Source organism: Paractinoplanes pyxinae (assembly GCF_026626335.1).
Classification (GTDB): domain Bacteria; phylum Actinomycetota; class Actinomycetes; order Mycobacteriales; family Micromonosporaceae; genus Actinoplanes; species Actinoplanes pyxinae.
Map to the genome: position 1 here is coordinate 223,622 of NZ_JAPNTZ010000008.1, position 55,702 is coordinate 279,323.

Here is a 55,702-nt window from a genome sequence, read left to right on the forward strand (position 1 = left end):
CGGGAATGTCTGCGCTGCTCAGCGAGTTGACGGTAGAGAAACCCGGGGTCGAGGTCCTTCCACCATCCACCCCGGTAGCCGTGGGAGATCACCCGGAAGCCGGCCCGCTCGTAGGTCGCCCGGACCCGCTTGTCTCGGAACTCCTGCCAGTACAGGCACACCGTCACCGGGCCCTCCTCGGTGGCCTTGATCTCGTCGATCAGACCCTCGTGGTTGCCGATGATGTGCTGCCCCTCCCAGCCGTGGAACGGATAGAACAGCGTGCCCTCGCGCGGCGGCGCGTCGGCCGGTTCGGGTTCCATCGCTATCAGGTACGCCCATGGGGAGCCCACCACGTACACCTCACGCCGCCCGAGCGACCAGGCCCGGCGCCGCACCCGCTCCGACCAGACGAACTTCGGCACGCCCGGGACGTACTCGTGGTCGGGGGCCATGCCGTCGCCGATGTTCCAGCCGTGCTGCAGGTAGCCGTGCAGGCGGGGCGGATCGGTGTCGTCGAGGCCGCAGTAGCGGGCCAGGACATGGCTGTGGCCGTAGTAGTGGTTCGCGTGGTGCACGCCGCATTCCATACCGTCCAGGCATCCGGCCGGCAAACACGGCGTGTCCGCCGGATGTCGAGTCTTGCGCCGCCGCGACGGGATGCTACCTTTACCGCAGCCACCGGGCGCGGCTCCAGTCTTGGAAGCCCCCGGGGCGCCTTTCCCGGCCGCGTTGTTTCCGGCCGTTTTCATCACAGCGCCCAACACGGGCGTTTTCTCTCACCCTGCGATGTCGCAGGCTCTTGAGGAGTACCCCCATGACAAGCACCACCATCAACACGAACACCCCGGCGGAGGTCGTCCTCGAGGACGCTCTGCTCGACATCGTCGACGACCGCGCGTGGTTGCGCGTCGACGGCTACCTGCCCGGCCGCAACGACATTCCGGTGAACACGCACGAGGTTCGCCGGCTCGGTCTGCGCCGCGGCGACAAAGTCAACGGCATTGCCCGTACGAACGGACGCAAGCCCGCCACCCTGCAGCTTGACCGGCCGATGGGCCGCAGGCCCGATTTCTACGAGCTCACCGCGCTCTACCCCCAGGAGCGGCTGCGTCTCGAGACCGACCCGAAGCTGCTCACCACCCGCGTCATCGACCTGGCCATGCCCATCGGCAAGGGCCAGCGAGCGCTGATCGTGGCCCCGCCCAAGGCCGGCAAGACCACGATCCTCAAGCAGATCGCCCAGGCCATCGCGCACAACAACCCCGAGGTGCACCTGATGGTCGTGCTGGTCGACGAGCGGCCCGAGGAGGTCACCGACTTCAGCCGCACCGTCGACGGCGAGATCGTCGCGGCCACCTTCGACCGGCCTCCCCACGAGCACGCGGCGCTGGCCGAACTGGCCATCGAGCGGGCCAAGCGCCTGGTCGAGCAGGGCCAGGACGTCGTCGTGCTGCTCGACTCGATCACCCGGCTGGGTCGCGCGTACAACCTGATGGCGCCGGGCCGCGGCCGTACGCTGACCGGCGGCCTGGACGCGTCGGCCCTGCACCCGCCGAAGCGCTTCCTCGGCGCGGCGCGCAACATCGACGGCGGCGGCTCGCTCACCATCATCGCCACGGCGCTGGTCGAGAACGGCTCCGCGATGGACACCGTCATCTTCGAGGAGTTCAAGAGCACCGGCAACGCCGAGCTCAAACTGGACCGTACGCTGGCCGAGGGTCGCATCTTCCCGGCCATCGACCTCTCCTCGACCGGCACCCGGCACGACGAGACGCTGCTCTCCCCGGCCGAACTCGCCATCGTGACCCAGGTGCGGCGGGTGCTGGGCACCCCGGACGCCATGCGGCAACTGCTCGACCAGCTGCGTGGCACGACGTCCAACAACGAGTTCCTGCGCCGGGTGGCCCACTCCCTGGCCGCGTAGAACGTCACTTCGCCGGTTGCGCGTTCCTGAAAATCCGGCCGTCATTGAGCTGTACGTCGTAGGTGCGCGGCACATCTTCGCCGTCCACGATGGCTGGTTCCGGCCACCACGCGACCCATCGGCCATCGCTGACGGTCGCTTGCACGGTCAATCCCCCGGTGTGTATGACCAATCCGGCCACGTCCGGGCCGGCCGCCCCCTCAGTGACGGAAACGCCCTCGGGATAGACGGCCAGAGCGCCCTCGATGAAGCGGCCCGCAGGTGCCGGCCGGAAGTTGCCGGAGCTGCTGGCGTTGCCGGTCTTCACGTCGTCGACGTCGTCGGTGCCGGGCAGGTTGTGGGCCAGGCAGAAGCCGGTCGAGGCCGGATCGTCGTGGCGGTAGAGCATGGTCACGATCTCGCCGCGACGCTCGGCCAGGGCGAGCTCGGCCCGGCTGAGGTCGAGGTGATCGTAGATGCGCATCTCCTTGCGGCAGGCCTTCCCGACCAGTGTGGTCTCGGCGGGGCTCAGTGCCACGGGGATCGGCGTCCAGGTGGCGTACGCGCGATCGCTCTTACCCCACGGCACCACGAGAACCAGGACCGCGACCGTGGCCGCCAGTGCCGGGACCAGCATCCAGCCTTTGATCAACTGGCGGCGGGGCGGGTCGGGCGGCGTGGCGACGATCCGGTCGAGGGTGGCGGCGGCCCGCTCGTACTGCTCGAAGGTGGGTGGGACGGCGACGTCCAGCGCTCGCAGCGACTTCACGACTGGGCCTCCATCAGCTCGGTGGGAAAGGCGCCCGGCGCCAGATGCCCGCGCAAGGCCCGGCGGGCGCGCATCAGACGGATCCGGTAGCTCGCGGCGCTGATCCCGAGCACCCGGGCGGCCTGCGTGGAACTCAGATCCTCGAAGACAGTCAGGGCCAGCGTTTCCTGCTCGGCCGGCGTCAGCCGCTTCCACGCGACGGCCAGGTCGATCAGGTCGGCCGACGGCTCGTTGCCGTCGACAAGCGGCATCGACGCCACGCGTACGGCTAATGCCTCTTGTCTGCCCTGACCGCGCTGGGCGTTGAGCAGGCAGTGGCGGGCTATCCCGAAGACCCACGCGCGGGCGTCGTCCCGTTTCCGGGGCGCGTCGTCGAACCGGCGCCACACCACCAGGAACGCCTCGGCCACCACGTCCTCGGCCTGGCTCAGATGGCCCCGGCGCTGGGCGAAGGCCAGGACATCGGCGTACGCGTCGGCGTAGAGCGCTCGGAAGCGGCCCTCACGGTCGGCTCGCAGTGTCGTCACACCCCTACCTGTCCGCCCAGCCGTCGATTGTTACGCCGGCTGCGTTCCCGACCCGTCAGGAACGTAGCGGGCGGGCCTGAGCTCCCGAAATTCCGTTGATCGCGGTCTCTACCGTGGAGTCATGACGTGGATCGCCGTCTCGGCCGCCGTGATTGCCGCGCTGTGCGCCGGCCTGTGGGTGTGGGGCCGCCGGCGTCGTAAGCCCGTGGACAAGCTGGCCGCGGCTCGCAAGGCCGCCGGGCAGATCCGGCGCGAGCGGAAGCGGCCCGGCGATGACATCTTCCGCCGCGGCCGGGGCGTGCCGGACAGGCACACGGGTGCGGTCGGCGAGAACGACCACTTCCGCGCGGCAGCCGGCTTCGACGGCGGCAGCGGTGGCGGCGGCGGGAGCGACTGAGCCGGTGGACGTGCGGATCGCGAAATGCCGGGCGGAGGACGTTGCGGCGCTGGAGAAGGTGCTGCCCTCGCCGGGGTTGAGCGGGTATCACGAGGCTCGCTATCGGCGGCAGGTCGCCGGGGGCGGCACCTATCTAGTGGCCTGCGTCGACGATGGACTGCCGGGCGGGTCGGGCGAGATCATCTGGGGCGGTTGCGGGGCGGCCGAGGTTCAGGCGGCGTTTCCCGGGGTGCCGGAGCTCAGTGGGCTGAGCGTGGTGCCGCGGCGGCAGGGGCAGGGCATCGGGACGGCGCTGATCAGTGCGGCCGAGTCGGTGGTGGTCGCGCGGGGCGTGGGGCGGCTCGGGATGGGTGTGGACGACTCGAACGGGCGGGCGGCGGCGCTCTACCTCCGGCTGGGCTATGCCGAGACGGGGTGCCACTATCTCGACCGTTACCACTACGTCGACGACAGCGGCGAACGTCATGAGGTGGCGGATCCCTGCCGGTTCCTGGTCAAAGAGCTGCGGCCGCCTGCCACTATCGGCGGGTGATCAAGACTTACGTGCTCGCGCTCGCCGCTGCTCTCACCATCGGAGGCTGCGGCGACGAACCGGAGCCGGAGCCTGCTGCACCTGCCTCCACTCCAGAGTCGGCGGCGCCGAGTTCTTCGCCGGCGGCCTCGGTGGCACCGGTGAAGGCGCCCGCTGTCGCCGACGGTGAGCTGGTGCGGCGGGTGATGACGATCCGCGACCGGGTGCCGAACGAGCAGACCACCATTCACCGCCTGTCCGACGGCACCGGCGAGTACATGGTTCAGGCGGCGTGCGCCGACCAGAAACCGGACAAGACCTTGACGTACGTCGTGAAGGTCGGCAAGGCACAGCGGGAGCTCGTGCGGGGCGAGTTCCCCTGCGACGGATCAGTGCGGCAGGACGGGATCAGCACGTTGGAACGCGGGCAGGTGCTGATCTATCTGGACGGCGGGCCGGTCGAGTCGGCGTACGCGCTGATCAGGCCGCTCGGGACGCAATGAGGTCGATGTCGGCGCCCCACTCGTCGAGGACGTCGCCGTGGCCCTCGGCGCGGACCAGGTCGACCACCGCCGGGAACAGCTCGACGGGGTGGGTAGCCACGTAGGCCGGCGCCAGCAGGTCGTTCCACGGGTCCGGCAGCGGATGGGTGGCCAGTTCCCACTCCAGGTACTTGTTGTACGGGCGCAGCCGGCCGTGCAGGGCGAACACCGTCGTCAGCAACCAGCCGACGCTCTCCTGCTCGTCGAGGGCGGCGGCCGCCGGGTGGCCGTCGCGGCGGCTCTTCACGGCCCGGTAGAGCTGGTTGACGTAGCCGTCCAACGCCTCGCGCGCCCACTCGCGAGCCTCCTCGGCGGTCGGGGTGGCCTGGCGCTCGACCAGGGCCGCGACGCCACCGCGATCGAGCAGGACCTGCGCGCCGCGGAAGCCGTAGCGCGGCCACAGGACCGACGTGTCGGCCATCTGCCCGGCGGTGACGGCGGCGATGTCGAGCGTCCGTGTTCGCTCCCGAGGCCAGGCGCCGCTGTGGGCGGCGATGACGACCGTGATGTCGACGTCGGAGTGCTCGGTGGCCAGGCCGCGAGCGCGCGAGCCGGTGAGGACTACGCCGAGCACGTTCGGATCGGCGGTGGCCCGGGTCAGCAGGTCGTCGAGGTCTGACACGACAATGATCGTATGGACCTGCAGCCGGTTGTCGATCGAGTTGTCGCGGGCACGCCGGGGGTGCGCTGGTCGATCAGCGTGCCGGGGCGGGCCGAGCACGAGCCGGGGCGGCGGCTGCGGACGGCCAGCATCGGCAAGCTGCTGCTGTTGATCGAGGTCGCGCGGGGCATCGAGGACGGCTCGCTCGATCCGGGCGAATTGCTGAGCAAGGACCCGGCGCTGGCGGTGGCCGACTCCGGGTTGTGGCAGCACCTGGCGGTCGAGGCACTGCCCCTGACCGACGTGGCGGTGCTGATCGCGTCAGTGAGCGACAACTTCGCGACGAATGTGATGCTGGCACGAGTCGGGTTGCCGGCTGTGCGGCTGGTGGCGGCTCGGCTGCACCTGCACGAGACGGAGCTGCTTGATTTCGTACGCAACAAGAGAGCAAGCCACCACCCGCCGACGCTATCGACGGGCGCCGCCGGCGAACTGGCGGGACTGATGCAGCACATCGCGCGCCGGACGCTGCTCACTCGCGCAGTTTCTGAGCGAATGGACACCTGGATGGCCACAAGTGTCGACTTGTCGATGGTCGCGTCCGGCTTCGGCGACGACCCGCTCGCCCACACCGCCACCGTTCGCAACAAAACGGGCACCGACGACGGCATTCGCGCCGATGTCGGCTTTGTCGGTGATCAGGCGTACGCCGTGCTGGCCAACTACCCGGCCGGCGACACCTGGCTGGTCATGCGCGCCATGCGCGAAATCGGCGCCGCATTGTCGTAAAGCCGCAGCATCCTGAGCTGTTCGGACAATGCCGAAACGGTCTCACAGGAGCAGAATGACGGACGGGACGGGTGCCTACCCCGCCAGGAGGCATCCGTCCCCTTGGTTTCGGTGACGAAGGGCCGGGAGGGTTCCCGGCCCTTCGTCGTGTCCTACGGCGCGGGGTAGTCCGTGACGAAGACCGGCGCGCCGACCTTGGTCATGTCGGCCGCCTCGCCGACCCCGTTGACGACGTGGTTGATCACGCCGGCGCTGAGGTTGACGGTCATGATGTGGTGCAGCTTCACACCGGGCCGCTTCGGCACCTCGAAACCGTTCTCGGTGACGATCGACGGGTTGTTCTGGTTAAAGACGTAGACCCCGGCCCCGTACAGGCTGTGGTTCTTGACCTTGTCCCCGACCTTGTACCCGGCGTAGCCCTTGACCTTGCCGTTCATCCAGTCCGCCTGGGTCGGCGGGTCGTACGGCAGTTCGTTCTGGTAGAGCACGGTGGTGCCCCTCTCGCCGTTCCAGACGGTGTTGTACTTCTGGAAGTGCTCGACGAAAAGACCCGTCGCGGTCACGTTGTCGCCGTTGATGACGGCGCCGTAGCGACCGGTGTTGGTGCGCCACCGCTGGGTGTCGCCGTTCACGCCCTCGGTGAAGCCCTCGACGCCGTGGTCACCGCGCCACACCCAGGTGTGGTCGATCAGCACGTTGTCGCTGTTCACCTCGAGCGCGGTGTCGACCTTGCCGATGTGCGGGCCGCCCACCCGGAAGTAGACGTCCGACAGCGTGGTCGGGTTCGCGGCCGAGCTGATGCCCAGCCCGTTCTTGTTGCCGACCTGCAGCAGGTTCTTCGACTCCTTGGTGCCGGCGTCGATCGTGACGCCCGCGACGATGACGCCGGGGACGTCGGCCACCTTGAGCGGCGTGGCCCCGTTGACCGCGGTCAGCGTGGCGTGGCCGATCCCGAGCACGACCTGGTTCGGCCGCAGCACGTGGATGGTCTGATCGATGTTGTAGATGCCCGGCGTGAACAGCAGGTTCTTGCCGAGGAGCAGGTTCGCGTTGATCAGCCACTCGGGGTCGGACGGCTTCGCGACGAAGAAGTCGCTCAGCGGGATCGTCCGGCCGCTCGTGAGGTCCTCGTCCCAGCTGACACCGCTGGTGTTGCGGTGCGCGCTCGGCACGCGGACGGCGTACTTGCCCTTGGCGTCGACGAACAGGAAGGGCTTCTCCCGGCTCAGCGGGGTCTTCTCCAGGGTCGTGTACGGCGTGGCCGGGAAGTCCGCCTCGGAAGGGGCGCCCTCGACGCCGGCGAAGACCTGGTTCCAGACCGCGTTGGACCAGTTGCCGACCTTGCTGTTACGGGTGAGCCACTGCTGCTGCGAACCGTTGGTGACCGCGCCGAACTGCGAGTCGGCGATGAAGCCACCACTCGCGTACTGCGGGCCGGCCGTGCAGTAGTCCATCAGCGTGAAGCCGCCGTCGACGTTGAGCCGGCGCAGCGACACGGCCTGCGAGACGGCCCAGAAGTTGGCGCCGGCCCGGCACCCGTCCTGACCCGCTCCGTTGACCTTGATGGACAGGTTCGACAGCGTGCGCCAGAAGTTGACCAGCGCGAGGCAGTTGCTCGTGCCGCCACCCTCGAGGCAGCGGTTGTAGACCTCGACCTTGCCGTTGATGACAACGTCGCTGGGCGAGGCGCCGAGGCCGGAGACCTCGGTGTAGTAACCGACCTTGATCTGCAGCGGCTGGGCGTCGGTGCCGTAGGTGCCCGGCTTGAACAGGAAGGCGTACCGGTTGGTGCCCATCTCGGCGTTGACCTGTTGCGCGTACGCCGCGTCGAGCTTCGCCTGAATCTCGGCGACGGGCGTGCTCGGGTCGAAAACAGTGACGTTGGCGCCGAAATTGGGCGTGGCCGCGGTGGCGGCCGGAATTGCGGTGGGGGCTGCGGCGGCGGGGACGCTGGTGAGCGCACCCACGGTGACCGTGGCGAGCGCTACGGCGAAGATCCGTCGCAGGTGCCGGCGACCGGACGGCCGCCCGGCGTTTGTCGTCATGCGGGAAGGTCCCTTCCGTTAACGGGGGAGCAACAAACTGGATCACAGCAAGCAATAGACGCATCGACATGTCAAGAACTGGCGCGCACGTCAGGTGCGGCATTCGCACAGGCTTCGGACATCTCGCCGCGGTTCCGGAACGCACCTTGCCCGAATGGCCCTGCCGTACGGATGTTCGGCCGCCGGAACCGGTACCGGCGATCTGCCGGTACCGGTACCGGAAGCGCTTTCCCGCCGCCGGCGGAGGTGGTCACGCTCCGTGTCGGTCGGCGCCAGTTTCCCGGCGCGTTCGAACTCGGCCGCTGCTTCGGCTCGCCGGTCGAGGCGCAGCAGCATCTCGGCCCTCGCGGCCGGCAGCTGGTGGTTGCCGGGCAGGTCGAAGTCGAGCAGGGCGAGGGCGGCGGCCGGACCGTCGGTTTGTGCAATCGCGACTGCGCGATTGAGTCGCACTATGAGCGAGCCGCTCAGTTTCTCCAGCCGTTCGTACAAGACGACGATCGCCGGCCAGTCGGTGTTGTCCGTTTGCTGCGCGACTGAGTGCTGGGCGGCGATCAGTGCTTGAAGGCGATAGGGGCCGGCGGGTGCCGGCGGTTCGAGCAAGGTGAGCGCTTCGGCGATCTCGACGGCGTCCCATTGCGTACGGTCCTGGTCCGCGAGCAGCACAAGCCGGCCATCGCGGCGCCGCGCATGCCGCCGCGAGTGCTGCAGCAACATGAGCGCCAACAGCCCAGCCACTTCGGCGTCGTCGGGCATCAGGTCACGCAGAAGCCGCCCGATGCGAATCGCCTCGAAGGCCACCTCGTCCCGGTACGACCGGTACCCCTCAGTGAAGAGCAGGTAGATCACCGCAGCGGCGCCGGCCGCCCGCTCCGGCAGCTCAGCCGCCCGCGGCACAGCGAGCGGGATGCCGGCGGTCTGAATCTTGCGCTTGGCCCGGGTGATGCGGGCGGCCATGGTCGGCTCGCTGACGAGAAACAGCCGGGCGATCTCAGGGACGGTCAAGCCGGCCACGAATCGCAGGGTGAGGGCCACTTGCGCTTCAAGGCCGAGCGCCGGGTGGCAGCACGCGAACAGCAACTGCAGGGAGTCGTCAGGGGCGGACGCTTTCTTGCGCTTACCGTCGGACGCTCCATTGCGCTTCCCGTCGGACGCCGCTTCGCACCTCTCGACAGGCACACTCTCGTGCGCTACGGCCGCTCTTTTGCGCTCCTCGGCGGCCACTCCCTCGCGCGCATCGGCCGCCCTTTCCCGCTTCCCGGCGGCCACTCGCTTACGCGAATCGGCCTCCCCATCGAGCGCTCCGGCCACCTCTTTGCGCTTCCCGTCGGACGCCGCTTCGCGCCTCTCGACAGGCACACTCTCGTGCGCTACGGCCGCTCTTTTGCGCTCCTCGCCGGCCAACCCCTCGCGCGCATCGGGCGCCCCTTCGCTCGGCCAAGGGTGTGGGGAGCCGGCTGGGAGCAGCGGGGGTGCTTCCTCGGGGGTGATCAGCAGCGGGAGGTAGCGGCGCAGGGTTTCGTCGCGGCGTCGGCGGTCGATGGCTCGGCGGCGGGCGACCGAGAGCAGCCAGGCGGCGGGGCGGCGCGGGACGCCCTCGCCGGGCCACTGGCGGGTGGCGGCGGCGAAGGCGTCCTGCAGCGCGTCCTCGGCCAGGTCGAAGCTGCGCAGCTCGGCCACGAGGGTGGCCAGCAGCGGCCCCCGGTGCTCGCGGAACGCAGCCTCGACGGCGGTCACTCGAAGGCCACCACCGGGCGGACCTCGACGATGTCGCCCAGTTCGGCGAGGGCTCGGCCGAACTCGAGCGCCTCGTCCAGGTCGCGCGCCTCGACCAGGTAGAAGCCGCCCAACTGCTCGGCCGTCTCGGCGTACGGGCCGTCGGTCAGCAAGCCACCCGAACGGATGGTTGTGGCCGTGTCGGTGAGCGCGAGTTCCTCCCCGCCGCGGTCGGCGTTGCGCTCTTTCAGCAGCGCGGCGAACCGGCCGTGGGCCTCGTAGGCCTGGCGCCGCTGCTCCTCGTCGGCCTCGGCCCAGTTCTTCTCGACCTGGTAGATCAGCAGTGCGTACTTCATGCGTACCTCCCGCACTCATCATGGATGTCATCCGGTCGTCGCACGACGTCCGGCGAAATCGACAATGTGAGGCGATCAGTCCGACCCTTAGCCTGACCGCATGCGTTTCCGGTTGCTGGGTCCCCTCGAAGTGCGGACCGTCGACGGAACGCCGGCCGATCCAGGAGGGCCGAAGCCGCGCGCCCTGCTCACCCTGCTGCTCAGCGAGGCCGGCCGGGTCGTGAGTGTCGACCGGGTGATGGCCGCGCTGTGGGGCGACAACCCGCCGCCCGGAGCAACCGGCACGGTCCAGTCGTACGTCTCCCAGCTGCGCCGCCTGCTCGGCAAGAACCTGATCGTCACCCGCTCCCCCGGCTACCTGGCCGACGTCGACCCGGCCGATATCGACCTGCTCCGCCTGCCCGCGCTGCTCGACGAGGCAGCCGAGCTCGACCCGGCCCATCGTCCGACACCGCCCCGACCCGATGACCTGCACGCGGCGGCCAAGCTGCTAACCGAGGCCGTCGACCTGTGGCGCGGCGAGCCGTTGGCCGACCTGCCCGACGATCCGCAGGTGGTGGCCGCCCGCAGCCGTCTGGCCGAGTTGCACCTGCTGGCCCGCCACCGCCGCGCCGCCTGCTGGATCGAGCTGGGCCGCACCGCCGAGGCCATCACCGAACTGGAAGGCCTGGTCGCCGAGCACCCCCTCCGCGAGGAGTTGTGGGCGGAGCTGATCAAAGCTCTCTACCGCGCCGGACGCCAGGCCGACGCCCTGAACGCCTACCGCCGATGCGCCCAGATCCTGGCCGACGAACTGGGCATCGACCCCAGCCCCAACCTCCGCGCCCTGGAAACTGCGGTCCTACGCCAAGACAGGGCCATGAGCGAGCGCGCAACGAACGAACACTTTCTGAGCGAACGTGCAACTCATGACAAGGTGCCGAGCGAGCGTGCAAGAAGCGCAGCCGGTGAACACTCGTTGAGCGAACGCACAGCCGACGACCTCGACATGAGCAGCAATGCGACTACTGCGCGCATGGCAGTCGAGCGATCGTTGAGCGAACGTGCGACAAGCGACAACGCCGCGCACAACAGTGCGGCAAATGAGCGTTCGACGAGCGAACGTGCAACGAGCGACAATATCGCGCACGACAGTGCGGCAAGTGAGCGCTCGGTGAGCGAACGTGCAACGAGCGACAACGCCGCGTACCACGGTGCGGCAAGTGAGCGCTCGATGGGCGAACATGCAGCAAGCGACAACGCCGCGCACAACAATGCGGCGAGTGAGCGCTCGGTGGGCGAACGTGCAACGAGCGACAACATCGCGCACAACCGTGCGGCCAGCGAGCGTTCGGTGGGCGAACGTGCAACGAGCGACAACATCGCGCACAACCGTGCGGCCAGCGAGCGTTCGGTGGGCGAACGTACAACGAGCGACAACATCGCGCACAACCCTGCGGCCAGCGAGCGTTCGGCGAGCGAACGTGCAACAAGCGGCCGTTTGATCGGTGAGCGGGCGCTCGTGGGGCGGCGGGCTGAGCAAAGCCGGCTGCGGGCTGCTCTCGGGGAGGTGACGAGGGGCAGCGGGGCGGTCATCGTGCTCGAGGGTGAGGCGGGGATCGGCAAGACGCGGCTTGCGGAGGCTGCGGCGGCCATGGCGGGGGCTCAGGGCTGGCGGTCGGTGTGGAGCCGGTGCGCGGACGACGCGGGGGTGCCGGCGCTTTGGCCGTGGCTGCAGGTGCTCGAAAGGCTGGACGGTGGCGGGCTGCACGGGGCGGCCGACGGGGATCCGACGTTTGCTCTGTTCGACGAGCTGCGTCGGCGGCTGGCTGGGGCAGCTTCGGCCACTCCCCTTCTGATCGTGCTCGACGATGTGCAGGCGGCCGATGCGACGTCGCTGGCCCTGCTTGCGCTGCTGGCCCGTCACCTTGAGGGTGTCCGGCTGCTGGTGGTGCTGACCGTGCGGACCGTCGGTGAGGAGCTGCCGGGTGAGGTGGTGGACTGCCTGGCGGCGCTCGCGCGGGAGCCGCGCGCTCAGCGGATTCAGTTGACCGGTCTCACGCCGGGCGATGTGCGCGAACTGATCGGTGGGTCGGACGAACTTGCGCGCATCGTGCATGAGCGAACAGACGGCAACCCGTTCTTCGCCGGGGAGCTGACGGCGCTGGTCGAGGCTGAGGGCCGGGTTGACGGGCTGCCTCCGTCCGTACGCGATGTGCTGGACCGCCGCCTGGCCCGGTTGCCCGCCGAAACTGTCGCTTTGTTGCGGTTGGCGGCGGTGATCGGACGCGACGCCGACCTGCCGCTGCTCGAAACGGCGTCGGGGCTCGACGCCGAGCAGGTGATCACCGAGCTGGAGCCGGCGGTGGCGAGCCGGGTTCTGCGCTTCGACGAGACGGCCTGGCGCTGGCGGTTCAGTCATGCGCTCGTCCAGGAGACGCTGCTGGCGGGGCTTAGCCGGATCGCCGCGGCCCGGCTGCACGCGCGCGTCGCACAGGCCCTTAGCGGCGCCGCCGCGGTCGATCGGCTGGCCCACCACTATTTCCAGGCGGTGCCCGTTACCGGCGCCGAGCCCGCCCGGCGGTACGCGATCGAGGCCGCGGCGGCCGCCCGTGACCAGCACGCGCACGCCGAGGCGGCCACCCAGACCCGGCGGGCTCTGGCGCTGCTCGGGCCGGACGACACCGAGCGGCATCGGCTGCTCGTGGCGCTCGGAGACGACCTGCTGCGCGCGGGGCGGCTCAACGAGGCCCAAGAGGTCGTCGCCGAGGCGATTGCGGTGGCCCGGCGGCTTGGTGATCGGGACAAGCTCGCCGCCGCCGCCAGCGTGTGGGGCGGCGTCACGTTGTGGAACTGGCGTGCGTACGGCGTCGTCGACGAAAGCCTGGTGGCGCTGCTCGAAGAACTGGCCGAGTCGGCCGGCGAGCAGGACCCGGCTCTGCGGGCCCGGCTGCTCGGCACGCTCGGGGTCGAACTCGCCTACAGCGCCACGCGACGGGCGGACAGCGTCGCTTCGGCCGAACGAGCGGTCGAAGTTGCACGTTCGCTCAACGATCCTGCACTCCTCGGCCGGACGCTCAACAACTACATGATTGCCACCTGGGGGTCGGCCGACCGGAACGCGCGCTGGCTCGAGGCGGTGGAGGAGTCGCTTGCGCTCAACGGGCTTCCGCTGCGCACCGAGTTCTTCGCGCGGCTGCACCGCGGGCCGTTGTTGCTGCATCTGGGGGACGCGGCCGGCTTCGAGGCCGACCTGGCGGCGGCGACCCGGCTCGCGGCCCGGCTCACCGGACCCGACGTACGGCCGCACCTGCTCTATCAAGAGACCGGTCGGGCCATGCTGCGCGGGCGGTGGGCTGAAGGCGAGGAGAGCGCCGACCAGGCGTACGCGCAATTCCGGCAGACGAGTCTGTGGGGTGCACGTTTCTGTCGCATCCTGCACGTTTTCACGTTCCGGGGTCGCGACGGCCGGCTCGGCGACGCGTTGGCCGAACTGGTGGACGGCGCCGAGGAGATGAACGTTCCGCTGCTGCACGGGACGGCGGTTGTCGCCGCGGCCAAGTCGGGCAACCTGACCGAGGCGCGGCGGCTGCGGCGGCGGTGGCCGGACGTGGTGCCGCGCGACTGGACGACGGACGCGGTATTGGTCGTGCAGGCGTGGATCTCGCTCGCTCTCGGCGGTGATCTGTCCGCGGCGTACGAGTCACTTCTGCCCTACCGCGGCCGGCAGATCGTGGTCGGGACGGCCGGCGCCTGCTGGGGCTCGTACGACCTGGAACTGGCCCGCCTGGCCACGGCCCTGGGACGCGATGCCGAGGCCGCCGCCCACCGAGATGCCGCGGCCGCCCTGGGCGAGGCGGTCGGGTCACCCTGGCAGGTGAAGGAAGCCCGCGGGCAGGAGACCAAGCGCGAGCGGGCGAGTAAAGGAGCGCAGGGGCAGGCGAGTAAGGAAGCGCGCGGGCAGGAAACGTAAGCGCGCGGGCGAGTGAACCAACACGCGGGCAAGAAGACCCAAGCGCGGGCAGGCGAGTGAAGAAGCGCGCGGAAAGTGAAGGAAGCGCTCATTGGCGAGCGAAAGAAGGCAACGCGGCGGGAGCGGATCGGCCCGGCAAGAGAAGCAACCCCGCAAGAGTGAGTGAGTCGAGGCCGCCGCGGCACGCCGGCTGGGAAAAGACGCCCGCAAGGATTTCGCAAGGTGAACCTTAAGCCGATCGCAAGCGAGGTTCGGCAGAGTCCTCGGTGAAGCTACACCGTTGACCGGAAGGGACCACCATGACCACCGCCGTCGAAACCTTCGAGGCGCTTCGCCGCCGACTCACCGGCGCGCTCGCCGTGCCGGGCGAGCCGCTGTACGCCGCGCTGACGGCTGGATTCAACGTCGCCATCGCCGCTACGCCGGCCGCCGTCGTCGAAGCGCGCGACGCGCAGGACGTTGTCGAGGCCGTACGGTTCGCGGCCACGACCGGGCGGGCGGTCGCCGTGCAGGCCACCGGGCACGGGCTGGCGTCCACCTTGGACGGCGCGATCCTCGTGCACACCGGCCGCCTCGACGAGTGCGTGGTGCACCCGGACGGCTGGGCCCGGGTCGGCGCCGGGGTGCGCTGGCAGCAGGTGCTCGACGCGGCCGCGCCGCACGGGCTGGCCCCGCTGTGCGGTTCGGCGCCGGCCGTCGGAGTCGTCGGCTACACGACCGGCGGCGGGCTGGGACCGGTCGCGCGGACTTACGGCTGGGCTTCCGATCGCGTACGGGCCATCGAGATCGTCACCGGCGACGGGGTGCCGCGCCGGGTGACCGCAACCGAGGAGCCCGACCTGTTCTGGGGCGTGCGCGGCGGCAAGGGGGCGCTCGGCATCGTCACGGCGCTCGAGTTCGACCTGGTTCCGCTGCCTGAGGTGTACGCCGGTGCGCTGTACTTCGCGGGCGCCGACGCGCACGCCGTTGTGCACCGCTGGCGTGAGTGGTCGTCCGCGTTGCCGGCCGAGGCGACCACTTCGCTGGCCCTGCTGCAGTTGCCGCCGATGCCGGGCGTGCCCGAGCCGCTGGCCGGCAAGTTCTCGGTCGCGGTCCGGTTCGCGTGGACGGGTTCTCAGGCCTCGGGTGAGGCCGTGCTCGCGCCGATGCGGGCTGCGGCTGAACCCCTGATCGATGCCGTGCAGACCATCCCGTACGCGGGAATTGGAATGGTTCACGCCGACCCGGTCGACCCGATGCCGGTGGTCGAGGACACCGACCTGCTGACCGCGCTGCCCGCCGAGGCCGTGGACGCGCTGCTGGCCGTGGCCGGGCCGGACGCCCGCTCGCCGCAGGTGATCGTCGAGCTGCGCCAGCTCGGTGGCGCCCTGGCCGCCGAACCCGCCCAGCCGAGCGCCCTGTGCCACCGCGACGCCGCGTTCGTGCTCACGATCATCGGCGTTCCCGTGCCGCCGATCGCCGACGCCCTCGTCCCGCACGCCGCCGCCGTCCGCGCGGCGCTGGGCCCGTGGGCCACCGGCGGCGCCCTGCCGAACCACGGCGCGGCGGCCGGCCCGGAGCGGATCGCCCGCTCCTACGACGCCGAGACGCTGACCCGGCTGATCGAGCTGACCGAGCGCTACGACCCGGCCCACGTGCTGCGCGCCGGCCAGGTCCCGGTCCGCCCGGCCGCCTGACAGCCGGACGCCCGCGGCGCGTGAACTAGGCGGGGTCACGCGCCGCGGCACCGGCAACTCTGCGGCGCGCGACCTGGCGGGGTCGCGCGTTGCCGTACCGGGAACTCTGCGGCGCGCGACCTGGCGCGGTCGCGCAGCACGATTCGTTTCTCCCCCACCGCGCATGATTCGGCGGGCGCGGACGGCGTTCTACCGTCGGGCGATGACGGACGGGAACGCACCCAGCCGGCCGGGCTACGCGCCGGTGATCGGGCTGATCATCTTCACGTACGTGCTGGCCACGTCGGTCACCGAGCGGGTCGGCGTGGCCCTTGTGCTGGTCGTTCAGGTCGGCACGGTCTGGTACGTGCTGCGGCTGGCCTCGATCCGCCCGCATCTGCGCAACGCAGCCACCGCCGTCTTCGTCCTGGCGGTGGTCTCCGCCGTCTGGGCGCTCGTCTTTCCAACCAACTGGTTGGTCGGGCTGACGTTTCTGGCCGGCTGTGTCCTGTACGCGATTGCTCCCCTGGCCATCGTGGCGGACGTCGCCCGCCGTGCCGTCGACCGGGAACTGCTGCTCGGCGCACTCGCCGCTTACCTCATGCTGGGCATGGCGTTCGGCTTCGCGTACCGCTGCATCGCCCTGCTGCAGCCCGGCCCGTTCTTCGGCGACGCCGGCGACGCCGCCCTGCCCGACGCCCTGTTCTTCAGCTTCGTCACGTTGACCACCACCGGGTACGGCGATCTGGTGCCGACCGGCAACCCGGGCCGCAGCCTGGCCGTGCTCGAGGCCCTGACCGGCCAACTCTTCCTCGTGACAGCGGTCGCCAAGGTGGTCGAGGCCTGGCGCCCCCGCCGCCGTCGCGACTGAATCCCATCAGCCACGAACCAAGGCCTGGCGCCACTGACTCACATCAGCCAGGGGTCCATGCCGGAGCTGCCCTGGGGTGGGTCGGCGATGATCGGCGGGGGTGGACGGCGGCGCCGAAGCACTCGGGCCAGGCGTGCGACGATCACGCCGCCCGGCCCTGGCAGGCCGAAGCCCAGCCGCGTCAGGTCGCGCGCACCCGGACCGGTTGGGATGTCCCGCGGCAGTGTCGCGACGGCTACCAGCCAGGTTGGCAGCGCAAGCAGCCGCAGCATGCGGGCCAGTCGCTCCGACTCGATCACGCTTTCCGGGTCCAGGTGCTCGTCCAGCAGCTCGGCCAGCTCCCCGCCGCGCTCGGGATGGCCGGCCGCCTCCGCGAACTCGTCGGCCGACGAGACACCCAGCGGGTCGTCGAGAACGTCCTCCTCGGCCCCGGGCTCGCGCGACGGGTCGCTCACGTAGCGCCCGACCTCTTCGTCACCGGTCCAGGCCACCACGGCCAGCTGACGGTCGGCCAGCACCCGCAGCACCAGCACAGTCGCCTTCAGGTCCTGGGCCAGCGCCTCGCCGACGCCGGCTATCCCCCGCCGCTTCGTGGCCACGGCGCCGCTCCCGGGCACGGCGATCACCGGCAGCCAGCCGCCCTCGGCGGGTCCGACCCATCCGGTGAACCGGATCCGCCGGAGCACCTCAAGTACGGCGGCGGCCTCGCCGTCGCGGACCAGGGCCACGGCGTACGAGTCACCGACCGGCCCGCCGACCTCGGCGCCGGCACCTAACGGGTACATGCTCCGATGGTCCCACCTGCGTCGTCAGGCCGCCGAGGGCACTCCCAGCAGGTCGAGCAGCCGCCGGCGCAGCACCCCGAAACCCGGTGCGTCCGGGGCCCGCGGATGCTCCAGCTCGACCGGCAGATCGGCGGCGATCACGCCTCGATCCAGAACCAGGGCGCGGTCGGCCAGCAGCAAGGCCTCCTCGACGTCGTGGGTGACCAGCAGGGCGGCGAAGCCGTGACGGGCCCGCAGCCGGCCGAACAGCTGCTGCATGCGCAGGCGGGTCAACGCGTCCAGGGCGCCGAACGGCTCGTCCAGCAGCAGCACCGATGGTTCGCGGGCCAGGGCCCGGGCGAACGCCACCCGCTGGGCCTGCCCGCCGGACAGCTCGATCGGCCACGCCCGCGCCCGGTCGGCCAGGCCCACCTCGGCCAGGGCGTCGGTGCAACGCGTACGGTCGTCGACCCCCAGGCCGACGTTGTCGATCACCCGCTTCCACGGCAGCAGGCGATGCTCCTGGAACACCACCGCATGCTGGGCCGGCACGGTGAAGTCGCCCGAGGCGGCCGGGTCCAGGCCGGCCAAAATGCGGAGCAAAGTGCTCTTGCCGGAGCCGCTGCCACCCAGCAGGGCGACCACTTCGCCGCGGGCGATGTCCAGGTCGGCGCCGTCGAGCACAGTGACCGGTCCGAAGGCTCGGCGGACGCCCCGGGCCCGTACGACTAAGTCGCTTGCAGTCCTCGGCGCCACGCCAGGGTTCTCCTCTCGAGGATGCGGAGCAGCAGGTCGGAGAGCAGCCCGAGGCCGGCGTAGACGAACAGGCCCAGCACCACGACGTCGGTCTGGCTGAACTCGCGGGCCTCCATCATGAGGAAGCCGATGCCGTTCTGCGTGTTGGTCTGCTCGCCTACCACCAGGCTCAGCCAGGCAGCCCCGATGGCCAGCCGTAGGCCCAGGAACAGCGAGGGCAACGCACCCGGCAGCACGACGTGGCGGATCCGCTGCCACGTGTTCAGGCCGCAGGTACGGGCCGCTTCGACCAGTCGCTCGTCGATGTCGCGAATTCCCGCGTACGTGTTGAAGTAGAGCGGGAAGAACGCGCCCAGCGCGACCAGCGTGATCTTCATCGACTCGCCGATGCCGACCCAGATGATCAGCAGCGGCACCAGCGCCAGGTGCGGCAGCATGCGGGCCATCTGCACCGGCGGATCGATGGCGTCGTCACCGGCCCGCAGCAGCCCGGCCACCGAGCCCAGCACCAGCGCGAGCGTCCCGCCGATGAGCAGCCCGATGGCGGCCCGGGTGAGCGAGTCGAGCAGGTGGTCGCCGAGCGTGCCGTCCCGGGCGAGCCGCCAGCCGGTCTGCAGCACTGTGCTCGGCGCCGGCAGTTTGTCCTCCGCGATCACGCCGGTCCGCGACGCCGTCTCCCACAAGACAAGGATGAGGACGGGGCTGATTGTGCGCTGCCAACGGACGCGCCGCTTCGCCTTTTGCGGCGGCTGGGCCGAGGCGACATCGGAGTCGGGCGCCGCTACGAGGGTCACGGCGCGGCCTCGGCGAACCGTGGGTCCACCAGCGACTTGACGTCCACCTTGCCGGGAATGAGCTCCAGACCGGCGAAACCGTCCGCGATGGCCTGCAACTCGTCGCCGATCGAGGCGTCCAGCTGGTCGACCGGCTGGGCCGCGCGGGCCAGCGCCCGCTTGGTGGTCGCCTCGTCGATCTTGAGCTCCGGCGCCAGGACCTGCGCACGCTCGTCGGGATGCCCGATTCCCCACGCGGTCGTTTTCTCGTACGTACGAAGGAAGCTCTTGATTTGCTCGGTCTTCAGCCCCGCGGCGTCCTTGCCCACCAGCAGGTACTCACGGTTGTTGGCGACCCCGGTGGCGTCGGCCAGGATCTGGACGCCCGGCTGCTCGGCCAGCGCGAAATAGGGATCCCAGATGATCCAGGCGTCGACCTGGTCGTTGTCGAAGGCCGGCCGCCCCTCGGCGGGCTTGAGGTACTTCACGTTGATGTCGGAGAGCTTCATGTTGTTGGCCTCGAGCAGCTTCAGCAGCAGCCAGTGCACGTTGGAGCCCTTGTTGAGCGCGACCGTCTTGCCCTTGAGGTCGGCGAAACTCTTGTAGCCCTTGGCTTTCTTGACGAGCACCGCCTCGCTCTTGGGCGACGGCGCCCCGACCCCCGCGATCACGAACTGCGTCTTGGCCGCCGCCGCGAAGATCGGCGGCGCCTCACCGGTCTGCCCGACGTCGATGGCGCCGGCCTTCAACGCCTCGGTCAACGCCGGCCCGCTCTCGAACAGCGACCAGGTAACGCCCGGCGCGTCCCCCCGCGCCTTGACGAGACTCAGCCCGCCGAACCGCTGATAGCCGATGCGCAGCCCGCCATCCCCCTCCGCGGCGTCGGTAGACGAGTCACCGCTGCAGCCACCAAGGGCCACCGCCAGAACCAAGGACGCAAGCACCACAAGCGATCGACGCATGCCCATGACTCTATCTAACCGATAGGAGATACCGGAAGAGTAGGCGACGCCGGTTCGGCTCTTCGGTTTTCCTCACGTTCAACACAGAGGGGCCGACGTGAGGGCCGCGAAGCCCGTGAGCAAGTGGAAAATCGCCGTGGCCGGCCTGAGGACCCATGTCCACGGGCCGCACATCCGCTCGGACGGCGCAGGCACTTTCTCGATCCCCCAGCGCGGAAGCTCGACATCTCCTCAAGCTGTTGCTGGCAAAGCCCCTCCCCGACTGGCGACCCGCGACGACCCCGCCCTACCAACGGGTCCGCCACGACAAAGCACGAGTTACCTTCCGGCGACTGTCACTGCTTTCCGGCACTCCGCTGGACGCGGCGGAGGCGAGAGTTCCCACAGCGGCCGCGCCGACGTTGATCACGCTCTTGAGACGCTTCACCACTACCTCCGGCTTGAAAGATTCTCGGACCGAGAAGGCGAGCGCCCGGGTCACCATCGCGCCGGCGGCCGGCGAGCCGGAGCGACCTTGGTGGTGCGTCACCACGCAGCTGCACGCAACCCAGCGGGGCGAGGTGGCCCGGTCGGCGCATCTGGCGTCGGCCGAACCAGGGATTGCGCTGTGCGGCTATGACATAACTTCGGGCGTCCCGAGGCGAGAGATCGGCGTGCGACCCTGCCCCGGCTGCGTCGGCCGGGCCGCCCCGGACGTCCGGCATCGCCTGCGCAGAGAGAGCAACCGCCGGAGCACGTCGTCGGCCGAGGGGAACTATGCCGTGCGCGCTTACCTCGAGATGACCCTGGGTCCCGACTGCGTGGCGCGGGATCTTCCCGGCGGGACGGCGGTCAGCGGCGGCCTGCCCTCACTGGGGCGGCGACGCTAGGGACGCCGGCGACTCGGCAACGTGCTCCAGCGTCTCGCGGAGGGCGTTTGCGGCTGGGGAGGCGGCGCCGGAGAGGCGTTGGGCCGTGAAGATCGTGCGGCGGGGCCGGTTGGGCAGGTCCAGGAGGCGGCACGAGGTGTCGCGGCCGGCCCAGACCAGGTCGGGGATCAGGGCCACGGCGTTGCCGGACTCGACGAGGCGGATGTGGGCCTGCAGATCCGCGGTCTCGTAGCGGACATCCGGCTCGAAGCCGGTTGAGCGGCACAGCTGCTCGGCGAAGTGGCGGGAGGCGGTGCCGCGCGGCTCCATCACCCACGGCATGTGGCGGGCCTCGTCGAGGGAGGCCACCGGGTGCAGCGCCGCGCCGGGTGCGGGCAAGGCCAGGCGGATCGCATCGGTGGTCAGGGGGCGGCGGTCCAGGCCGGGGTGGTGTGGCGCGGCGTGGGCCGGGTATTGCTCGGCGATAACCATGTCGAAGTCGCGGGCCCAGGTTTCGCGCAACGCCTCCTCCGGTTCGCGCTGCACCATCTCGACCCGTACGTCGGGAAAGCGGGTGGCCATGGCCAGCAGAGTGGCCGGCATCAGGGCCAGCGCGGCCGACTGGAACACGGCCACGCGCACCCGGCCGCTGACCGTGGCCGTCGACGCCTGCAGCCGGGACTCGGCCCGTTCCAGCGTGTCGAGCACCTCGCCGACCGACTCGACCAGCACCTCGGCCTGCGGGGTGAGCTGCACGCCGCGGCCCGACTTGCGCAGCAGGGGCATGCCGGCCTCCCGCTCCAGCTGGCTGAGCTGCTGCGACACGGCCGACGGGCTGAAGTTGAGGGCTTCGGCGACGGCCGCGATCGTGCCCCGGACGGCCAGTTCGCGCAGCAGGACGAGACGCCGGATCTCCAGCACGACAGCCTCCCGGAAAACATTAAGCAGAACTGAAGAGTACTCGTCGAAAACCGTCGCTTTTCCTGAACGGAACCCGGAAGGACACTTTCGGCATGACTGACGTCGCCCACTCGCCGGTCCAGCCGACCGAGCTCGCCGATGAGGCCATTGATCTGGTCCGCCGCTGGCTTCGCGAGGCCTCCGCGATCAAGACCACCGGCTCGGCGGCGCAGCTGGCCGGCCTGCTGCGCGACCCGAAGGGCCTGGCCTTCGCGGTCGGGTTCGTCGACGGGGTCGTGCGGCCCGAGGACGTACGCGTCAGTGCCCGCGCCCTTCACTCGCTGGCCCCGGACGTTCCGCGCTTCCTGCCCGCTCCCCTGCGCGGCGCGGTGCGGCTCGGTGGCGCGCTGGCCCCGGTCATGCCGGGTGTCGTCGTGCCGATCGCCCGCCGCGTGCTGCGCCGCATGGTCGGCCACCTCATCGTGGACGCCACCGACGCCAAGCTGGGCCGGGCCATCGCGAAGATCAAGCGCCGCGACGTGCGCCTGAACGTCAACCTGCTGGGCGAGGCCGTGCTCGGCCGGGGCGAGGCCACTCGGCGCCTGCGCGAGACCGAGCGGCTGCTGGGCCGCGACGACGTCGACTACGTGTCGATCAAGGTGTCGTCGACTGTCGCCCCGCACAACCCGTGGGCGTTCGACGAGGCCGTCACGGAGATCGTGGAGCAGCTGACCCCGCTGTTCACGCTGGCCGCGACCGCCCGTACGCGCAAGTTCGTCAACCTCGACATGGAGGAGTACAAAGACCTCGACCTCACGATCGCGGTCTTCACCCGCCTGCTCGACAAGCCCGAGCTGCGCGACCTCGAGGCCGGCATCGTGCTGCAGGCCTACCTGCCGGACGCCCTGTCGGCGATGATCCGCCTGCAGGAGTGGGCGGCCAAGCGCCGGGCCGGCGGCGGCGCGGGCATCAAGGTGCGCCTGGTCAAGGGCGCGAACCTGCCGATGGAGCAGGTCGAGGCGACAGTGCACGGCTGGCCGCTCGCGACGTGGCACAGCAAGCAGGACACCGACACCAACTACAAGCGCGTGCTGGACTACTCGCTGCACCCCGACCGCATCGGCAATGTGCGGCTCGGCGTGGCCGGTCACAACCTTTTCGACATTGCGTACGCATGGCTGCTGGCCGGCCGGCGCGGAGTTCGCGAGGGCATCGAGTTCGAGATGCTGCTCGGGATGGCCGAGGGCCAGGCCGAGGTGGTGCGGCGTGAGGTCGGCGGGTTGCTGCTGTACACCCCGGTCGTCCGGCCCGAGCAGTTCGACGTCGCCATCGCGTACCTGATCCGGCGGCTCGAAGAGGGCGCCAGCAGCGACAACTTCATGTCGGCGGTGTTCGAGCTGGACAGCGACTCGGCGCTGTTCGCCCGGGAGCGGGACCGCTTCCTCGCGTCGCTGGAACAGCTCGACGACGAGGTGCCGGAGCCGCACCGCATCGCCGTCCGGCCCGACATCGAACCCGGTCAGTTCGCCAACACGCCCGACACCGATCCGGCTGTGGCGGCAAATCGGGCAGAGGTCCGCGAGGTCCTGAAGCGGGTGCCCACGACCTCGATCGGCCAAAAGACCATCGACGCCGCCCGCGTCACGGACGAGCGCCGCCTCGACGACCGCCTCGGCGCGGCCGTCGCCGCCGCCACCGCCTGGGGCGCGTTGACCGGCGCCGAGCGCAGCGCGGTCCTGCACCGGATCGGTGAGGCCCTCGAGGCGCATCGCCTGGACCTCATCGAGGTGATGGCGGCCGAGACCGGCAAGACGGCCGACCAGGCCGACCCCGAGGTCTCCGAGGCCATCGACTTCGCGCACTACTACGCCGAGCTGGCGGCCGAGCTCGACACGGTCGACGGCGCGGTCGCCGTCCCCGAGAAGCTGACGCTGGTCACGCCGCCGTGGAACTTCCCGGTGGCCATCCCGGCCGGTTCGGTGCTGGCTGCCCTGGCCGCCGGCTCCGCGGTCGTGCTCAAGCCGGCCGGCCCGGCCGAGCGTTGCGGCGCGGTGCTGGCCGAGATCATCAAGCCCGTGCTGCCCGACGCCGACCTGCTCACGCTGGTCCAGGTCGAGGAGCGCGCCCTGGGCAAGCAGCTGATCAGCCACGCCCTGGTCGACCGGGTCATCCTGACCGGCGCCTACGAGACGGCCGAGCTGTTCCGGTCGTTCCGGGCCGACCTGCCGCTGCTGGCCGAGACCAGCGGCAAGAACGCCATCATCGTCACCCCCAGCGCCGACCTCGACCTGGCCGTCAAGGACGTGATCGGCTCGGCCTTCGGGCACGCCGGTCAGAAGTGCTCGGCCGCCTCGCTGGTCATCCTGGTCGGCTCGGTGGCGCGTTCCGACCGCTTCCGCCACCAGTTGCTGGACGCCGCCCGGTCGCTGACCGTGGGGTGGCCGTCGGATCCTCGCAGCCAGGTCGGCCCGGTGATCGAGCCGGCCGCGGGCAAGCTGCTCGAGGGCCTGACCAAGCTCGGCCCCGGCGAGTCGTGGCTGCTCGAGCCGAAGAAGCTCGACGACAGCGACCGGCTCTGGAGCGTGGGCATCCGTGATGGCGTCAAGCGGGGGTCGGACTACCACCGTACGGAATACTTCGGTCCGATTCTCGGCATCATGACCGCCGAGACCCTGGACGAGGCGATCGACCTGGTCAACGACGTCGACTTCGGACTCACCTCGGGTCTGCACTCGCTCGACCCCGAGGAGCTGGCGCTCTGGCTCGACCGGGTGCAGGCGGGCAACCTGTACGTGAACCGCGGCATCACCGGCGCGATCGTGCGGCGGCAGCCGTTCGGCGGGTGGAAGCGCTCGGCGGTCGGCGCCGGCACCAAGGCGGGCGGTCCCAACTATCTGGTTGGTCTGACCGGCTGGCAGTCCGCTGAGTCGCGGTCAACTGCGAAAATCGACAACGTTGCCGTACGGGCGTTGCTGACCGCCGCGGGCAACGATCCCGCGCTCGAACGGGCCGCACACAGCGACGCCGCCGCCTGGCAAGAGAAGTTCGGCTCGCCGGCGGACGTCTCCGGCCTGTGGGCCGAGCGCAACGTGCTCCGCTACCTGCCCGTGCCGGTCGAGGTGCGGCTGGCTTCGGGCGGTTCGGTGACCGATCTGCTGCGGGTCGTCGCCGCGGGCCTGCGGGCGGGCGCGCCGTTCCGGGTCTCGACCGCCACTCCCCTGTCGCTCGAGCTTCCGGTCGAGGTGCGGGTCGAGGACGATGAGGCCTTCGCCGCAGGGCTGCGCGGCGTGAACCGGGTGCGGCTGATCGGCGGTTCGGCCGAGGCGCTGGCCCGGGCCACCGGCGGGCGTCCCGACCTCGCGGTGTGGTCGCAGCCGGTCACCGAGGCGGGCCGCGTCGAGATGCTGCCGTTCCTGCACGAGCAGGCGATCAGCATCACGGCCCACCGCTTCGGCAACCCCGACAAGCTGGCCGGGTCGGCGCTCTAGTACGCGTCGAGGGCGGCCACTTCGAGGGCCCGGTCGATCTCGTCGGCCGCGACCTGAGCGCCGGACACGCTTTTGGCGATCTGTCCGGCGCTCGGCACGTCCCGCTTGGCGGGCCACGACTCCGGCTTCCACAGCGACGACCGTACGAACGCCCGGGCGCAATGCAGGAAGAGCTCCTCGACCGTCACCTCGACCGCCAGGTCGGGGACCACGCCCTTCATGACCATCCGCTCGAGGTAGGGCGCGTCCGCGACGATGCGGGCGCGCCCGTTGACCCGGATGGTGTCGCCCGAGCCCGGCACCATGAACAGCAGGCCGACGCGGGGACGCTGCAGGAGGTTGAGCAGGCTGTCGAGGCGGCCGTTGCCCTTGCGGTTGGCGAAGGCCAGCGTACGGTCGTCGAGCACCAGCACGCTGCCGGGCGGGTCGCCCCGCGGCGAGACGTCACATGTGCCGTCCTCCGCCGACGTCGCCAGCAGGAAGAACGGGCTCAACTCGATGAACCGGCGCGACTCGGCGTCGATGTGATCGATACCCTTCTCCGCGATGAACTGCGGTGGCGGCGCCACGTACTCGCGAAGCTCCGCCTCGGTCTCGATCACCCTGGTCATCAGGCGAACCTAACCTTCGACGACGTTGCGCAGCGAACGGCCCTCTCGGAATGCGACCAAGTTCTCGCTGATCAGATCGTCGGCGCCGACCGGACGGCCGCCGGCGACGTGCGGCGTGATGATGACATTGGGCTCGTTCCACAGCCCGGACGACTCGGGCAGCGGCTCGGTCTCGAAGACGTCGAGCGCGGCCCCGCCGATCGTGCCGTCCTCGAGGGCGTCGAGCAGGGCGTCCTCGTCGAGCGTGACGCCCCGGCCCACGTTGACCACCCAGGCGTGGTCGGGCAGCAGGTCGAACACCTCGGCGTCGAGGGCGTGCGTCGTCGACTCGGACGCGGGCAGGATGCCGATCAGCACGTCGGTCTGCGTCAGCAGGCGCGGCAGGTCGGCCTCGGTCACCACCTCGAAGCCGTCGCGGGTGCCGGCGCTGCGGGCCACGCCGGTCACCTTGGCCCCGAGCGCCTTCAGGTGCGGCGCCAGCACGGCCGCGATGCTGCCGAAACCCCAGATCACCACGTTGGCGTCGCGGAGCGTATAGAAGCGCTGAGTGTCCGGCGCCGCCTGAAGATCACGCATCTCGTCGGCCCAATGGTGTGCGGCCTGAGCTCGCAGGAGAAGGTGCAGATGCCGTACGGCGGCAAGCGTTAGCGCCAGAGTGTGCTCGGCGACCGTCTCGTCGTGCAGCCCGCGGCCCGAGGTGATCACGACGTCGGGACCGAAGCCGGCCGCGAGCACGGCGTCCGGCCCGGCGGCCAGCGTCTGCACCCAGCGCACCTGTTTCAGCTGCTCGGCGGCCTCACGCAGCCGGTCGCCGGGGTTGTTCCACACGACCAGGACCTCGGCGTCGGCGTGCTCGGGCGGAATCGGCCGGCCGACGGCGTAACGGACGGCGGTGACTCCCTCGGGCAGGCTCGGGTCGAGGTGGGTGCTGTCCGGCAGCAGAATCTTCATGGTTGCCAGACTAGATTCGCAACGGTGACGGTCGTCCAGTTCGAGCACCGGCCCGGCCTCCTCGACCTCGGCTGGGGGCATCCGCGGCCCGAATCGCTGCCCCTCGACGAGTGGGCGCGGGCCGGGGCGGAAAGCATTGCGACGTACGGCTGGCAGGCCCTGACCTATGGCCATGCTCCCGGTCCGGCCCCTCTGATCGACTGGCTCTGCTCCCACGTGGGCGACGCCACCGCCGATCAGACGTTCGTGACGGCGGGCGCCTCGCACGGGCTGGCCCTGCTGACCCAGGTGCTGACCGAGCCGGGCGACGTCGTGCTGGTCGACTCGCCCACGTACCACCTGGCCTTCAAGATCTTCGAGGACCACGGGGTGCGGCTCGTCCCGGCGCCGACCGACGAGCACGGTCTGCTGCCGGCCGAGACGGCGGCGCTGGCGTCTTCGCTGGACGCCGTCTTCCTGTACCTGGTGCCGACGTTCGGCAACCCGACCGGGCTCAGCCTGCCGCCCGATCGGCGGCGTGAGCTGGTGTGCCAGGGGCTGACGATCGTCGAGGACGACACGTATCGCGAGCTGTACTACGGCGACGCCCCACCGCCCGCGCTCTGGCGGCTGGCCGAGGAGGAAGGGGTCATCCGCCTGGGGTCGTTCGCCAAGACCGTGGCGCCCGGGCTGCGGCTGGGCTGGATCAACGCGTCGCCGTTCCTGATCGACCGGTTGAGCCGGCTGGGTTACGTGCACAGCGGCGGCGGGGTGAACCACTCGGTGGCGATGACGATGGCCACGTTCGGCACTTCCGGCGCGTACGGGCGGCACGTGGCGTCACTGCGCTCTGTTTACCGCGAGCAACGGGACGCCTTGGCCTCCGCGCTGGACGTGACCCCACCCGAGGGCGGCTGGTTCGTGTGGCTGCCGTTGCCGGCCGGGGTGGACGCGGATGAACTGCTGCCGGTGGCGGAGCGGCACGGAACCTCATTCGTGCCGGGAACCGCCTTCTACACCGAAGGCTGCGGGGGCTCGGACCACGTACGACTCAGTTTCTCGCACCTCGCGCCAGCGGAGCTCACCGAAGCGGCCGGATATTTAATGTCATCAATAGTTTCGGCGTAGGACAGGAAAGGGATCTCCCGCCCGGCGCGGCCGCCCCCGAGACTGATCGGCATCTATCCCTTGGGTTGATAGGAGCTGGTCATGCTTCGCCTCGCTCGCCGGATCGCGCTGCTCGTCGCCGCCACCGCGGCCGTCGGCCTGTCCGCCGCCGCACCCGCCTCGGCCACCCCGCCGAACATCCCGTCGGCCACCACCGCCCGCTCGCAGCTGGCGGCCCTGACCGTCGCCACGCAGGGCTCGATGAGCGGCTACTCGCGCGACCTGTTCCCGCACTGGATCACCATCAGCGGCGCCTGCAACACCCGCGAGACCGTGCTCAAGCGCGACGGCAGCAACGTCGGCACGAGCTCGGCCTGCGCCGCGACCTCGGGCAGCTGGTACTCCCCGTACGACGGCGCGACCTGGAGCGCGGCCTCCGACGTCGACATCGACCACGTCGTGCCGCTGGCCGAGGCGTGGCGGTCCGGCGCGAGTTCGTGGACTACCTCGAAACGGCAGAGCTTCGCCAACGACCTCTCGCGGCCGCAGCTGATCGCCGTGACCGACAACGTCAACCAGTCCAAGGGCGACCAGGACCCGTCGACCTGGCAGCCGTCGCGCACGGCGTACCGCTGCACGTATGCGCGCATGTGGATCGGCGTCAAGTACTACTGGGACCTGACGCTGCAGCAGACCGAGAAGACGGCGCTGCAGACGACGCTCGACACGTACTGCTAAGTTCTCCGTACGCCAACGAGCCGGGAAGGAGGTCGCACCGTGTCCAACGTTATGCGCCCCTTCCGCGGCCCGGCGTCTCCGCGGTTCTGATTCTTTGGGGCGCCTCTGTGGAGGTTCCCGATGAGCGCTCTTCTGTTCCGGCCCTTGACGGCCGGCGAAACTGTCGAATTCGATTCCGTGCCCGGCGTTCCGCAGATGTCGTACGCCGAGGGTTTGGCCGGTGGCGGCTTTCATCCCTCGCGGACGTGGATAGCCCTGCGTGACGGCGAGGTGGTGGCCCGGGCGGCGTGGGTTCTGCCGCCGGGTGCCGTGGGCGGACCCTGGCTCGAGCGATTTGACCTGCACGACTCACCCTCGGTGGGTGGTGAGCTGCTGACGGCGGCGCACGACACGCTGGGTGGTCGCTGGCCCTATCACGCGGCGTTGCCGGTCGGCTGGCGTTCGTCGCCGGACGCGTTCGAGGCGGCCTTCGCAGCCGCGGAACTGGCGGGACTGTCGCGGCGCGTCGAGCGTCTGCGCTTTTCCCGTACGACTGATGGCGCCCGCACTCCTGCGGCTGACCTTCCGCCGCAAGGCCCGGCCGCCGTTTCCGGTTCGCCGGTGCGTCCGGCCGCCGGTCCGGACGAGATCCGCTCGCTGGTGGCCCGCGTGCCCTCCCCGGACGTGCTGACCGGCAGCGAGACGGCCCGGTCGGTGCTGGGCATCGACCTCGCCACCGACCCGCTGCCCTGGCTGACCGGCGAGGCCACCGCCTGGCTGGTCACCGACGGCGGCCTGGTCGGCACGGCCGGCGAGGCGTGCTGGCCGATGATCGGCTACCTGGGCGCGTCCGACGCCCCGGCCCGGCGGGCGCTGCTGGCCGAGGCCGTGCGGGTGCTGCTGGCCGGCGGGGCCGAACAGATAGTCGCCGACGTGGACGCCGACCGCACCGACGTGATCTCCGACCTCCTCGCGGCCGGGTTCAGACCCGTACGGGCCCGGCTGACCTTCGAGGCGTAACGTCCCGGCGTGTGGAGTCTTCGATCACGGCCTGGGTCGAGGAGGTCGCGCTGCCCCGGCGGCGGATCACCGGGACCCGCACGCTGACCGGCGGATACAGCAACGACAACACTGTTCTGACGATGGACGACGGCCACCGCTACGTGTTGCGGCGCTACCTGCGCAACAACAAATGCGCCCTGGAGGCGGCCCTGGCCCGCCGCCTGACCGGCGTGGTGCCGGTGGCGGAGGTGATCGCGGCCGACCCCACCGGCGCCACCGCCGGCGAGCCCGTGCTGCTGTCCACCTTCGTCGCCGGCACTCCCGTCGACGTGTCCATGCCCGGCATCGGCCACGCCGTCGGCGAAACCCTGGCCCACATCGGCGCCGTCGAGTTCGACACCCCCGGCTTCTTCAGCGGCGGCGCCCTCGAACCCGACGGCGCCGAACCCACCGAAGGCCTCGACCAGTGGGTGGACCGCTGCCTGACCGAGGGCAACGCCACCGGCCACCTGACCGAGGCGGAGCAACAGTCACTCCGTACGTGGGCCCGCAACGCCACCCCCGACCTGGCCGCCCTCAAGGGTTCCCGCCGCCTGGTCCACTCCGACTACAACCCCAAGAACCTGCTGGCCACCGAGACCCCCGACGGCCGCTGGCGGGTGTCTGCCGTCCTCGACTGGGAGTTCGCCTTCAGCAGCACCCCGCTGGTCGACGTGGGCAACATGCTCCGCTTCCCCCGCCCCCAGCCGTTCACCGACGACTTCCTGACCGCCTTCCGCAACGCCGGCGGCTCCCTGCCGGACAACTGGCGCCGCCTCACCCAGGCCCTGGACCTGTTCGCCCTGGCCGACTTCCTCACCCGCCCGCCCCACCACCGCTACTTCATCAAGGCCGTCGAGCGCATCCGCGTTCTGTTGCGGGAGTGAATCCGTGGCGCTCGACACCGAGAACATCAGACCCACCGCCGTCAGCAACACAGCGGCCAGGATGAGGAAGAGGTTCAAGACCGAAGGCGACATCAACAACGTCGGGGACCGTGTCGCCAGATCACCTGAGACCAGCGCGGCCCCGACCGACGCGACCATTACAGTGAGCGGCGCCAGAACCCGGCAGCGGTCGGCGTACGCATGTAGCACTCTCTGCACTTGGCGCAGCAGTGACACGGCGAGAACGAGCGCGACGCCAGCCGTCAGTGCAGCGCCGAGGTAAGGCATGGGGGCCGCACAGCTTTCGCCATGGGACGCTGCCCGCGCTGCGATGGTGTCGGTGGCGCCCTGAGCGATGAAGTAGAGCGCCAAAGCAGGCGCCGCCACCACTGCCATGACACGTGCGACTGACGCGGCCGCCGGTTCCACGTTCGAATGCCGTATCAGGCTGTAGATGCCGTGGAAAAGCGCGATGGCGGCCATCCCGAACGCGAGACCGATGATCAGTTCGACCGTCGCCGCTCGGGCTCGGGCCGTCTCCATGTCCTCACCGGCGAGCAGCGAGTACAGGAGCGTGCTGACGATGAGCGCGACGAAGGCGCTCAAGAGCGTGAGGGGCGCACCGGTGTCCCGGCGCGCCAGCGTCAGCACCAGAACCAGTGCGGTGAATCCAAATCCGGCCAGGACCCCGGTCATCTGCCCGTAGTTCTCGGCGATCAACGCCAGGTCGGCGAGCGGTGCGCAAGCCATCGCGCCACCCTCCGCCGGACAGGCAGGTCCGACAAGAACGCAGCTGCGAGGAAGTCCGGTCTTATGATGGCCGCATGCTGCGGGTGTTCTCGGTGGCGTACTGGGCGTTCATCGGGATCACCTGCGTGGTGTTCTTCGCCGGTGCGGTCGTCGTCTGGCTGGTGACGTTGCCGTTCGACCGGCGGCGGGTGGTCCTGCACCTGTACTCGTCGGCGTGGGCGTCGTTCTACGTCTACGTGAATCCGTTGTGGCGCCTGCGGATCAGCGGCCGCGACCGCCTGCCCTGGCACGGCGCCGCGGTGCTGGTGGCCAACCACGCGTCGCTGGTCGACATCCTGGTGCTGTTCGCGCTGTTCCGCCCGTTCAAGTGGGTGTCCAAGCAGGAGATCTTCAAGGTTCCGCTGATCGGCTGGAACATGCGCCTCAACGACTACGTCCCGCTCGTCCGCGGCAGCGGCGCCTCGGTACGCCGGATGATGGAGCACTGCGACCGCCTGCTGGCCGCCGGATCGCCCGTCATGATCTTTCCCGAGGGCCGGCGCACTACCGACGGTTCGCTACAGCCTTTCAAGAACGGCTCGTTCGAATTAGCCGTACGACACCAGGTGCCCCTCATTCCCGTCGCGGTGCACGGCACACGGGCGGCACTCCCCCGCCACGGCCTCATCCTGCGCGACCACATCAACGCCCGCGTGCAGGTGCTGCCACCCCTGAACCCCGCCGACTTCCCGGATGTGGACGCCCTGCGCGACGCCGCCCGCCAGTCCATCGCCGACGCCCTGGCCGGTGATTGACGCCCGTCTTTACGATGGCGGCCTGTGAGGATCGCGCATTTCTGCGACAGTCATCCCGGCCGTCCCGACGGCGTCTCACGCTCGGCCGAGCTGACCGTGGAGCTGCTGCGATCCGCCGGCCATGAGGTGGACTTCTACTACCCCGGCCGCGTGCCGTCGCTGCCGGTTCCGGGCCGCCAGCTACGGATCGGCTCGCCGTGGTTCCGCTGCGGCCCGGCCGACATCTTCCACGCCCACACGACCGGCCCCATCGGCATGGCCGCCTTCCGCCTGGCCGCCCGGCGCGGCGTGCCGCTGGTCGTCACCTGGCACACCGACCTGGTCGCCTACGCCGACACCTATCCCGAGATCCCGATCGGCGCCGCCTGGTGCGCCCTCCAACTGCGACTCGGCTGGTCCCCACAAGAGTTCCTGCAACTGACCCGCCCCGGCGCCACCCGGCGCGCCCGCCTCATAGCGCTGGGCCGCGGCATGGCCAACCACATGGCCGCCGCCATCGTGCCGTCAGCCAAGACCGCCGAAAGCTTCGCACTCTTCAACCCGACACCCGAAGTCCACGTGCTACCCACCCCCGTCGCCCCGACGACGCCACACCCACCGATCCAACCCACGGCACCCCCGACACCTCCGACACCGACGCCGTCCGCCACAACGCGCCGTAACACGGCACCGCCGAGACTCGCCACGACCAGCCGACATCCGGCCCTGCCGACATCCGCCACAACCAGCCGCCGTCCGGCCTTGCCGACACCCGCCACAACCAGCCGCCAGCCGACACCGCCGACACCATCCGCCGAGACCCGCCGGACCAGCCCTGACACGGCAGCACCCGCCGAGGCCCACCCGACCAGCCCCGACACGGCAGCACCCGCCGAGGCCCACCCGACCAGCCCCGACACGGCAGCACCCGCCCAGACCCGCCCGACCAGCCCCGACACGGCAGCACCCGCCCAGACCCGCCCGACCCGCCCCAATCTGGCACCGCCGACAGCGGCGGCACGCGCGGCGCCGCGCGCGCCAGGCCGCAACGTCGTGCTGTCGGTCGGCCGCGTCACTGCGGAGAAGAACCCCGGCCTGCTGCTCGACGCCTTTGCACTGTTACGCGACGAGAAGCCGGACGCCCGGCTCATCCTGCTGGGCGTCCGACAGGGCCACGCCGCCCTGATGCGCCGGCTCCGCGACCTGGACTTGGAGCGACACGTAGACGTGCTGCCGCCGGTCCCCCGCGCTGACGTCGACACTTTCTACCGTGCGGCCGACGTTCTGGCCTTCGCTTCCACGACAGACACCCAAAGCTTGGTGCTGGCCGAGGCCGAAGCAGTCGGCCTGCCCGCGGTCGTGGCCGACCCAGCGCTCGCCGCCCGCCCCGGCGACGCCGGCCCACCCCGCTTCACCTGCCGGCCGCAACCGCACGAGTTCGCCGCCGCCCTGTGTCGCCTGCTCGACGACGAGCCTCTGCGAGCTGAGGTGATCCGAGCCGGCCTGGCGGCCACCGCGGCCTATCCGCCCGAGCTTTACCTGAACCGCCTCGAGAAGCTGTACCAACAGCTCTGATCCCCGCGTTGCAAGGACCTGCTCGTTTCCGGCACCACTCTTGAGCGAATGTGCAGAACCGCGCAATAACGGCCGTCAACTGACCTGATTAGCTGATCGGATTGCGCGTATGAGCGTTCTGCACACGCCCGCCGAGGGCGCCGTCCTGAACCCGTTCGTCATGGTGGACAACGCCGCCGGCCTGGTCGCTTTCGTGTCCAGCTTGTTCGAGGTGGCGGAGACCCCGGAGGCGCACACCGAGATGCCCGACGGCAAGCTGATCCACTCCGAGGTGCGGCTGGGCACGGTCAACTTGATGATCGTCGACCGCCAGGACGGCTGGCCGTCACGGCCGGCATTCCTGCAAGTCTGGGTCAACGATGTGAGCGCAACGCTCAAACGAGCATCCGACCACGGCGCCACAGTCGTAACCGAGGCGACGCCCTTCTACGGCGAGACGACGCTCGGCCGCATGCTCGACCCGTGGCAGAACCTGTGGTGGCTCTATGCCCCCGCTCCCGGCCAGCCCGACCCGATCCCGAACTGGGACGACGAAGGCTCCGACACCATCTTCACGACGCTAGACGCGACCCTGCGCTCACTGCGCTGAGACGACCAACAGCTTCGCTCACCAAAACGACACCACGCTTAGCCCAACCGCTGCGTGCAACAAACGTGCACCTTCGCTCACCAACCGACACCCAACGAGTCACCGGCGAGCACAGCACCCGCAGAACGACGCGCTCACCAAACGACGGCCGGCGCGCACCGCGAATGGAGCGGTCGAACAACGACCGCGTTCGCTCGGTAAGCGACGCTCGACGAGACACTGCGAGCACAGCGCTTGGACAACGACCGCCTTCGCTCACTGAACGACGGCCGGCGCAGGCCGCGGACGACACGCTCGAACAACGAAAGCCCTCGCTCACCGAACGACGGCCGACGCACACCGCGAATGGAGCGGTCGAACAACCACCGCGTTCGCTCGGTAAGCGACGCTCGACGAGACACTGCGGTCGCAGCGTTTGGACAATGACCGCCTTCGCTCACTAAACGACGGTCGACGCAGGCCGCGAACTGAGCGCTCGCGCAGTGATCGATTCCGTTCGGTCGGCGACGGTCAGCTTGACGCTGTGATTGCTGCGGATAGGCGGCGGACGGCCCCGTCCATCAAGTCGGGCGGGGCCGCCGCGTAGGTCAGCCGCAGGTAGGACGCTGGGGCCTCGGCTGCGAACCAAGGCCGGCCCGGAAAGACGATCACGCCTTCGGAGGCGGCTGCGGCGGCTACTGCTACGTCGTCCAGGCCGTCGGGCAGCCGTACCCATAAGTGCAGGCCACCGCGGGGGATCGTCGAGACTTTGACCTCGGGGCACGTGCGCAACGCCGCCAATAGAGCGTCGCGCCGCGCCCGTAAGGCCGTTCGCAAATGGCGGCGATGGCGGTCCCACGCGGGGGACGTCACGAACTCCAGCGCGGCCTGCTGCAACGGGCCGGCCACAAAAAGCTCGTCCAGCAGCCGCACCGCTCGTAAGCGTGCCGCGGCTGGGCCCCGCGCACCGATCGCCGCTATCCGCAGGCCGGGCGCGGCCGACTTGGTCAGCGAGCGCAGATAGATCACATGCCCGTCGGCGTCGTCGCGCGCGAGGGGCGGCGCGGGCTCCCCGTCGATGGTCAGATCGCGGGCATAGTCGTCCTCGATCAGAAAGGCCCCTGCTTCCCGTACGGCGGAAAGCACCCCACCCCGCCGGCCCCCAGCCAGGCTCGCCCCAGTCGGATTGGCGTGCAACGGCTGGCAATAGAACAGCCGGGCGCCCGTCCGGGCGAACACCGCCGCCAGCTGATCGGGTCGGACACCGTCGGCATCGGCCGGCACCGGCACCACCCGCAGCCCGGCCGCCCGCGCGGCGGCCAGCGCGCCCAGATAGGTCGGCGACTCCACCAGCAGCGTGTCTCCTGGCGACGCGAGCGCCCGCAACGCCGAGGACAACGCCGCCTGGCCGCCGGGGCAAATCACCATGTCGTCCGCCCGCAGGCCGACCTGGCCGGCGAACCAGGCCCGCAGGTCGGCCCGTCCTTCCGCGGGGCCGCGCTGCCAGGCCGCCGGCTGCCGGGCCACCCGGGCCAGCGCCGCCCCGAGCGCGGTCGTCGGCTGCAGCTCCGGCTCGAGATAGCCACCCGAGAGCGGGATCGCCCCCGTCGGCGGCGTTGCCAGTAACGCCTGCAGCTCCTCCTCGCCGGGCCGTCCGGCTCCCAGCGCGACGGTCTGCCACGACAGATCGGGTGCGGGCCCAACCGCGGCGGCGCGCCGGGATACGTACGTGCCCTGCCCCGGCCTTGTCTCGACCAGTCCTTCCCTGACCAGCGCGCGAATGGCGGCCGCCACCGTCACCGGGGACGCTTGATGGCGGGCGGTCAGAACGCGTACGGACGGAAGCCGCGACCCCATTGCGGCCGCAGCCACCGCGCCCCGCAGATCTTGGATAACACGAGCCGCTGCGTTACCGTCATTCATGACAGCACAGAGTAGCGCTACTGAGCCGCGGACGATAACGCCCTCGAGCGGTCTCGCCCTCGGCGCGCTGGGGGTCCTGGCGTTCAGCCTGTCGCTTCCGGCCACCCGCGTCGCCGTGCACGACCTCGACCCGTGGTTCGTGGCATTCGGCCGTGCGGTCGGCGCCGCCCTGCTAGCGGCGGTCTACCTATGGCTCACCCGGGCGCCGCGCCCGACGCAAAGCCAGTGGCGCAGGCTGTCGATCGTCGCGCTCGGTGTCGTCGTCGGGTTCCCGCTGTTCACGTCGCTTGCGCTGACCACGCAGACCTCGGCCCACGGCGCCGTGGTCATCACCGTGCTGCCCGCGATGACCGCCGTCTTCGCGGTGCTGCGAGCCGGCGAACGCCCACCGCGGCCGTTCTGGCTGGCCGCCGCGACCGGCCTGCTCGCGGTGGTGGCCTTTGTCGTCAGCACCGGCGCCGCCCGGGGCGCGCTCTCGTTCGCCGACCTGTTCCTGTTGGCCGCCGTTGTGCTCTGCGGTTTGGGGTACGCCGAGGGTGGCGCCCTGGCCCGCCAGTTGGGCGGCGCCCGCACGATCTGCTGGGCGCTGGTGCTGTCCCTGCCGGCCACGCTGGCGATCACCCTGATCAGCGTGGCCGCCCACCCGCCGCACGGTGGCACCCGGTCGTGGTCCGGGTTCGCCTACCTGACCGTGGTCTCGATGTTCCTGGGCTTCTTTGCCTGGTACGCCGGTCTGGCCCGCGGCGGCGTCGCCCGCGTCGGCCAGATCCAGCTGGCCCAGCCCGTTCTCACCCTGCTGTGGTCAGCCTTGCTGCTGAACGAGACCGTCACCCCAGCCTCGCTGGCCGTAGCGCTCCTCGTCCTGCTGTGCGTGGTTTTGACCCAACGCACCCGGTCGGCGTGAGCCGAACGTCAGGCCAGCTTCTCGAGCTCAGGAACGACCGCCTCGGGTGCGGGCATGGCCGCGATCTCGGCGGCGACTGCCTGGGCGGCCGCCCGCAGCGACCCGTCGCTCAGCAGGCGGTTCAGATCGGCCGCCGTGATGGCCTTCGCCGCAACGGCCAGCCCGGCCCCGCGCCGCGCCAGCAGGTCGGCGTTGTGCCGCCGGTCGCCCGCGCCCGGTGTGACGATCTGCGGGACGCCGGCCGCCAGGCCACCCAGCACACTGCCGGCCCCGCCGTGGTGGACGAACCCTGCCGCGTACGGCAAAAGTTCATTGAGCGGCACCCGCCCCACCGCGCGCACGTTGCGCGGCAGATCGCGTTCGGACGACGGCCGCACCAGCACGAACTCGGCGTCCACCTGATCCGCCGCCCCGATGACCGCCGGCCCGGGATCGCCGTCGTTGGGGCCCTCGATGGTGCTGCGGCTGACCAGTACGCGCGGCCGCTCCCCCGGTTCCCGCAGCCACGACGGAATCTCGCCGCCACCCGAGTACGGCACGGGCCGCATCGCCACCGCGCCGGCCATCGACCCCTCGCGGACGCTCGGCGGGATCACCGTGAGGGTCAGCGCCGGCGGCGGAATCGGCTGCCCGTGCAGCGACGAGCTGGCGGTCACCGCGCGGAAGAGGTCGTCGGCCGGCCACAACGTGTTCTCTTGCAGCACCGCCGGGATCGACAGCCGTCCGGCCACGATCGCGCCCGCCTCGCCCAGCGACTCGAAGACGATCAGATCCGGCCGTTCCCGGGCGGCCAGTTGCTCCAGCGGCTCGACCAGCGCCAGGTTCGCCCGTCCGAACAGCTCGCCCACGAAGTCGTGCCCGGCCGTGCCGTTCATCTCGGCCCGGGCGAGCCGCGGATGGCGCAGAGCCACCCGCATCGCGTTGCGCGGCAGACTGAATCCGCTGCCGATGTCCACTGTGCGCAGCCCCAGCACGTCCGGCGGGAAGCTGCCGCTGGCCAGGATCACGTCGTGCCCGGCGTCGCGGCAGGCCGCGGCGAGCGGCACCAACGGCAGCAGATGTCCTTGCAGCGGCGAGGCCACGAACACGATGCGCATGAGCCGTCTCTATCACGGCCGCGCCACTATGCTTCGCCGGTGACGGAAGTTCGCATCATCCACCTGGACGCCGATTCGTTCCGCGCGCTGGCCGCCGGCGACCTGGCCGAGGCCAACCGGGTGACGCCCGTGCCGGTCACCGAATACCTGGTCGGACCCGAGCCTCGTAGCACCTGGCGCCGCCGGCTCGCGCAGGCCCTCGACGACCCGGCCACCGCGGCCTGGACGACCGGCCTGATCTGGGACGAGGACGCCCGGGTGGCGGTCGGCCGCGCCGGTTTCCACGGCCCGCCCGACGAGGACGGCACGGTCGAGATCGGCTACGCCGTCGACCCGGAGTACCGCCGCCGGGGTTACGCGCGGGCCGCCTTCGAGGCCCTGCTGGCCCGGGCCCGCACCGAACCCGACGTCCGGCGCGTACGCGTCTCCATCCGTCCCGACAACGTCGCCTCGGCCCGCCTCGCGCTGCCCTACGGTTTCGTCAAGGTCGGCGAGCAGGACGACGACGAGGACGGTCTCGAGTACATCTACGACCTGGAGCTGCCGTCGTAGTTGCTGACCTCGATGAGGTTTCCGTCCGGGTCACGCAGATAAACGCTGGTGATGGGCTGTCGATGGTCGCGGCGATGTCCCGCACTGTCAGCACGACATGGTCGATCCGCACGGCTTCACCCACCCAGGTCGTGCTGGACGGCCGCCCACGCTGCGGCGGACAGGCGCTCCCGCGAGGCCGCCAGCAGCTCGTGCAGCTCCGGGCCGTAGCGGGCGGCCAGCTGAGGGTCGTGCGCGAAGACGTCGAGTTCGTTGGCCGCGGTGATCTCGACGAAGGCGTCGACCTGGTCGTCGCCGGGTGTGCGCTCGAGGCCGGTGAAGCGGTCGCGGAACACCGGCCGGGCCGCCGTGCTCAGCTGAGGATAGGTCGCGGCGCGGTCGCAACTGCCGTACAGATAAACCAGTTCCTCGGCATCGCCACCGATGACCTCGGCGAGGGTCGGGCGCTCATCGAGCGAGAGAAGGCTGGAACGAAAGCCGTCGGTCCCGTACGCGGCGTGACAGAGACCGGCCGCCTGGACGTCCGCCGGCGCGCCCCAGGCGGCCAGCTGCTCGGAGACCCGGATCAAGTGAACCAGCAGAGTGCCGCCCGGGTGCGCCACCTCGGCGGCGCCCCGGGATCGGAGGAGCTCCACGGCCTCCATGCGGCCGTCAGCGGTTGAGCTTGGTGCGCCAGTCGCTCGGCACGGCGCCGCTGGGGCCGGGGACGGGCTGGTCGGCCGGGCGGCTGTCGGCCGGGGCCAGCTGCGGGCCCGAGCCGGCCTCTTCGGTGGTGTAGTCCCAGTACCAGTCCTCGCCGGGCTCGAACGACTGGATGATCGGGTGGCCGGTCGCCTTGAAGTGGGCGGTGGCGTGCTGCGAGGGCGAGGTGTCGCAGCAGCCGATGTGGCCGCACTGCGCGCAGCGCCGCAGGTGGAACCACCACCCGCCGGCGTCGAGGCACTCGACGCAGCCGGTGCCGGAAGGGGGAACGTCGGGCTGGATCGGGTTTTCACTCGTCACGCGAAGAACCTACCCCTCATCGGTCACGTCGGCGAAGGTGCCGCCCAGCTTCACCACGGCTTCGTCCGCCGGCACCTGCAGGCCCACTCCCCGTTCGCCCGCGCCGAGGTTGATCGTGCGTCCCTCCGTACGCGAATCGGCAATCACCGGCCAGGCGGTGCTGGCGCCGAACGGGGTGATGGTGCCGCGCTCATAGCCGGTGGCCGCCTTGGCCGTGGCCGCGTCAGGCATCGAGAGCCGGTTGACGCCCAGCAGCGCCCGCAGCTTGGGCCACGAGATCGACCGGTCGCCGGGCACCAGCACGAACACGTAGTCGTCGTCGGCCCGCCGCACCACCAGCGTCTTCACCAGGTCGCGGACCTCGACGCCCTGCGCCGCGGCGGCCTCGGCGACGCTGCTGACCGGGCCGTGGCTCAGCAGCTTGTACGGGACACCGAGAGCAATGGCGGCGGCTTCAGCCGGGTTGGAGGACATGTGATCGAAAATAGCGTCAGGCCACACCCAGAGGGTGTGGCCTGGCTCTCTTGCGAGCGAAACTGCAGAAGATCAGTCGTCGTCGCCGCCACGATCGCGGTCGCCACGGCCGCCGTGGTGGTCACGGTCGTGCCAGTCCCACGACTTGGAGACCGTCAGCTCCCAGTCGCCACGGTGGGGCCCACGACGCACCATGTCACAGTCGTAGTCGTCCCACCGGTCGCGCCATTCGCCCCGGCGTCCGTCGCGCTCGCAGTCGCGCCGCGAGTCGTAATAGCCTTCTACCCAGTCACGGTCGCGACGGGGCTGATCCGCCGTGGTCGTGGCCGCCCGGACTGAATTGTCTGGTGCGGATGTCGACGCCATGGCCGGACCGGCCCCGAGCGTCGCGCCCGTCATCAGGCTGAGTCCAGCGAGTGTCAGAATCCGCGTTGCGGCTTTCATGGTTCACCCTTCCTCGAGCCGATTTGTGCCCCCTCAGGCCATCACGCCGGGCCGCCCGAGATGCGGCAACTGCGGCCTTCCGGCCGTTCGGTTGAGGTAGGTACGGATATCCGTGCCGAAAACAGTGGCGCGGCTGACGCGGCAGCAGCGGTATGCGCCAAGCACAGCGGGAATGGTGATACCGAAGAGCGGCTTGTTCCCGCTGGAGACCTATCCAGGGAGGCATCATGTCCACCAACCGTCCCGAGCTCGTGCCCGGTCCCGACCACCCCATCACGATCACGCCGAACGCCGGCCACATCGTGGTCAAGGTCGGTGGCAAGGTCGTCGCGGACACCCGTAACGCGCTCACCCTGCAGGAGTCGACGTACCCGGCGGTGCCGTACATCCCGATGAGCGACGTCGACCAGTCGCTGCTCGAGCGCACGGCGACCTCGACCTACTGCCCCTACAAGGGCGACGCCAGCTACTACTCGATCCCGTCCGGCGGCGACAAGTCGGTCGACGCCCTGTGGGTGTACGAGAACCCGCGCGACGCCGTGGCCCAGATCAAGGACCACGTCGCCTTCTACCCCGACCGGATCGACTCGATCGAGATCACAGCCTGAGCAAAGGCTCCGCACAGGGTTCCCGGGCACCTTGGGGCCCGTGCGGAGACGAACACTGTTACTGAGCGTGTCGGCGGCGGCAGCCGGCGGACTGGCTGTCAAGACCGGGCAGGCCTCGGCGAGCGAGCGCACCGTGCTCTCGTCGACCAAGAGTTCGACGCTCGGGGCACGAGCCGTTACGCCGTACGAGCCGATTCAAGGTCAAGCCCCGGTTCCCGTACGCACGGTGGCGCGCCGTGATTACTCGTTCGCCCGGGACGGCCGGGCGCTGCGGACGCAGGTGTGGGCTCCGGTCGGACCGGGGCCCTACCCGCTCGTTCTGTTCAGTCACGGTCTGCACGCCCAGCCCGACGACTATGCGTCACTGCTGGCGCGGTGGGCCCTCGCCGGGTTCGTGGTGGCCGCCCCGCGATATCCGCACACCGCGCTCGGCACGTCCAAGTTCAACGCGTACGACCTGGTCAATCAGCCTCTCGACGCGTCCGAGGTGATCACCCGGGTGCTCGAGAAGGAGCCCGTCGACGCGTCGCGGATCGCCGCCGCCGGGCACTCGGGCGGCGGTATCACCACGGCCGGCCTGCTGAGCGCGCACCGCGACGACCGGCTCAAGGCGGGCGTCCTCATGGCAGGCACCGATTTCCTGGGTACGCCGTTCAGCGGCCCGCCGGCGGCGGTGCTCATGGTGCACGGCCGCGAGGACACGTCGGTCAAGTACACCGCCGCGCGCACGGTCTACGAGGCGGTCCCCTGGTCGCGGGCCATGATGACGATCACCGACGGCGGCCACCAGATCACCGATCTGCCTGCCGTCGCCGCCACCACGACCGCCTTCCTCCGCTGGAGTTTCTACGGCGGCGACCCCGTCCTGCCCGTCCAGCACGGCGTGGCCACCCTGGACGACGAGCTCACAACTGCTGACGCACCTGCGCGATGAGTGCCGGCTCCACCTCGTACGGCGTATAAAGCGAAACCCGATCGACCAGCCCGCCGAACCGCGACCGCAACCCGGCTGCCACATCGCCGGTGACCGCGAACGTGTCGAGCACGTCGTCGCTGATCAGCGCGGCCATCTCGGCCCAGGCCTGCCGCCGCGACAGCGAGTTCAGCTGGTCGGCCAGCTCACCCCAGCCGTGCATCTCGAGCACGGGCCGGTACGCGGGCGTGGAGGCGTAGAACGCGATCTGCCCCCTCACCGCCTGCTCGGCGCGGGAACGCGCGGCCTCGTCGGCCCCCAGCACCACCATGGCCGAGAGGCACACCGCGAAGTCGTCGAGGCTGCCGCCGCGGGCCTCCCGCAGCACGGGCCGGGTGCGTTCGCCCAGATACGCCGCACTGGTCAACGGATGCACCAGCAGACCGTCGGCGACGCGGCCGGCCGTCTGCGTCATCTTCTCGCCGACCGCTGCCACCAGGACGGGCGGAGTGCCGTACGGATTGGGACCGGGATTGAAGAAGTCGGTCATCAACGTGTGCCGGTAGAACTCGCCGCGGAACGCCAGCCGCTCCCCGCCCCAGGCCTTCCAGATGGCTCGGATCGCGCGCACGAACTCTTCCATGCGGGCGGCCGGCTTGCTCCAGGGCATCGCGAAGCGCCGCTCGATGTGCGGCTGCACCTGCGAGCCCAGGCCCAACTGGAACCGGCCCTCGCTGATCAGCTGCAGGTCGTTGGCCAGCACGGCCACGCTCATCGGATTGCGCGCGAAGGCGACAGCGATCGCCGACTGCAGGGTTATGCGCGATGTTGCGCGAGCGGCCAGAGCGAGGGCCGGGAAGACGTCGTGCTTGGTCTCGGCCGCGCCGAACCCGTCGTACCCGTCCTTCTCGGCGGCGACGGCGGCCGCCTCGACCTGGATCGGCGTGGCCGCGACGTCGGCGGCGAAGTCAACCAGCATGGGACAGCTATAGCACCTGCTGCCGGATCCACTTCACGCAAGCCCGGTCGACAATTTCGAAAGGCACGCCGTACGCGTCACGGGCGGCCTGGTCGTAGTCGTTGTCCAGGGTGAGCACGAGCCGGACGAAAGCGAACAGTTTCTGGTCGCCGTACTTGCGGGCCATGCAGTCGGCGGCCAGATGGCTCAACCCGTAGAAGGCGTCCCCGGCCCGCGACGGCGCGTCCGGCCCCGGCTGCGACGGGATCATCGACTTCGCCCGCTCGTTTCGGAGCGCCCACCGCACGCTGTGCCGCCGCAAGGTGTCGGCCGCGCTCATCGGCGACCACCCGATGTACTCGGCGATGCCCTCGCTCAGCCACGTGTCCTCGGCGGCGTCGGCCCGGTAAGCGCCGGACAGCGTCACGACGTGCCCCAACTCGTGCTGCAGGGCGACGCGCAGCATGACCGGGTTGTCGGCCAGCGTCTTCATCCGCAGCACGACGTCGATGCCGTGCATGTTGAGCGGCACGGCCAGGCCGATCGCCCAGTCGTCCTCCTGCCCGCCGTACCAGCTGCGCCACTGGGCTTCACCGGCCAGATAGATCCGGTAGCGCGACTGCGAGGTGCCGATCAGCGCCGCGAACCGATCGTCCACTGTGGCGGCTTTTTCCGCGACCGGCAGCACCTGAGCCAGATGCCGGCGCTGCTCCGGCGCGGCGATCAGGGTCACCCGCTCGCCGCGCAGCACCACCAGCTCGCCGTTCTCCCAGGGCGCGGGCCGCCGCGGATCGTCGCTCGGCCCCGGCGCGACGGCACTGATCACGTACCGGCCACCCACGGCCCGCATGGTGAGCCGCTGCTCGATGCGCGGAGGTTGCTGCCACCGGCTGCCCGCCTTGCCGGGGCACATGTCAAAACCCAGGCAGTAAGCAATTTCCGTACGGAAGGAGAGCCCGTTCTTGGCCGGCTGCCCCACGCCCGGAAGATAGTCGAAGCGGGTCACTTCCAACCCCCGCAGCGACCGGAACATGGCGCGGTACCGCTTCTTCAACGGCCCGTCGACGGCGGCCAGGAACTTCGGCTCATCCCCGCTGAGCAGCGCTTCCGACTGCGCGCGCAAAGTCTGAACGGCTTGCTCGTACGGCGTGGCGGCCACGCTGCGAGCGGCGACCGCAGTCTTAGCGGCGGGCCGAGACACAACAACCGCGCCGGCGAGCAAAAGCCCGCCGACCACGACGAAGGCCAGCCAGAGAGAGACGGCGCGGCGCATCGCCCTCCGTTCGGGGATCGTGCCTCGCATCCAACCAGAAGCATCGCGAGGCATCCATCCCCGTGGCTACATAAGCCCAGGAATCGGCATGCTCAACACCCGCACCGTCCACCGTCGCGCCCCGCCCGTCCCCGCGCAGGAGTCCTGCACCGCGACCCCGCTCGCGATCTGCAGGCATTGCCCCGTCAGCGAATTCACGACCTTGGCCGTCTCCCCCACCGAATCCCGCAGCTGCCACCGCCGCGACTGCACCGCCCCACACGGCTCCAGACCGGCCCGCGCCCCCGCCTGCCGGGTGCCACCCGGCATGCCCAGACAGCGGCCGGTCTTCACGCTCAACAGCTCGACCTGCCCGGTCACGTCAACCGGCCGAAACCGCCACTTGTACGGGTCACTACGAGCACAAGGAAGCTCAGTCAACTCCGACGTCAGGCACCATTTGCTGCCCGCGTTGATCACCTGAAAGTCCAGCCCCACCAGGTCAACCGGCCCCGCCACCGCCGGCACCACAACCTCACCCAGCGCAGCCGGCGCTGCGGGCGCAGCAAGCACGGCCGGCGCTGCGATGACGGCGGGCGCGGCTTGAGCTTGTGCAGTTGGCAGAAAGACCAGCACGGCCAGGAGGGAAACGAGAGCGCGACGCAACATGCCCGGCACTTTATCCGATTTGTCCCTATCGCTGGACGAGCCCTCGCAGCGCCTCGACGACCACCTCCGGCGCCTCCTCAGCCATGAAGTGACCACACTTGACGGGGATGTGGTTCAAGTCAGGCGCCCAGGCGTGCCAGAGCGCGGCCGCGTCGAAGCCCAGCATGGATCCCCAGTCCTGCTGAAGAACGGTCACCGGCATAGTCAGGACACGGCCGGCGTCCCGGTCAGCCTGGTCGTGCTCGACGTCGATACCGGCCGACGCGCGATAGTCAGCGACGATCGAGGGCACAGCGTTCCGGCATGCGTCCAGGTAAGCGGCCCGCACGTCAGCCGGAATAGCCGCCGGATCCTGAATCCACAGGTCAAGGAAGTGCCCAAAGAACTCGTCGGCCGCCGCCGCGATCATCTTCTCGGGCAACCCCGGCGGCTGAGCCATCAGATACAGGTGGAACCCGACCGACGCCGACACCCCGTGCATCACGTCCCACATATCCAGCGTCGGCAACACATCAAGCGACCCCAGATGCGTGACGTGCTGAGGGTGGTCGAGCCCGGCCCGGATCGTCACCAGAGCACCCCGATCGTGCCCAGCCAACGCGAACCGCTCGTACCCCAGCTCGCGGGCCATCCGCACGACATCCCGCGCCATGGTCCGCTTCGAGTACGTATCCGGCCCCGCCTCCACCGGCTTGTCGCTGGCCCCGTACCCCCGCAGATCCGGCGTGATCACCGTGAAGTCCCGCTTGAGGTCGCCCGCCACATGCCGCCACATCAGGTGCGTCTGCGGAAACCCATGCAGCAATACAACCGGCGGCCCGCTCCCCTCAACCCGCACGAACAGTTCCACACCATCGTCAACTCGCACTCGGCGCTCAAGCTCCATGCCCCCATCCTTCGACGCACGAATGAGCAACCAATGAGCAGCCACGCAGCAAGCACCCACGGCGGCGAACATCACCGAGCAACCGCGCCACAACCGCCAACGCCGCGCACAACCGAGCGACACCTGAGCGAACGCGCAACAACCGCCAACACGCGCGCACAACCGAGCAAGACCGGAGCACGCACGACGGCGAACGAAATCGCTCACTCACCGGGTAACACCTAGTCGAGCGCGCCACAACCCCAGCGCTCGCGCAGGAACGAGCAACGCCTGACGGCTTACGACTGCGGACAACATCGCGCATTCAACGAGCGACACCTGAGCGAACGCGCAATGACGGCCGACGCTTGCGCAGGACGAGCAACAGCGGAGCGACACACGACGACGGACAGCATCGCGCAATCCACGAACGGCACCGAGCGAAGGCGCAATGACGGCCGACGCTTGCGCAGGACGAGCAACAGCGGAGCGACGCACGACGGCGGACAGCATCGCGCAATCCACGAACGGCACCGAGCGAACGCGCAACAACCGCCGACGCTCGCGCACGACCGAGCAACACCCGAGCGACGCACGACGGCGGACAACATCGCGCACTCCGAAGAGCAACACCTGAGCGAACGCGCAATAACCGCCAACACTCGCACACGACCGAGCAACACCTGAGCGACGTACGACGGCGGACAACATCGCGCAATCCAATGAGCAGAACTGAGCGAACGCGCAACAACCGCCGGCGCTCGCGCATGATCGCGCAACGCCTGGACGGCGCACGGCGGTGGGCGTTCGGTGTCCGGCGGAGAGCGATTAGCGAGTTGTACGGTGGCCGGGTGGTGGTGCGGTTCGGGGTGTTGGGGCCGGTCATGGCATGGCGTGACGCCGGCGAACCGATCCCGCTCAAGGGGCCTGTGCACCGGGCGGTGCTCGCCCGCCTGATCGTGGCGCGCGGGCGGGTCGTGCCGGTCGGGCATCTGGTTGACAATCTGTGGACGGCGCCGCCTGAGGGGGCGATCTCTGCCGTCCGCACGTTTGTCGCGGCGTTGCGGCGGGCGCTCGAGCCCGATCGGCCGCCCCGCACACCGCCGTCGTTGCTGGTCACCGAGGGGCCGGGGTACGCGCTGCACGCCGCGCCCGACTCCGTGGATGCCTGGCGGTTCGAGCAGGCGCTTAAGCGGCCTGAGGCCCTGGCTGAGGCGTTGGGCTGGTGGCGCGGCCCGGCCTACGCCGACTTTCCCGAGGCGCCCTGGGCTCAGGCTGAGCGGGCCCGGCTGGCCGAGTTGCGCCTGCACGCCGTGGAGCTGCTGGCCGAGAGCCGGCCGCCGGCTGAGGCCGTCCCCGATCTGGAAGCACACGTCACCGAGCACCCGTGGCGGGAGGAAGGCTGGCGGCTGCTGGCCCTCGCCCTGTATCGCACGGGCCGCCAAGGCGACGCCCTCGCTGTGCTGCGCCGCGCTCGTGAGCAGCTGGTCGACCGGCTCGGCCTGGACCCGGGCCCGGCACTGCGGGAGCTTGAAACGAGCATCTTGCGACAAGATGTGTCATCGCCGTCGGTGTGGGCTGACGCGGCCGCCGACTACGAGCGCAGCGTGGGGGCCCGCGCCCGCCTGGGCTCGACCGTCGGCCTGCTGCGCACGATGGCCGTCACCGGAGGCGGTGGAGGGCTGGAAGCGGCCGGCCGGCACCGCCTGGCCACGATCGCCGCTGCCGAAGAGCTGGGCGACACCGCGCTGACCGCCCGCGTGATCGGCGCCTACGACGTGCCGGCCATCTGGACCCGCTCCGACGACCCCGCGCGAGCCGCCCAGATCGTCGCCGCCGCTCGCCGCGCCTTGCCGTCAGCTCGGGGAGCGTCCCGCGTCCGGTTGCTGGCCACGATCGCCGTCGAGTCTCGCGGCCCCGCCGGACCACAGCGACGTGGCGCTCCGTGGCCCAGCACATCGCCGCCAGCCGGAGCGACGCGCCCCACCAGCCCCGATTCGGCGGCGGAGCGGTTTTCTACCGCGGCGACAGAGACGCACCGGTCGTTGTCCTCGGGCGACGCGGTGGCCGCTGCGACGACGGCCGTTGCCTCGGCTCGTGAGCTGGACGACCCGCGCCTGCTGGCGTTCGCACTCAACGGGCTCTTCATGCAGACGTTCCACCGCTGCGGCCTGGCCCCCGAACGCGATGCCATCGGCGCCGAGCTGATCGCCCTGTCGATGAAGCACGACCTGCCCACTTACGAAGTGCTGGGGCGCTTGATCCGCGTGCAGTCCCGCTCGGCGCTGGCTGATTTCGCAGCCGCCGACGAGCATGCCGCAGCCGCCGACCACCTCGCCACCGACCACGAGTTGCCGCTGGTGGCCGTTTTCACCGAGTGGTACCGAGCGATGCGCCAAGCCACGCCGGACGCCTATCGCGCCGCCGCGCGCCGCCTCTCGGGCGCCGGCATGCCGGGGCTGGAGCAAGGGCTGCTCGCCCTGGCTCTGCTCTGCCTCGGGCAGCCCGACCACACGCTGGACTACGGCCCGTACGAACCTTGGGCTCGACCGCATGTGCTGCTAGCTCATGGGCGTACGGAAGAAGCGGGTGACGCCCTGCGCAGAGTTCCCGAGCCGCCGCCTGACCTGGTGTCCGAGGCGTTGTGGTGCCTGACGGCCCGCGCCGCCGTCGCGCTAGGTGAACGCGACATCATGGAGCGCGCCCGAGTCGCCTTGCTGCCCGCAGCGGGGCAGATCGCGGCCGGCAGCGGCGTGCTCACCGCCGGCCCGATCGACGACGTGCTGGCCCTTATCGCAGGGGCTTGAGCGCGGCCGAGACCTTGGCCAGCTCGTTGAGCACGTTCGTGGCGGCGGTGGTCATGATCTCGGTCGGCTTGAGCTCGCCCTCCTGGATCAGGCTGTGCACGAACGGGATGTTCACCGACTCGGGCACCATGAACAACTTCAGCGCGTACGCGGAACTCTGCAGTTGCAGCGCGGAGCGCGTGCCGGCCGAGACGCCGCCGTAGCTGACCACGCTGGCCGCCTTGTAGTTCCACTCGGCGTGCAGGTAGTCCAGGGCGTTCTTGAAGGCGGCGCCCAGCCCGTAGTTGTACTCGGGAATCACGAAGACGATGGCGTCGGCCGCGGCGACCTTCTCGCTCCAGCGCTTCGTGTGGTCGTTCTGGTAGTTCTGCAGCCGCGGGTGGTGCGGCTCGTCCAGCAGCGGCAGGTTCTCCTCGGCCAGGTCGGCCACGCTCACCTGGAAGCCGCCGTGCGCCTTGGCCGCGTCGACGAACCACTCGGCGACCTTCGGGCCGACCCGTCCGGGCCGCGTGCTTCCGACGACCACCAGCAGATTGAGCTCACTCACGACGCGTTCCCTCTTCTCGACCACTGTTTACTTGCGTTGGCAACAATATCGGCGTGACGTTCTTCCGACCCAGGGCAGTCGGATACATCACACCCCTATATATGTCCGTCTGCTACGCGTCGAATCACGGACACCGCCCTCGATCCGACTGACCCGAAGAGACCAACGGCGAACCGTCGAGCCAAGTAACCCCGGTTCGGAGGCTCTCCTTGTCCAACCCGGTTTCCCGTACGGTCGTCAGGCACGCCCTCTGTGCGCTGGCCCTGGTGGTGGCTGCCCTCCCGAGCCTCGCCGCCACCACGCTTCCCGCACGCGAGCCGCAGTTCGAGCCGGCACTTCCGGCCGAGGGCTGGCCTTCCGACCAAGTGACGGTCGACTTCGGCCGTTTCCTCGGCCGCATCGCCGGATGCAGCGTGGCCTGGGCGGGAGCCAAGGACGAGGCGCAGAAGTGCGATCTGGAAACGCGTACCGCGACGATCACCGTTCCGGCTGGGACGCCCGCCGGCCCGACGACGTTGCTGTGGGAGCTCGACTACTCGCCGGAGCCCGTTGTGGGGCGCCGCGCCGCCCCGCCGCAGCCGTCCGAGACCGTGATGAGCCCGTCGGCCTTCCGGACGGGCGGTGAACTGCCCTTCACTGTCCTGGGCGTCGTCGCGACCGCCGATCGCACCAGAGCCACGCCCGGAGAGTCGATCGGCGTCACCTTCCAGCCGGTCGGTGACTCCGTCCGCATCACGGACTGCGGCCTGATCGCGCCGACGGCGGCATCGTGCCCACCCGAAGGGGCCGAATCCCGGCTGATCAAGATCATCGTACCGACGGACAGGACACCCGGCCGCGAGCTCGAACTGGAATGGTCGGCGACTTCGCGTTCTCCGGACGATCCCCGGCGTCACGTCAATCGCGGGACGCTCAAGGTGGCAATCGTGGCGCTGCCCGAGCCCGAGTTCGACGTCCGCGGTCAGGCCACCACGCTCAGACCCGGCGAGCAGTACGTCGCCACGTTCCAGAGCCTCACCCCCGGCATCTCGATCTCCAACTGCGGCCTCACCCTCGACGGCTACTCCGCCTGCGGCGCCACCGATGTAGCCGTCGTCCGCGTCCCCTACGACACCCGGCCCGGCACGACGCTGACCATCCCGTGGACCCTCGAGTACGCGAGCAAACGCCCGGCCGAACCGCGCGACACCGCCCACGGCACCCTGTTACTTCGGGTCACTGACGAGCAGTCCCGGATGCAGGTGACAGTCCAGCCGGCGTCGGCCCGCCCGGACGAAGAAGTCGTGCTGACCTTTGTGACCACGCGTCCCCGCGTGCTCATCGCCGGCTGCGAGGTGTTCTTTCCCGGCCAGATCCCGGGCGCCTTCTGTCAGAAGTCGCCCATGCGCTGGTTCGCCCGCGCTCGCGTGCCCGCCGACGCCCGGCCCGGTCCGACCCTGCTGCGCTGGGGCGTCGAGTCCCGCACCGGCGCCGACCTCGTCGCCGACACGGGTTCCTTCTTGTTCACCGTGAGGCCTCGACTCAGGAACACACCGAAGAAGCCCTCGCTCCCCAAGATCGACCCCCGGCAGCCAACGCGGCCGATCGACCCCACGACCGACCCGACCGTCGCGGCCACCGCCGAGCCGGCCTTCACCGCCACGACCGGCCCGGAGAGCGCCCCGCCGGGCGAACGCGTCACCGTCTCGATCGCCACGCTCAGTCCCGGCGTGCGGCTGACCGGCTGCTCGGCCGGCTTCCGGGGCCGCTCCGCCACCCCGTGCCGCCTCACCGGTCAAGCGTTCGGGAGCGCCGGTGTCACCGTGCCCGCGACGGCCGAGGCCGGCGACCACGCGCTCGGCTGGGCTGTGACTTGGCGTGACACGAGTGGGCGCACCGGCCGCCACGAGGAAACCATCGCTTACCGGGTGTCTGACCCCGGCACCCCGGCCCCGCCGCAGTTCCTGGCCGAGGTCGCGCCGCCCAAGGCGAAACCCGGGGAGCGCGTCACCATCGCCCCGGCTCCGGTCGACGACGGTGTGACCATCACCGGTTGTCACGCCGAGTTCGGAGCGGGCGGCGGTCCCGCCACCGACTGCCGCGAGACGCCGCAGGGCTGGATGGCCGACGTGACCGTACCGGAGGACGCACCCGGAGGCACCGGCGCAGTGCTGTGGAAGGTCGCGTACGAGGGAACCGGTCGTGGCACCGCCGACGGCTTCTCTCGTCTCGAGGTGGTGCCCGTGGCCGACGCCGGCTTCTGGAGCAAGGTGGCCAGTTTCGGCGGCCGGATCGCGCTCGGATTCGCCGCGCTGGCCGGGTTCGTGGCCTACCGCAGCTTCGCGGGCCGCATCCGGGAGCGCTTCAAGCAGGGCCGCACCGACCTGCCCGCCGGCGCCCACGTCGTACTCGCGAAAGGCTCCGACGCTTTCCGCACCGAACTCGCCGCGCCCGCTCGCGAGCCCCGGCCGGCGATCCGGCTGATCCCGGACCCCGGCCGACCCCGATTCACCCTCCGTGAGGAGTCGTCATGACCGAGGAGACCACGAGCGTCCGCAGCATCTTCTTCGACAGCCCGGCCGACGCGGCGACCGCGCTGACCGAGGCCGTACGTTCCGGGGATGCCGCCGATGCCGTGCGCGGCCAGCTGGGCCGGATGCCGGCCGGCGCCAAGGACGCCGTGCTCGCCGAGGTGGGCCAGGTGGCGGCGGGCGTCCTCGAGATGGACGTGACCGACATCTTCCGGTCGGCCTGGGAAAAGCACACCAAGCTGTGCGAGGAGGCGCTGGCCAGCCTGTCCGACCGGGCCGGCGCGGAACGGGTGGTGCCTCTCGCCGCCCACACGATCACCTTCGAGCAGCAGCCCGGCGTCGAGATCCACCTGGCCGACCTGCCCGTCACCACGGTCACCCTGCTCGTGCGGCTCGACCTCGACGTACGCGGGCTGCTCGCCGTCATCGAGCAGGGCCGGTTGATTGCCGTACGGGCCGGTTCGGCCGACGTCACCGGGGCGCTCGAGATCGGCGGGCAACCGCTGCTCAAGCGTCAGAGGACGATCGAGCTCACACAGGCTGTTCGCCTGGGCGAAGGGATCTACCTGGCCCGGCGGTAGCGGATGTGGGTGGTCAGCGGCGAGTGCAGCACCTCGACCGGCTCGAAGCCGAACGACTCGACGCCGTCGAACATGCGCTCGCCCGAGCCGAGCAGGACGGGCGCGATGTCGATGGTGAGCTCGTCGATCACGTCGGCGATCAATGCCTGCCGTACGGTCGACGCCCCACCGGCGATGTCGACGCCCTTGCCGTCGGCGGCCTCCGATGCGGCCGCGTACGCCGCGTCGAAGCCCCCGGTGACGAAGTGGAAGGTGGTGCCGCCCTCCATCTCGATCGGGTCGTGGGCGTAGTGGGTGAGCACGAACACCGGCGCGTGGTACGGCGGCTCGGCGCCCCACCAACCGCTCCACTCCTCGTCCCAGTCGCCGCGGATCGGGCCGTACATGTTGCGGCCCATCACGTACGCACCGCGCGGGCGCATGAGCCACCCGGCGGCGATCTTGTCGGCCTCGGTGGCGCGCGGGTCGCCGATGTGCCAGCCGTGCACCTCGCGCCCGCGCAGACCCAGCGGGTTGTCGCGGCTCTGGTCCGGCCCGGCGACGAAGCCGTCCAGGGACATCGACATGTGGCAGGTGGTGTCGGACACCGCGGGACCTCCGAGCGGTTGCGTCTTGCAAGCGGTCTTGCGGACGGTAGCACGTGATCGCGGGCCGCTCTGCGCCTCACTCGCGGATCATGAAGAATCGGTGCATGTATGTCATCAGGGAGCGGTTCTTCTCGATCGGCGACGACTTCGACGTGCTGGACGAGCACGGCAACAAGGTGTTCCACGTCGACGGCAAGGTGCTGAGCGTACGGAACAAGGTGGTGATCGAGGATCCGTCGGGGAACGAGGTCGCCGGCCTGCACCGCCATCTCGTGTCGCTCCGCCCGACGTACGAGATCAGAATTGGCGGCGAGAAGGCCGCCGAGGTCAAGAAGAAGCTGTTCACGCCGTTCCGCGAGAAGTTCACCATCGACGTGCCCGGCCCCGACGACCTGGAGATGAAGGGCGACCTGCTCGACCACGAATACGTGATCGAGCGCGGCGGCGAGGAGGTGGCGGCGGTCTCGAAGCGGTGGCTGACGATCCGCGACACGTACGCCGTCCAGATCGCCGCCGGCATCGAGCCCCTGCTGATCATCGGCAGCGTCCTCGCCCTCGACCTGGCCCTGGACCGCGAGCGCGACAAGAGCGACGACGACAATTGACCCTCGGCGAAATCCTGGCCCTGCTGGGCGGCGGCCTGACCGCCGGCGCGGTCAACTCGATCGCCGGCGGCGGCTCGCTCATCACCTTCCCCCTGCTGGTGGCCCTGGGCCTGCCCGGCGTGGCGGCCAACGTGAGCAACGCGCTCTCGGTCGCCCCCGGCTACGCGGCCGGGGCCGTGGGCAGCCGCCCCGACCTGACCGGCCAGGGCCGCCGCATCCTGTCGATCGTCCCGACGATCGTCATCGGCGCGCTGGGCGGCAGCTCCCTGCTGTTGTTCACCCCGCGCGGCGTCTTCGACATCGTCGTGCCGTTCCTGCTGCTGCTGGCCGCGGCCATGATGGCCTTCCAGAACAAGCTGCGCGCCCTGGCCGGCCATCCCCGCGACAAGACACCGCGCGCCGTCACTCTGCAGGTGCAGGTGGCGGTCTTCCTGTGCGGCTTGTACGGCGGCTACTTCAACGCCGCGATGGGCCTTCTGCTGATCGCCGCCCTGTCCCTGGTCCTCGACGAGCCGCTGCGCCGTATCAGCGCCCTGAAGAACGTCTTCTCGGCCGTGGTCGGCGTGACGACGGTGCTGACGTACAGCCTGTTCGGCCCGGTCAACTGGGCGGTGGTCGCCGTCCTGGCCCCGGCCACCATGGTCGGCGGCTTCTTCGGCGCCAAGATCGCGCGCCATCTCCCGTCCGAGGTCTTGCGCTGGACGATTGTGGTCTTCGCCGTGTCGGTCGCCGTCGTCCTCTTCGTGACGTGACTAACGGACGCTCCGTTCGTCACTTCTGGGATAGATTGCGAACAGAGCAGGCATTGGAGGGCCGGACACATGACCGATGGCACTGTTGATCCGATTGCCGTGAAGCTGGGCCATCTGTTCGGGGCGAGCGACACCGACCGTGACGGATTCGTCGACTGGAGCGACTATGAGCGCCTCATCAGTCGCTACCTGGACGGGTACGGCATAGCCGCGGAGGACAGCCGGGCGCATGCGCTGCGAGCCGCCTATCAGAAGTACTGGTCGGAGCTGCTGCAGCACGTGAACGGCGTCGATCGGCTGTCGGAAGAGCAGTTCGTGGCCGCGAACCAGGCCGCGGGCGCCGACCAGAGCCAGTTCGTCATGGCCGGCGTGGTCCCGCAGGCGATCTTCGACGTGATGGACACCGACGCGGACGACACCATCAGCAAACCGGAGTACAAGGTGTTCCTGCAGGCGTGGGGTGTGTCGGACCTCGAAGCCCTGAACGTGTTCCTCGAATTGGACACTGATGACGACGGGCGGATCAGCCGCGGCGAATTCATCGGCGCCATCCGGGATTTCTTCACCTCGCCCGAGCTCGATTCGCCCGCCAGCCACTTCTTCGGTCGCATCCAACGCTAGACCGCGAACGCCATCTCAGCGACCCCGAGACGAGCACTCTCGGCGGCGAAGCACACACGTGAAACGGCGGGCAACACCAACGTCAATTCTTCCGGGAGATCGCATCCACGGGTGGCTCGCATGACGAAGGACTGTGCGTAAACCATCCGCTTGATCCTTGAGGAACCTTGGACGCGTATCCACACCGGCGCCGCTCGGTGACCGTCAACACGACTGCTCCGATCCGCCGCCGAGACCGGCCGGCCCGCGGCCCAGTACTGAACGCTCCTCCAGCACGCGGCCTACCAAGAACGCAGGCCCCGGAGGGCTACACATGTTGATTCGCGCCCTCCAAGATGACAACGGAATCTGGTACGGCTCTGATGGCCCGCCAACGGGCGGCAAGCGACACCCGCTTTATTTCCTCCCCACCAGCGACGGTCGAGCTGCCACCAGCCCGTTAACGGGCCGACAGCTTCTCCTCGACATCGGCGAGACAACCACACCGCCCGGCTGGACCCGGTTCCACATCGAATCCGGCGTCTACTACGCCACCGACATCGTCTGCTGGCTGCTGTTCGGCGCGGATTCCCCGAATTGCTGGCCCCTTACACAGGTCTGCCACCAGCGATGCGGCTGACGACAAGCTGACCACCGCACCGCCGGCGAACGCCACGGCACTTCGCCTGCCTGCCGCGGCTGATCGAGCGCGAGCTATCCCGTAGGTTGCGAGCAGGGCAGTCTCCGCGACCGCCCGGCTTGACAGGTATGAACGCCGATGGGAACAGCATGGATGACGACCGCTGGATGAGGCGCGCGGTGGACCTGGCTCACCGGTCGCCGCGCTCGTCGACGGCGTTCGCGGTCGGGGCGGTCATCGTGGACGCCGAGGACCACGAGATTGCGTACGGTTGGTCGCGCGACACCGACCCCGTCATCCACGCCGAGGAGTCAGCGCTGCTCAAGGCCGATGCCGATCTGCGCCGGGC

The 55,702-nt window shown here is 70.1% G+C and carries 55 protein-coding genes (2 of these 55 cut by a window edge); 29 read left to right on the plus strand and 26 right to left on the minus strand.

The annotated features are described in order from the left end of the window. Positions 1-557: the 5' portion of a hypothetical protein gene (locus OWR29_RS23810; RefSeq protein ID WP_267565404.1), read on the minus strand. 307 nt of this gene lie to the left of the window's left edge; the window shows 557 of its 864 coding nt (coding positions 1-557); it begins with the start codon at positions 555-557; the stop codon falls past the left edge of the window. Between the two features lie 239 nt (positions 558-796). Here OWR29_RS23810 and rho point away from each other — a divergent pair, with 239 nt between their 5' ends. After that, on the plus strand, positions 797-1,906 hold the full coding sequence (rho, locus tag OWR29_RS23815; protein WP_324291266.1) for a transcription termination factor Rho: 1,110 nt from the start codon (positions 797-799) through the stop codon (positions 1,904-1,906). A 4-nt stretch (positions 1,907-1,910) separates the two neighbouring features. Here the strand turns inward: rho and OWR29_RS23820 are convergent, their stop codons facing one another. After that, entirely contained in the window at positions 1,911-2,654 is a 744-nt protein-coding gene (locus OWR29_RS23820) for a hypothetical protein (protein WP_267565406.1), read from the minus strand. Beyond that, on the minus strand, positions 2,651-3,181 hold the full coding sequence (locus tag OWR29_RS23825; RefSeq protein WP_267565407.1) for an RNA polymerase sigma factor: 531 nt from the start codon (positions 3,179-3,181) through the stop codon (positions 2,651-2,653). Before OWR29_RS23825 ends, OWR29_RS23820 begins: the two co-directional genes overlap by 4 nt. 121 nt (positions 3,182-3,302) lie before the next feature. Here OWR29_RS23825 and OWR29_RS23830 point away from each other — a divergent pair, with 121 nt between their 5' ends. From OWR29_RS23830 to OWR29_RS23840, 3 genes are read left to right on the plus strand one after another with little or no spacing between them, the layout of a single operon-like run. Next, entirely contained in the window at positions 3,303-3,578 is a 276-nt protein-coding gene (locus tag OWR29_RS23830) for a hypothetical protein (RefSeq protein WP_267565408.1), read from the plus strand. A 4-nt stretch (positions 3,579-3,582) separates the two neighbouring features. Continuing rightward, positions 3,583-4,110 carry a GNAT family N-acetyltransferase gene (locus tag OWR29_RS23835; RefSeq protein ID WP_267565409.1) on the plus strand — a complete coding sequence of 176 codons (528 nt, stop codon included), beginning with the start codon at positions 3,583-3,585 and terminating at the stop codon, positions 4,108-4,110. Further along, positions 4,107-4,592, plus strand: coding sequence for a hypothetical protein (locus OWR29_RS23840; protein WP_267565410.1), 486 nt, complete (start codon positions 4,107-4,109; stop codon positions 4,590-4,592). Before OWR29_RS23835 ends, OWR29_RS23840 begins: the two co-directional genes overlap by 4 nt. Here OWR29_RS23840 and OWR29_RS23845 read toward each other — a convergent pair. Continuing rightward, positions 4,570-5,253, minus strand: a complete 684-nt coding sequence (locus OWR29_RS23845) for a nucleotidyltransferase domain-containing protein (RefSeq protein ID WP_267565411.1) — start codon at positions 5,251-5,253, stop codon at positions 4,570-4,572. The genes OWR29_RS23840 and OWR29_RS23845 overlap by 23 nt on opposite strands. Positions 5,254-5,265: 12 nt before the next feature. On the opposite strand from OWR29_RS23845, the gene OWR29_RS23850 reads away from it, so the two are divergent. Next, positions 5,266-6,021 (plus strand): serine hydrolase, encoded by a 756-nt coding sequence (locus OWR29_RS23850; protein ID WP_267565412.1) that lies wholly within the window; start codon positions 5,266-5,268, stop codon positions 6,019-6,021. A 152-nt stretch (positions 6,022-6,173) separates the two neighbouring features. On the opposite strand, the gene OWR29_RS23855 is transcribed toward OWR29_RS23850, so the two are convergent. The 3 genes from OWR29_RS23855 to OWR29_RS23865 form a co-directional block, all read right to left on the minus strand. Then, complete coding sequence (locus tag OWR29_RS23855; protein WP_267565413.1) at positions 6,174-8,066, minus strand: pectate lyase-like domain-containing protein; 1,893 nt, start codon at positions 8,064-8,066, stop codon at positions 6,174-6,176. 90 nt (positions 8,067-8,156) lie between these two features. Further along, positions 8,157-9,800, minus strand: coding sequence for an RNA polymerase sigma factor (locus OWR29_RS23860; protein WP_267565414.1), 1,644 nt, complete (start codon positions 9,798-9,800; stop codon positions 8,157-8,159). Next, complete coding sequence (locus OWR29_RS23865) at positions 9,797-10,135, minus strand: YciI family protein (RefSeq protein ID WP_267565415.1); 339 nt, start codon at positions 10,133-10,135, stop codon at positions 9,797-9,799. Before OWR29_RS23865 ends, OWR29_RS23860 begins: the two co-directional genes overlap by 4 nt. Positions 10,136-10,235: 100 nt before the next feature. On the opposite strand from OWR29_RS23865, the gene OWR29_RS23870 reads away from it, so the two are divergent. From OWR29_RS23870 to OWR29_RS23880, 3 genes are all read left to right on the plus strand, one after another. After that, positions 10,236-14,087, plus strand: coding sequence for an ATP-binding protein (locus OWR29_RS23870; RefSeq protein WP_267565416.1), 3,852 nt, complete (start codon positions 10,236-10,238; stop codon positions 14,085-14,087). A gap of 299 nt (positions 14,088-14,386) precedes the next feature. Continuing rightward, entirely contained in the window at positions 14,387-15,763 is a 1,377-nt protein-coding gene (locus tag OWR29_RS23875; RefSeq protein WP_267565417.1) for an FAD-binding oxidoreductase, read from the plus strand. 202 nt (positions 15,764-15,965) lie between these two features. Next, positions 15,966-16,613, plus strand: coding sequence for a potassium channel family protein (locus tag OWR29_RS23880; RefSeq protein ID WP_267565418.1), 648 nt, complete (start codon positions 15,966-15,968; stop codon positions 16,611-16,613). Positions 16,614-16,651: 38 nt separating this feature from the next. Here the strand turns inward: OWR29_RS23880 and OWR29_RS23885 are convergent, their stop codons facing one another. Genes OWR29_RS23885 through OWR29_RS23900 form a run of 4 tightly spaced genes read right to left on the minus strand, consistent with a single transcriptional unit; the run spans position 16,652 to position 19,868 of the window. Beyond that, the gene (locus OWR29_RS23885; protein ID WP_267565419.1) at positions 16,652-17,398 is read right to left on the minus strand and encodes a hypothetical protein; all 747 of its coding nucleotides are present in this window, start codon (positions 17,396-17,398) and stop codon (positions 16,652-16,654) included. A gap of 24 nt (positions 17,399-17,422) precedes the next feature. Then, positions 17,423-18,133: an ABC transporter ATP-binding protein gene (locus tag OWR29_RS23890; protein ID WP_267565420.1), complete on the minus strand. Its 711-nt coding sequence runs from the start codon at positions 18,131-18,133 to the stop codon at positions 17,423-17,425. Then, entirely contained in the window at positions 18,106-18,927 is an 822-nt protein-coding gene (locus OWR29_RS23895) for an ABC transporter permease (protein WP_267565421.1), read from the minus strand. The genes OWR29_RS23890 and OWR29_RS23895 overlap by 28 nt, the downstream gene beginning before the upstream one ends. Further along, positions 18,924-19,868, minus strand: a complete 945-nt coding sequence (locus OWR29_RS23900) for an aliphatic sulfonate ABC transporter substrate-binding protein (protein WP_267565422.1) — start codon at positions 19,866-19,868, stop codon at positions 18,924-18,926. Before OWR29_RS23900 ends, OWR29_RS23895 begins: the two co-directional genes overlap by 4 nt. Before the next feature lie 440 nt (positions 19,869-20,308). Between OWR29_RS23900 and OWR29_RS23905 the strand changes: the two genes are divergently transcribed. Next, positions 20,309-20,737 (plus strand): hypothetical protein, encoded by a 429-nt coding sequence (locus OWR29_RS23905; RefSeq protein WP_267565423.1) that lies wholly within the window; start codon positions 20,309-20,311, stop codon positions 20,735-20,737. Here OWR29_RS23905 and OWR29_RS23910 read toward each other — a convergent pair. After that, entirely contained in the window at positions 20,717-21,637 is a 921-nt protein-coding gene (locus OWR29_RS23910; protein ID WP_267565424.1) for a LysR family transcriptional regulator, read from the minus strand. The two genes, OWR29_RS23905 and OWR29_RS23910, sit on opposite strands and share 21 nt — an antisense overlap. Before the next feature lie 92 nt (positions 21,638-21,729). Here OWR29_RS23910 and OWR29_RS23915 point away from each other — a divergent pair, with 92 nt between their 5' ends. Then, on the plus strand, positions 21,730-25,104 hold the full coding sequence (locus OWR29_RS23915) for a bifunctional proline dehydrogenase/L-glutamate gamma-semialdehyde dehydrogenase (RefSeq protein WP_267565425.1): 3,375 nt from the start codon (positions 21,730-21,732) through the stop codon (positions 25,102-25,104). Here OWR29_RS23915 and OWR29_RS23920 read toward each other — a convergent pair. Continuing rightward, complete coding sequence (locus tag OWR29_RS23920; RefSeq protein ID WP_267565426.1) at positions 25,101-25,715, minus strand: MSMEG_1061 family FMN-dependent PPOX-type flavoprotein; 615 nt, start codon at positions 25,713-25,715, stop codon at positions 25,101-25,103. The genes OWR29_RS23915 and OWR29_RS23920 overlap by 4 nt on opposite strands. Positions 25,716-25,724: 9 nt before the next feature. Beyond that, complete coding sequence (locus OWR29_RS23925; RefSeq protein ID WP_267565427.1) at positions 25,725-26,666, minus strand: phosphoglycerate dehydrogenase; 942 nt, start codon at positions 26,664-26,666, stop codon at positions 25,725-25,727. A gap of 24 nt (positions 26,667-26,690) precedes the next feature. Between OWR29_RS23925 and OWR29_RS23930 the strand changes: the two genes are divergently transcribed. The 7 genes from OWR29_RS23930 (at position 26,691) to OWR29_RS23960 (ending at position 34,084) form a co-directional block, all read left to right on the plus strand. Then, positions 26,691-27,773, plus strand: coding sequence for an aminotransferase-like domain-containing protein (locus tag OWR29_RS23930; protein ID WP_267565428.1), 1,083 nt, complete (start codon positions 26,691-26,693; stop codon positions 27,771-27,773). Positions 27,774-27,854: 81 nt separating this feature from the next. Further along, entirely contained in the window at positions 27,855-28,490 is a 636-nt protein-coding gene (locus OWR29_RS23935) for an HNH endonuclease family protein (RefSeq protein WP_267565429.1), read from the plus strand. 120 nt (positions 28,491-28,610) lie between these two features. Continuing rightward, a complete protein-coding gene (locus OWR29_RS23940; protein WP_267565430.1) occupies positions 28,611-29,489 on the plus strand; it encodes an acetyltransferase in 879 nt (292 codons plus the stop codon). Positions 29,490-29,500: 11 nt separating this feature from the next. Beyond that, entirely contained in the window at positions 29,501-30,397 is an 897-nt protein-coding gene (locus OWR29_RS23945) for a phosphotransferase family protein (protein WP_267565431.1), read from the plus strand. A gap of 824 nt (positions 30,398-31,221) precedes the next feature. Next, complete coding sequence (locus OWR29_RS23950) at positions 31,222-31,941, plus strand: lysophospholipid acyltransferase family protein (RefSeq protein ID WP_267565432.1); 720 nt, start codon at positions 31,222-31,224, stop codon at positions 31,939-31,941. Positions 31,942-31,965: 24 nt separating this feature from the next. Then, positions 31,966-33,495, plus strand: a complete 1,530-nt coding sequence (locus OWR29_RS23955) for a glycosyltransferase (RefSeq protein WP_267565433.1) — start codon at positions 31,966-31,968, stop codon at positions 33,493-33,495. A gap of 109 nt (positions 33,496-33,604) precedes the next feature. Beyond that, positions 33,605-34,084, plus strand: a complete 480-nt coding sequence (locus tag OWR29_RS23960; protein WP_267565434.1) for a VOC family protein — start codon at positions 33,605-33,607, stop codon at positions 34,082-34,084. Between the two features lie 510 nt (positions 34,085-34,594). Here the strand turns inward: OWR29_RS23960 and OWR29_RS23965 are convergent. Further along, a complete protein-coding gene (locus OWR29_RS23965; protein WP_267565435.1) occupies positions 34,595-35,986 on the minus strand; it encodes an aminotransferase-like domain-containing protein in 1,392 nt (463 codons plus the stop codon). Between OWR29_RS23965 and OWR29_RS23970 the strand changes: the two genes are divergently transcribed. Then, positions 35,985-36,890, plus strand: coding sequence for a DMT family transporter (locus OWR29_RS23970; RefSeq protein ID WP_267565436.1), 906 nt, complete (start codon positions 35,985-35,987; stop codon positions 36,888-36,890). The two genes, OWR29_RS23965 and OWR29_RS23970, sit on opposite strands and share 2 nt — an antisense overlap. 8 nt (positions 36,891-36,898) lie before the next feature. Here the strand turns inward: OWR29_RS23970 and OWR29_RS23975 are convergent, their stop codons facing one another. Next, positions 36,899-37,987 (minus strand): glycosyltransferase, encoded by a 1,089-nt coding sequence (locus OWR29_RS23975; RefSeq protein WP_267565437.1) that lies wholly within the window; start codon positions 37,985-37,987, stop codon positions 36,899-36,901. Positions 37,988-38,026: 39 nt separating this feature from the next. Here OWR29_RS23975 and OWR29_RS23980 point away from each other — a divergent pair, with 39 nt between their 5' ends. After that, positions 38,027-38,539, plus strand: coding sequence for a GNAT family N-acetyltransferase (locus OWR29_RS23980; protein ID WP_267565438.1), 513 nt, complete (start codon positions 38,027-38,029; stop codon positions 38,537-38,539). A 116-nt stretch (positions 38,540-38,655) separates the two neighbouring features. Here OWR29_RS23980 and OWR29_RS23985 read toward each other — a convergent pair whose 3' ends face one another. The 4 genes from OWR29_RS23985 to OWR29_RS24000 all read right to left on the minus strand — a co-directional run bounded on the left by OWR29_RS23985 (position 38,656) and on the right by OWR29_RS24000 (position 40,414). After that, positions 38,656-39,174 (minus strand): DUF6817 domain-containing protein, encoded by a 519-nt coding sequence (locus tag OWR29_RS23985; RefSeq protein ID WP_267565439.1) that lies wholly within the window; start codon positions 39,172-39,174, stop codon positions 38,656-38,658. 16 nt (positions 39,175-39,190) lie between these two features. Continuing rightward, a complete protein-coding gene (locus tag OWR29_RS23990; RefSeq protein WP_267565440.1) occupies positions 39,191-39,541 on the minus strand; it encodes a UBP-type zinc finger domain-containing protein in 351 nt (116 codons plus the stop codon). Positions 39,542-39,550: 9 nt separating this feature from the next. Then, entirely contained in the window at positions 39,551-40,015 is a 465-nt protein-coding gene (locus OWR29_RS23995; protein ID WP_267565441.1) for an aminoacyl-tRNA deacylase, read from the minus strand. A 72-nt stretch (positions 40,016-40,087) separates the two neighbouring features. Continuing rightward, the gene (locus OWR29_RS24000; protein ID WP_267565442.1) at positions 40,088-40,414 is read right to left on the minus strand and encodes a hypothetical protein; all 327 of its coding nucleotides are present in this window, start codon (positions 40,412-40,414) and stop codon (positions 40,088-40,090) included. Between the two features lie 272 nt (positions 40,415-40,686). On the opposite strand from OWR29_RS24000, the gene OWR29_RS24005 reads away from it, so the two are divergent. Both OWR29_RS24005 and OWR29_RS24010 read left to right on the plus strand, forming a co-directional pair. Then, positions 40,687-41,067, plus strand: coding sequence for a DUF427 domain-containing protein (locus OWR29_RS24005; protein ID WP_267565443.1), 381 nt, complete (start codon positions 40,687-40,689; stop codon positions 41,065-41,067). A 40-nt stretch (positions 41,068-41,107) separates the two neighbouring features. Beyond that, positions 41,108-42,001 carry an alpha/beta hydrolase family protein gene (locus tag OWR29_RS24010; protein WP_267565444.1) on the plus strand — a complete coding sequence of 298 codons (894 nt, stop codon included), beginning with the start codon at positions 41,108-41,110 and terminating at the stop codon, positions 41,999-42,001. Here the strand turns inward: OWR29_RS24010 and OWR29_RS24015 are convergent. The 4 genes from OWR29_RS24015 to OWR29_RS24030 form a co-directional block, all read right to left on the minus strand. Next, positions 41,973-42,959 carry a TIGR03617 family F420-dependent LLM class oxidoreductase gene (locus OWR29_RS24015; RefSeq protein WP_267565445.1) on the minus strand — a complete coding sequence of 329 codons (987 nt, stop codon included), beginning with the start codon at positions 42,957-42,959 and terminating at the stop codon, positions 41,973-41,975. The two genes, OWR29_RS24010 and OWR29_RS24015, sit on opposite strands and share 29 nt — an antisense overlap. Before the next feature lie 7 nt (positions 42,960-42,966). Then, on the minus strand, positions 42,967-44,211 hold the full coding sequence (locus OWR29_RS24020) for a hypothetical protein (RefSeq protein WP_267565446.1): 1,245 nt from the start codon (positions 44,209-44,211) through the stop codon (positions 42,967-42,969). Between the two features lie 66 nt (positions 44,212-44,277). Next, on the minus strand, positions 44,278-44,859 hold the full coding sequence (locus OWR29_RS24025) for an RICIN domain-containing protein (RefSeq protein WP_267565447.1): 582 nt from the start codon (positions 44,857-44,859) through the stop codon (positions 44,278-44,280). Between the two features lie 25 nt (positions 44,860-44,884). Further along, positions 44,885-45,745 (minus strand): alpha/beta fold hydrolase, encoded by an 861-nt coding sequence (locus tag OWR29_RS24030; protein ID WP_267565448.1) that lies wholly within the window; start codon positions 45,743-45,745, stop codon positions 44,885-44,887. An 863-nt stretch (positions 45,746-46,608) separates the two neighbouring features. On the opposite strand from OWR29_RS24030, the gene OWR29_RS24035 reads away from it, so the two are divergent. After that, on the plus strand, positions 46,609-48,531 hold the full coding sequence (locus tag OWR29_RS24035) for an AfsR/SARP family transcriptional regulator (RefSeq protein ID WP_267565449.1): 1,923 nt from the start codon (positions 46,609-46,611) through the stop codon (positions 48,529-48,531). Here the strand turns inward: OWR29_RS24035 and OWR29_RS24040 are convergent. Further along, on the minus strand, positions 48,515-49,078 hold the full coding sequence (locus tag OWR29_RS24040; RefSeq protein WP_267565450.1) for an NADPH-dependent FMN reductase: 564 nt from the start codon (positions 49,076-49,078) through the stop codon (positions 48,515-48,517). The two genes, OWR29_RS24035 and OWR29_RS24040, sit on opposite strands and share 17 nt — an antisense overlap. Before the next feature lie 209 nt (positions 49,079-49,287). Here OWR29_RS24040 and OWR29_RS24045 point away from each other — a divergent pair, with 209 nt between their 5' ends. Continuing rightward, positions 49,288-51,591 (plus strand): hypothetical protein, encoded by a 2,304-nt coding sequence (locus tag OWR29_RS24045; RefSeq protein WP_267565451.1) that lies wholly within the window; start codon positions 49,288-49,290, stop codon positions 51,589-51,591. Beyond that, entirely contained in the window at positions 51,588-52,169 is a 582-nt protein-coding gene (locus OWR29_RS24050) for a hypothetical protein (protein WP_267565452.1), read from the plus strand. Before OWR29_RS24045 ends, OWR29_RS24050 begins: the two co-directional genes overlap by 4 nt. On the opposite strand, the gene OWR29_RS24055 is transcribed toward OWR29_RS24050, so the two are convergent. Then, positions 52,151-52,756: a dihydrofolate reductase family protein gene (locus tag OWR29_RS24055; RefSeq protein WP_267565453.1), complete on the minus strand. Its 606-nt coding sequence runs from the start codon at positions 52,754-52,756 to the stop codon at positions 52,151-52,153. The two genes, OWR29_RS24050 and OWR29_RS24055, sit on opposite strands and share 19 nt — an antisense overlap. 104 nt (positions 52,757-52,860) lie before the next feature. Between OWR29_RS24055 and OWR29_RS24060 the strand changes: the two genes are divergently transcribed. The 5 genes from OWR29_RS24060 to OWR29_RS24080 form a co-directional block, all read left to right on the plus strand. Next, complete coding sequence (locus OWR29_RS24060; RefSeq protein ID WP_267565454.1) at positions 52,861-53,361, plus strand: LURP-one-related/scramblase family protein; 501 nt, start codon at positions 52,861-52,863, stop codon at positions 53,359-53,361. After that, complete coding sequence (locus OWR29_RS24065; RefSeq protein WP_267565455.1) at positions 53,358-54,113, plus strand: sulfite exporter TauE/SafE family protein; 756 nt, start codon at positions 53,358-53,360, stop codon at positions 54,111-54,113. Before OWR29_RS24060 ends, OWR29_RS24065 begins: the two co-directional genes overlap by 4 nt. Before the next feature lie 69 nt (positions 54,114-54,182). Further along, the gene (locus tag OWR29_RS24070) at positions 54,183-54,734 is read left to right on the plus strand and encodes an EF-hand domain-containing protein (RefSeq protein ID WP_267565456.1); all 552 of its coding nucleotides are present in this window, start codon (positions 54,183-54,185) and stop codon (positions 54,732-54,734) included. Positions 54,735-55,047: 313 nt separating this feature from the next. Further along, entirely contained in the window at positions 55,048-55,353 is a 306-nt protein-coding gene (locus OWR29_RS24075) for a hypothetical protein (protein WP_267565457.1), read from the plus strand. Between the two features lie 149 nt (positions 55,354-55,502). After that, positions 55,503-55,702: the 5' end (the start) of a cytidine/deoxycytidylate deaminase family protein gene (locus OWR29_RS24080; RefSeq protein ID WP_267565458.1), read on the plus strand. The gene runs 232 nt beyond the window's last position; the window shows 200 of its 432 coding nt (coding positions 1-200); the start codon lies at positions 55,503-55,505; its stop codon lies off the right edge, out of view.

What these genes read in the sequence shown, in the direction of transcription:
- rho (WP_324291266.1), top strand. Translation starts at nt 797, where the DNA reads ATGACAAGCACCACCATCAACACGAACACCCCGGCGGAGGTCGTCCTC.
- OWR29_RS23830 (WP_267565408.1), top strand. Translation starts at nt 3,303, where the DNA reads ATGACGTGGATCGCCGTCTCGGCCGCCGTGATTGCCGCGCTGTGCGCC.
- OWR29_RS23850 (WP_267565412.1), top strand. Translation starts at nt 5,266, where the DNA reads ATGGACCTGCAGCCGGTTGTCGATCGAGTTGTCGCGGGCACGCCGGGG.
- OWR29_RS23855 (WP_267565413.1), bottom strand. Translation starts at nt 8,066, where the DNA reads ATGACGACAAACGCCGGGCGGCCGTCCGGTCGCCGGCACCTGCGACGG.
- OWR29_RS23865 (WP_267565415.1), bottom strand. Translation starts at nt 10,135, where the DNA reads ATGAAGTACGCACTGCTGATCTACCAGGTCGAGAAGAACTGGGCCGAG.
- OWR29_RS23870 (WP_267565416.1), top strand. Translation starts at nt 10,236, where the DNA reads ATGCGTTTCCGGTTGCTGGGTCCCCTCGAAGTGCGGACCGTCGACGGA.
- OWR29_RS23875 (WP_267565417.1), top strand. Translation starts at nt 14,387, where the DNA reads ATGACCACCGCCGTCGAAACCTTCGAGGCGCTTCGCCGCCGACTCACC.
- OWR29_RS23880 (WP_267565418.1), top strand. Translation starts at nt 15,966, where the DNA reads ATGACGGACGGGAACGCACCCAGCCGGCCGGGCTACGCGCCGGTGATC.
- OWR29_RS23885 (WP_267565419.1), bottom strand. Translation starts at nt 17,398, where the DNA reads ATGTACCCGTTAGGTGCCGGCGCCGAGGTCGGCGGGCCGGTCGGTGAC.
- OWR29_RS23900 (WP_267565422.1), bottom strand. Translation starts at nt 19,868, where the DNA reads ATGCGTCGATCGCTTGTGGTGCTTGCGTCCTTGGTTCTGGCGGTGGCC.
- OWR29_RS23915 (WP_267565425.1), top strand. Translation starts at nt 21,730, where the DNA reads ATGACTGACGTCGCCCACTCGCCGGTCCAGCCGACCGAGCTCGCCGAT.
- OWR29_RS23920 (WP_267565426.1), bottom strand. Translation starts at nt 25,715, where the DNA reads ATGACCAGGGTGATCGAGACCGAGGCGGAGCTTCGCGAGTACGTGGCG.
- OWR29_RS23925 (WP_267565427.1), bottom strand. Translation starts at nt 26,666, where the DNA reads ATGAAGATTCTGCTGCCGGACAGCACCCACCTCGACCCGAGCCTGCCC.
- OWR29_RS23935 (WP_267565429.1), top strand. Translation starts at nt 27,855, where the DNA reads ATGCTTCGCCTCGCTCGCCGGATCGCGCTGCTCGTCGCCGCCACCGCG.
- OWR29_RS23940 (WP_267565430.1), top strand. Translation starts at nt 28,611, where the DNA reads ATGAGCGCTCTTCTGTTCCGGCCCTTGACGGCCGGCGAAACTGTCGAA.
- OWR29_RS23950 (WP_267565432.1), top strand. Translation starts at nt 31,222, where the DNA reads ATGCTGCGGGTGTTCTCGGTGGCGTACTGGGCGTTCATCGGGATCACC.
- OWR29_RS23960 (WP_267565434.1), top strand. Translation starts at nt 33,605, where the DNA reads ATGAGCGTTCTGCACACGCCCGCCGAGGGCGCCGTCCTGAACCCGTTC.
- OWR29_RS23970 (WP_267565436.1), top strand. Translation starts at nt 35,985, where the DNA reads ATGACAGCACAGAGTAGCGCTACTGAGCCGCGGACGATAACGCCCTCG.
- OWR29_RS23965 (WP_267565435.1), bottom strand. Translation starts at nt 35,986, where the DNA reads ATGAATGACGGTAACGCAGCGGCTCGTGTTATCCAAGATCTGCGGGGC.
- OWR29_RS23975 (WP_267565437.1), bottom strand. Translation starts at nt 37,987, where the DNA reads ATGCGCATCGTGTTCGTGGCCTCGCCGCTGCAAGGACATCTGCTGCCG.
- OWR29_RS23995 (WP_267565441.1), bottom strand. Translation starts at nt 40,015, where the DNA reads ATGTCCTCCAACCCGGCTGAAGCCGCCGCCATTGCTCTCGGTGTCCCG.
- OWR29_RS24000 (WP_267565442.1), bottom strand. Translation starts at nt 40,414, where the DNA reads ATGACGGGCGCGACGCTCGGGGCCGGTCCGGCCATGGCGTCGACATCC.
- OWR29_RS24005 (WP_267565443.1), top strand. Translation starts at nt 40,687, where the DNA reads ATGTCCACCAACCGTCCCGAGCTCGTGCCCGGTCCCGACCACCCCATC.
- OWR29_RS24015 (WP_267565445.1), bottom strand. Translation starts at nt 42,959, where the DNA reads ATGCTGGTTGACTTCGCCGCCGACGTCGCGGCCACGCCGATCCAGGTC.
- OWR29_RS24020 (WP_267565446.1), bottom strand. Translation starts at nt 44,211, where the DNA reads ATGCGCCGCGCCGTCTCTCTCTGGCTGGCCTTCGTCGTGGTCGGCGGG.
- OWR29_RS24025 (WP_267565447.1), bottom strand. Translation starts at nt 44,859, where the DNA reads ATGTTGCGTCGCGCTCTCGTTTCCCTCCTGGCCGTGCTGGTCTTTCTG.
- OWR29_RS24030 (WP_267565448.1), bottom strand. Translation starts at nt 45,745, where the DNA reads ATGGAGCTTGAGCGCCGAGTGCGAGTTGACGATGGTGTGGAACTGTTC.
- OWR29_RS24035 (WP_267565449.1), top strand. Translation starts at nt 46,609, where the DNA reads ATGGCATGGCGTGACGCCGGCGAACCGATCCCGCTCAAGGGGCCTGTG.
- OWR29_RS24050 (WP_267565452.1), top strand. Translation starts at nt 51,588, where the DNA reads ATGACCGAGGAGACCACGAGCGTCCGCAGCATCTTCTTCGACAGCCCG.
- OWR29_RS24060 (WP_267565454.1), top strand. Translation starts at nt 52,861, where the DNA reads ATGTATGTCATCAGGGAGCGGTTCTTCTCGATCGGCGACGACTTCGAC.
- OWR29_RS24070 (WP_267565456.1), top strand. Translation starts at nt 54,183, where the DNA reads ATGACCGATGGCACTGTTGATCCGATTGCCGTGAAGCTGGGCCATCTG.
- OWR29_RS24075 (WP_267565457.1), top strand. Translation starts at nt 55,048, where the DNA reads ATGTTGATTCGCGCCCTCCAAGATGACAACGGAATCTGGTACGGCTCT.